The organism is Holdemania filiformis DSM 12042 (assembly GCF_000157995.1).
GTDB lineage: Bacteria > Bacillota_I > Bacilli_A > Erysipelotrichales > Erysipelotrichaceae > Holdemania > Holdemania filiformis.
In genome coordinates this window covers 226,549-283,684 of record NZ_GG657553.1, presented here as the reverse complement: position 1 = coordinate 283,684, position 57,136 = coordinate 226,549, and the positions used below count along the sequence as shown (strand labels likewise).

The 57,136-nt window shown below is 50.5% G+C and carries 51 protein-coding genes (1 of these 51 cut by a window edge); 37 read left to right on the top strand and 14 right to left on the bottom strand.

Going from position 1 to position 57,136, the window contains the following annotated elements:
• The 6 genes from HOLDEFILI_RS03720 to HOLDEFILI_RS03695 form a co-directional block, all read left to right on the top strand.
• Nucleotides 1–869 carry the 3' portion of a sensor histidine kinase gene (locus tag HOLDEFILI_RS03720; RefSeq protein ID WP_006058100.1) on the top strand. Its footprint begins 118 nt before the window's first position, so only the last 869 of its 987 coding nucleotides appear in the window; its start codon lies off the left edge, out of view; its stop codon occupies nt 867–869.
• Between the two features lie 682 nt (nt 870–1,551).
• Entirely contained in the window at nt 1,552–3,372 is a 1,821-nt protein-coding gene (locus HOLDEFILI_RS03715) for an ABC transporter ATP-binding protein (RefSeq protein WP_050766917.1), read from the top strand.
• Nucleotides 3,338–5,194, top strand: a complete 1,857-nt coding sequence (locus tag HOLDEFILI_RS03710) for an ABC transporter ATP-binding protein (RefSeq protein ID WP_006058097.1) — start codon at nt 3,338–3,340, stop codon at nt 5,192–5,194. The genes HOLDEFILI_RS03715 and HOLDEFILI_RS03710 overlap by 35 nt, the downstream gene beginning before the upstream one ends.
• Before the next feature lie 191 nt (nt 5,195–5,385).
• Nucleotides 5,386–6,579, top strand: coding sequence for a hypothetical protein (locus HOLDEFILI_RS03705; RefSeq protein WP_006058096.1), 1,194 nt, complete (start codon nt 5,386–5,388; stop codon nt 6,577–6,579).
• A gap of 107 nt (nt 6,580–6,686) precedes the next feature.
• Nucleotides 6,687–7,766: a hypothetical protein gene (locus tag HOLDEFILI_RS03700; protein WP_006058095.1), complete on the top strand. Its 1,080-nt coding sequence runs from the start codon at nt 6,687–6,689 to the stop codon at nt 7,764–7,766.
• 211 nt (nt 7,767–7,977) lie between these two features.
• Nucleotides 7,978–8,166 carry a hypothetical protein gene (locus HOLDEFILI_RS03695; protein ID WP_006058094.1) on the top strand — a complete coding sequence of 63 codons (189 nt, stop codon included), beginning with the start codon at nt 7,978–7,980 and terminating at the stop codon, nt 8,164–8,166.
• Between the two features lie 131 nt (nt 8,167–8,297).
• Here HOLDEFILI_RS03695 and HOLDEFILI_RS03690 read toward each other — a convergent pair whose 3' ends face one another.
• From HOLDEFILI_RS03690 to HOLDEFILI_RS03665, 6 genes are all read right to left on the bottom strand, one after another.
• On the bottom strand, nt 8,298–10,109 hold the full coding sequence (locus HOLDEFILI_RS03690; RefSeq protein WP_006058093.1) for an ABC transporter permease: 1,812 nt from the start codon (nt 10,107–10,109) through the stop codon (nt 8,298–8,300).
• A complete protein-coding gene (locus tag HOLDEFILI_RS03685; protein WP_006058092.1) occupies nt 10,106–10,789 on the bottom strand; it encodes an ABC transporter ATP-binding protein in 684 nt (227 codons plus the stop codon). Before HOLDEFILI_RS03685 ends, HOLDEFILI_RS03690 begins: the two co-directional genes overlap by 4 nt.
• 70 nt (nt 10,790–10,859) lie before the next feature.
• Nucleotides 10,860–11,897 (bottom strand): sensor histidine kinase, encoded by a 1,038-nt coding sequence (locus HOLDEFILI_RS03680; protein ID WP_006058091.1) that lies wholly within the window; start codon nt 11,895–11,897, stop codon nt 10,860–10,862.
• The gene (locus HOLDEFILI_RS03675) at nt 11,894–12,592 is read right to left on the bottom strand and encodes a response regulator transcription factor (protein WP_006058090.1); all 699 of its coding nucleotides are present in this window, start codon (nt 12,590–12,592) and stop codon (nt 11,894–11,896) included. Before HOLDEFILI_RS03675 ends, HOLDEFILI_RS03680 begins: the two co-directional genes overlap by 4 nt.
• Nucleotides 12,593–12,765: 173 nt before the next feature.
• Complete coding sequence (locus tag HOLDEFILI_RS03670) at nt 12,766–13,644, bottom strand: VIT1/CCC1 transporter family protein (RefSeq protein ID WP_006058088.1); 879 nt, start codon at nt 13,642–13,644, stop codon at nt 12,766–12,768.
• A 169-nt stretch (nt 13,645–13,813) separates the two neighbouring features.
• Nucleotides 13,814–14,635, bottom strand: a complete 822-nt coding sequence (locus HOLDEFILI_RS03665) for a histidinol-phosphatase (RefSeq protein WP_039863826.1) — start codon at nt 14,633–14,635, stop codon at nt 13,814–13,816.
• Between the two features lie 342 nt (nt 14,636–14,977).
• On the opposite strand from HOLDEFILI_RS03665, the gene HOLDEFILI_RS03660 reads away from it, so the two are divergent.
• Nucleotides 14,978–16,432 carry a sodium-dependent transporter gene (locus HOLDEFILI_RS03660; protein WP_006058085.1) on the top strand — a complete coding sequence of 485 codons (1,455 nt, stop codon included), beginning with the start codon at nt 14,978–14,980 and terminating at the stop codon, nt 16,430–16,432.
• A 192-nt stretch (nt 16,433–16,624) separates the two neighbouring features.
• On the opposite strand, the gene HOLDEFILI_RS03655 is transcribed toward HOLDEFILI_RS03660, so the two are convergent.
• The 3 genes from HOLDEFILI_RS03655 to HOLDEFILI_RS03645 form a co-directional block, all read right to left on the bottom strand.
• Nucleotides 16,625–17,149, bottom strand: a complete 525-nt coding sequence (locus HOLDEFILI_RS03655) for a hypothetical protein (RefSeq protein WP_006058083.1) — start codon at nt 17,147–17,149, stop codon at nt 16,625–16,627.
• Between the two features lie 371 nt (nt 17,150–17,520).
• Nucleotides 17,521–17,745 carry a hypothetical protein gene (locus HOLDEFILI_RS03650; RefSeq protein ID WP_006058081.1) on the bottom strand — a complete coding sequence of 75 codons (225 nt, stop codon included), beginning with the start codon at nt 17,743–17,745 and terminating at the stop codon, nt 17,521–17,523.
• A 132-nt stretch (nt 17,746–17,877) separates the two neighbouring features.
• Entirely contained in the window at nt 17,878–19,302 is a 1,425-nt protein-coding gene (locus HOLDEFILI_RS03645; RefSeq protein WP_006058080.1) for a DEAD/DEAH box helicase, read from the bottom strand.
• Nucleotides 19,303–19,485: 183 nt separating this feature from the next.
• Here HOLDEFILI_RS03645 and HOLDEFILI_RS03640 point away from each other — a divergent pair, with 183 nt between their 5' ends.
• The 12 genes from HOLDEFILI_RS03640 (at nt 19,486) to HOLDEFILI_RS03585 (ending at nt 30,442) form a co-directional block, all read left to right on the top strand.
• Complete coding sequence (locus HOLDEFILI_RS03640; protein ID WP_006058079.1) at nt 19,486–20,133, top strand: LTA synthase family protein; 648 nt, start codon at nt 19,486–19,488, stop codon at nt 20,131–20,133.
• A gap of 1 nt (nt 20,134) precedes the next feature.
• On the top strand, nt 20,135–20,794 hold the full coding sequence (locus HOLDEFILI_RS03635) for a hypothetical protein (protein ID WP_006058078.1): 660 nt from the start codon (nt 20,135–20,137) through the stop codon (nt 20,792–20,794).
• Complete coding sequence (locus tag HOLDEFILI_RS03630) at nt 20,787–21,446, top strand: hypothetical protein (protein ID WP_039863823.1); 660 nt, start codon at nt 20,787–20,789, stop codon at nt 21,444–21,446. The genes HOLDEFILI_RS03635 and HOLDEFILI_RS03630 overlap by 8 nt, the downstream gene beginning before the upstream one ends.
• 61 nt (nt 21,447–21,507) lie before the next feature.
• Nucleotides 21,508–22,317 (top strand): MerR family transcriptional regulator, encoded by an 810-nt coding sequence (locus tag HOLDEFILI_RS03625; RefSeq protein WP_006058076.1) that lies wholly within the window; start codon nt 21,508–21,510, stop codon nt 22,315–22,317.
• Between the two features lie 70 nt (nt 22,318–22,387).
• A complete protein-coding gene (locus tag HOLDEFILI_RS03620) occupies nt 22,388–24,037 on the top strand; it encodes an FAD-dependent oxidoreductase (protein WP_167317117.1) in 1,650 nt (549 codons plus the stop codon).
• 228 nt (nt 24,038–24,265) lie between these two features.
• The gene (gene mnmE, locus HOLDEFILI_RS03615; RefSeq protein ID WP_006058074.1) at nt 24,266–25,609 is read left to right on the top strand and encodes a tRNA uridine-5-carboxymethylaminomethyl(34) synthesis GTPase MnmE; all 1,344 of its coding nucleotides are present in this window, start codon (nt 24,266–24,268) and stop codon (nt 25,607–25,609) included.
• A gap of 10 nt (nt 25,610–25,619) precedes the next feature.
• Nucleotides 25,620–26,042, top strand: coding sequence for an RDD family protein (locus HOLDEFILI_RS03610; RefSeq protein ID WP_006058073.1), 423 nt, complete (start codon nt 25,620–25,622; stop codon nt 26,040–26,042).
• Nucleotides 26,027–26,815 carry a TatD family hydrolase gene (locus HOLDEFILI_RS03605; protein WP_006058072.1) on the top strand — a complete coding sequence of 263 codons (789 nt, stop codon included), beginning with the start codon at nt 26,027–26,029 and terminating at the stop codon, nt 26,813–26,815. The genes HOLDEFILI_RS03610 and HOLDEFILI_RS03605 overlap by 16 nt, the downstream gene beginning before the upstream one ends.
• Nucleotides 26,816–26,860: 45 nt before the next feature.
• Nucleotides 26,861–27,679: an RlpA-like double-psi beta-barrel domain-containing protein gene (locus HOLDEFILI_RS03600; protein WP_006058071.1), complete on the top strand. Its 819-nt coding sequence runs from the start codon at nt 26,861–26,863 to the stop codon at nt 27,677–27,679.
• A gap of 282 nt (nt 27,680–27,961) precedes the next feature.
• Nucleotides 27,962–28,360: a GntR family transcriptional regulator gene (locus HOLDEFILI_RS03595; protein WP_006058069.1), complete on the top strand. Its 399-nt coding sequence runs from the start codon at nt 27,962–27,964 to the stop codon at nt 28,358–28,360.
• Nucleotides 28,357–29,214, top strand: coding sequence for an ATP-binding cassette domain-containing protein (locus tag HOLDEFILI_RS03590; RefSeq protein WP_006058068.1), 858 nt, complete (start codon nt 28,357–28,359; stop codon nt 29,212–29,214). The genes HOLDEFILI_RS03595 and HOLDEFILI_RS03590 overlap by 4 nt, the downstream gene beginning before the upstream one ends.
• Complete coding sequence (locus HOLDEFILI_RS03585) at nt 29,201–30,442, top strand: hypothetical protein (protein ID WP_006058067.1); 1,242 nt, start codon at nt 29,201–29,203, stop codon at nt 30,440–30,442. Before HOLDEFILI_RS03590 ends, HOLDEFILI_RS03585 begins: the two co-directional genes overlap by 14 nt.
• A gap of 157 nt (nt 30,443–30,599) precedes the next feature.
• On the opposite strand, the gene HOLDEFILI_RS03580 is transcribed toward HOLDEFILI_RS03585, so the two are convergent.
• Nucleotides 30,600–31,523: an AraC family transcriptional regulator gene (locus HOLDEFILI_RS03580; protein ID WP_006058066.1), complete on the bottom strand. Its 924-nt coding sequence runs from the start codon at nt 31,521–31,523 to the stop codon at nt 30,600–30,602.
• A gap of 448 nt (nt 31,524–31,971) precedes the next feature.
• On the opposite strand from HOLDEFILI_RS03580, the gene rnmV reads away from it, so the two are divergent.
• The 14 genes from rnmV to HOLDEFILI_RS03510 all read left to right on the top strand — a co-directional run bounded on the left by rnmV (nt 31,972) and on the right by HOLDEFILI_RS03510 (nt 44,161).
• Complete coding sequence (gene rnmV, locus HOLDEFILI_RS03575; protein WP_006058064.1) at nt 31,972–32,520, top strand: ribonuclease M5; 549 nt, start codon at nt 31,972–31,974, stop codon at nt 32,518–32,520.
• Nucleotides 32,513–33,388: a 16S rRNA (adenine(1518)-N(6)/adenine(1519)-N(6))-dimethyltransferase RsmA gene (gene rsmA / locus HOLDEFILI_RS03570; RefSeq protein ID WP_006058063.1), complete on the top strand. Its 876-nt coding sequence runs from the start codon at nt 32,513–32,515 to the stop codon at nt 33,386–33,388. The genes rnmV and rsmA overlap by 8 nt, the downstream gene beginning before the upstream one ends.
• Complete coding sequence (locus HOLDEFILI_RS03565) at nt 33,360–34,235, top strand: 4-(cytidine 5'-diphospho)-2-C-methyl-D-erythritol kinase (protein ID WP_006058062.1); 876 nt, start codon at nt 33,360–33,362, stop codon at nt 34,233–34,235. Before rsmA ends, HOLDEFILI_RS03565 begins: the two co-directional genes overlap by 29 nt.
• 313 nt (nt 34,236–34,548) lie before the next feature.
• Nucleotides 34,549–35,916 carry a bifunctional UDP-N-acetylglucosamine diphosphorylase/glucosamine-1-phosphate N-acetyltransferase GlmU gene (glmU, locus tag HOLDEFILI_RS03560; RefSeq protein ID WP_006058060.1) on the top strand — a complete coding sequence of 456 codons (1,368 nt, stop codon included), beginning with the start codon at nt 34,549–34,551 and terminating at the stop codon, nt 35,914–35,916.
• 11 nt (nt 35,917–35,927) lie between these two features.
• The gene (locus tag HOLDEFILI_RS03555) at nt 35,928–36,884 is read left to right on the top strand and encodes a ribose-phosphate diphosphokinase (RefSeq protein WP_006058059.1); all 957 of its coding nucleotides are present in this window, start codon (nt 35,928–35,930) and stop codon (nt 36,882–36,884) included.
• A gap of 199 nt (nt 36,885–37,083) precedes the next feature.
• A complete protein-coding gene (locus HOLDEFILI_RS03550; protein ID WP_006058057.1) occupies nt 37,084–37,707 on the top strand; it encodes a DUF4230 domain-containing protein in 624 nt (207 codons plus the stop codon).
• Between the two features lie 119 nt (nt 37,708–37,826).
• Nucleotides 37,827–38,021: a hypothetical protein gene (locus HOLDEFILI_RS03545; protein WP_006058056.1), complete on the top strand. Its 195-nt coding sequence runs from the start codon at nt 37,827–37,829 to the stop codon at nt 38,019–38,021.
• Nucleotides 38,005–39,525, top strand: a complete 1,521-nt coding sequence (locus HOLDEFILI_RS03540) for a BglG family transcription antiterminator (RefSeq protein WP_006058055.1) — start codon at nt 38,005–38,007, stop codon at nt 39,523–39,525. The genes HOLDEFILI_RS03545 and HOLDEFILI_RS03540 overlap by 17 nt, the downstream gene beginning before the upstream one ends.
• A gap of 14 nt (nt 39,526–39,539) precedes the next feature.
• Nucleotides 39,540–40,001, top strand: a complete 462-nt coding sequence (locus HOLDEFILI_RS03535; RefSeq protein WP_006058054.1) for a PTS sugar transporter subunit IIA — start codon at nt 39,540–39,542, stop codon at nt 39,999–40,001.
• Nucleotides 39,998–40,315: a PTS fructose transporter subunit IIB gene (locus tag HOLDEFILI_RS03530; RefSeq protein ID WP_006058053.1), complete on the top strand. Its 318-nt coding sequence runs from the start codon at nt 39,998–40,000 to the stop codon at nt 40,313–40,315. Before HOLDEFILI_RS03535 ends, HOLDEFILI_RS03530 begins: the two co-directional genes overlap by 4 nt.
• A 148-nt stretch (nt 40,316–40,463) precedes the next feature.
• The gene (locus tag HOLDEFILI_RS03525; protein ID WP_006058051.1) at nt 40,464–41,555 is read left to right on the top strand and encodes a PTS fructose transporter subunit IIC; all 1,092 of its coding nucleotides are present in this window, start codon (nt 40,464–40,466) and stop codon (nt 41,553–41,555) included.
• 22 nt (nt 41,556–41,577) lie between these two features.
• Complete coding sequence (locus tag HOLDEFILI_RS03520; RefSeq protein WP_006058050.1) at nt 41,578–42,453, top strand: ketose-bisphosphate aldolase; 876 nt, start codon at nt 41,578–41,580, stop codon at nt 42,451–42,453.
• Complete coding sequence (locus HOLDEFILI_RS03515; protein ID WP_006058049.1) at nt 42,450–43,112, top strand: aspartate/glutamate racemase family protein; 663 nt, start codon at nt 42,450–42,452, stop codon at nt 43,110–43,112. The genes HOLDEFILI_RS03520 and HOLDEFILI_RS03515 overlap by 4 nt, the downstream gene beginning before the upstream one ends.
• A 5-nt stretch (nt 43,113–43,117) precedes the next feature.
• Nucleotides 43,118–44,161 (top strand): transaldolase family protein, encoded by a 1,044-nt coding sequence (locus tag HOLDEFILI_RS03510; protein WP_039863819.1) that lies wholly within the window; start codon nt 43,118–43,120, stop codon nt 44,159–44,161.
• 571 nt (nt 44,162–44,732) lie between these two features.
• Here the strand turns inward: HOLDEFILI_RS03510 and HOLDEFILI_RS03505 are convergent.
• The 4 genes from HOLDEFILI_RS03505 to HOLDEFILI_RS03490 all read right to left on the bottom strand — a co-directional run bounded on the left by HOLDEFILI_RS03505 (nt 44,733) and on the right by HOLDEFILI_RS03490 (nt 52,695).
• Entirely contained in the window at nt 44,733–47,963 is a 3,231-nt protein-coding gene (locus HOLDEFILI_RS03505; RefSeq protein WP_006058045.1) for a UvrD-helicase domain-containing protein, read from the bottom strand.
• Nucleotides 47,944–50,613: a PD-(D/E)XK nuclease family protein gene (locus HOLDEFILI_RS03500; RefSeq protein WP_039863818.1), complete on the bottom strand. Its 2,670-nt coding sequence runs from the start codon at nt 50,611–50,613 to the stop codon at nt 47,944–47,946. Before HOLDEFILI_RS03500 ends, HOLDEFILI_RS03505 begins: the two co-directional genes overlap by 20 nt.
• 113 nt (nt 50,614–50,726) lie before the next feature.
• On the bottom strand, nt 50,727–52,379 hold the full coding sequence (locus HOLDEFILI_RS03495; RefSeq protein ID WP_006058043.1) for a DUF1700 domain-containing protein: 1,653 nt from the start codon (nt 52,377–52,379) through the stop codon (nt 50,727–50,729).
• A complete protein-coding gene (locus HOLDEFILI_RS03490; protein WP_006058042.1) occupies nt 52,357–52,695 on the bottom strand; it encodes a PadR family transcriptional regulator in 339 nt (112 codons plus the stop codon). The genes HOLDEFILI_RS03495 and HOLDEFILI_RS03490 overlap by 23 nt, the downstream gene beginning before the upstream one ends.
• A 171-nt stretch (nt 52,696–52,866) precedes the next feature.
• Between HOLDEFILI_RS03490 and HOLDEFILI_RS03485 the strand changes: the two genes are divergently transcribed.
• From HOLDEFILI_RS03485 to HOLDEFILI_RS03470, 4 genes are all read left to right on the top strand, one after another.
• Nucleotides 52,867–53,673 carry a hypothetical protein gene (locus HOLDEFILI_RS03485; protein ID WP_006058041.1) on the top strand — a complete coding sequence of 269 codons (807 nt, stop codon included), beginning with the start codon at nt 52,867–52,869 and terminating at the stop codon, nt 53,671–53,673.
• Nucleotides 53,674–53,917: 244 nt separating this feature from the next.
• Nucleotides 53,918–55,183 carry a hypothetical protein gene (locus HOLDEFILI_RS03480; protein ID WP_006058039.1) on the top strand — a complete coding sequence of 422 codons (1,266 nt, stop codon included), beginning with the start codon at nt 53,918–53,920 and terminating at the stop codon, nt 55,181–55,183.
• Between the two features lie 250 nt (nt 55,184–55,433).
• Entirely contained in the window at nt 55,434–56,387 is a 954-nt protein-coding gene (locus HOLDEFILI_RS03475; protein ID WP_006058037.1) for a hypothetical protein, read from the top strand.
• An 8-nt stretch (nt 56,388–56,395) separates the two neighbouring features.
• Nucleotides 56,396–56,983, top strand: a complete 588-nt coding sequence (locus tag HOLDEFILI_RS03470) for a hypothetical protein (RefSeq protein ID WP_006058036.1) — start codon at nt 56,396–56,398, stop codon at nt 56,981–56,983.
• Nucleotides 56,984–57,136 lie beyond the last annotated feature (153 nt).

Genomic DNA, 57,136 nt, shown 5'->3' with positions numbered 1-57,136 from the left:
TCAGTTATAGGGGAACCCGTTCCTTTCTGCCATTTTTTTGCGTTGCTTATCTGCTTTGTCTTGTCTTGGAGCAGCAGCGAAGTCAAAGCAGGCCGGCGATCCTGGCGGTGATCGGCGTGAGTATGCTTTTCCTCGTCGGGTGCGGTGTATTGCAGGATCAACTTCTGCTTTTTCTGATGATCAGCCTTTTGCTTTACGGCGTCGGCTGCGCAAATCAGCGGTTTCTGCGGCGCAGTTATGAAGACCGGATGATGGAATATCAGAATAAAATTCTGGTCCGGCAGATGGAGGAAGTCAACAATATCTATCAGATTATGCGCGGCTGGCGGCATGATTATCACAATCATTTACAGAATCTGAAAGCTCAGCTGCGGATGAATCAAACCGAGGAAGCGAAAAACTATCTGAACGCACTGGAACAGGATCTGGAAGACGTCTATGAGCTGGTCGACAGCGGCAACCTGAACGTTGACGCGATCCTGAATTCAAAACTGTCGATGGCGATCAAGAAAGAGATCGCACTGGACTACAAAGCGACCGTGCCGAGTCAGCTTACCGTCGCTGATCTGGATCTGTGCGTGATTCTGGGAAATTTGATCGACAATGCGATGGAAGCGTGCGAAGCGTTGACGTCGGATCGGTTCATCCGCTTATATATCGGTGTCTTTAAGCAGCAGCTTTACATCTCCGTTGCCAATGCGACCGCGGAGGTGGTGCGGAAGATGGATGACGAATATATTACGCACAAGCGCGGCAACCATGGACATGGTTTACTGCGCATCAATCGGGAAGTGGAGAAGTACGGTGGATATATCAACCGTAAGAATGAGCCGGGGATCTTCGTCACGGAAATTATGCTTCCTTTATAAACCGAAAGTAATTTCGATAGAAACTAACGAGATTTAATTTATATTTATTTAAAATGTGCATATAATGTGAATGACCGTAGTACCCGCACCTCCTACTTTAAGTAATGTGGCCCAGGGTACTCTTTTTTATAGGAAGCATGGAAATGAAAACGTTAAAAAAGCTTTGACATTAAATTAACATCTGATAAAAAGGCGGTTTGCAGACAAGGCTTTACGGATATAACTTTTAATAAAATAGAAAGCTTTTATCATTGTATATCTTATTTAAGAAACCAATGTTGTTATTATCAGAGATTTTATAGAATTCAACACGTGATTGCACCAAAAAGATAGATTCCAACAGGATTACGTTGGAGAAGTATTCACTTCATTCAACTTATGCGCTCGTATGTGCTTTGCTTTATGTCAATCCGAAAAAAAATTAGGGGAACGGGCCATTGGCACATTAAAAACAATTGAAAAGAATTCTCAAATTAATTTGATAGAAAATTATGGCTTTGCCAGGGATTGGAGAACAGCTCTATATAAGGTAAATAGTCATTGCATTCAGGACTAATTGAAGCTGAATCGAAAACAAAAAACCATTCGTGCATGAAATTTTGCGTTTCGTGCCCTTTTTTCTTAACCAGCATCATTCTACTATATAATCAAAATGAAGATAACGACAGGAAGGGGCATCATTATGAAATACAGTGTGCGCAGCACCTATCATCTGGTCTATTCCAAAATGTGGGACTTTGACCGGAAATTAGTTTATTACGGAATTGCCGAGGTGCTGTTTTCCGCGATAACGCCGTTGGTCGGAGTGTTCATGCCATCGCTGATCATCGCCTGTCTGGAACGACAGGCCGGCGTGCAGACCTTGATCCTCGTCTGTTTTAGCGCGTTTCTGGTCTACGGCGCGATCAACGGAATTCAGACCTTTTTAGAGAGTCGCTCGTCGACACAGTTTATCCTCTTTCGTTTAAAAAAGTTCTGGAGTGAAATGTTCCGCAGCACGATTACGCGGGACTATCAGAATGTGGAAGATTATAAGACACAGATCCAGATTGCGAAAACGGAGGAATGTTTATCGACCAACGATCATGGATTGGAAGGCTTTTGCCACCACAATATCAAGCTGGCTGTGAACCTTTTGGGCTTAACGTTGTACTCCCTGGTGATTGGAACGACAAACATTCAGCTGATCGGCCTGTTATTGGGGTTGTCGGTAATTCAATATTTCATTTATCGTTATGCCTGGAAAAAAGAAGCGGCGACCATGGAAGAATCCGGTCAGATCGTGCGGTCAATCTGGTATCTGCATAAGGAAACCTACAACGTGGCAACAGGCAAGGATATCCGCTTATACGGAATGCGAACCTGGATGGCTGAATTCTACCGAAGTCTGATCCGCCGGCTGGAAAAGATTGAAGGAAAAGTTCGGAGCGCTTACTTCGTTTATGACATGGCAGGTATATTTATTCAGGCGGTCCGGGATCTGGCGGCTTACAGCTGGCTGATTCTGAGTCTGATGCAGGGCATGAGCATTGCGCAATTTGTCTTTTTGTTAGGCGTGATCAGCGGTTTTTCCACATGGTTTTCCACAATCAGCGAAATGATATCGCTGCTGAGCAACGATCTGATGCGGATTGGTTATTACCGCGATTATACAGAATCGGAAGTGGTTCATGCAAAACCTGCGGGATCACAGGCTGCGGCTGAATCCATGACCATTACCTTTGAACATGTTTCGTTTCAATATGATAAACAACGCAAGGTCTTGGATAATTTTAATCTGACGATTCCGGCAGGGCAGAAAGTGGTGCTGGTGGGGATTAACGGGGCTGGCAAAACAACGCTGGTCAAGCTGTTATGCGGCCTGTATCGGCCGGACAGCGGCCGGATTTTACTGAACGGCCGGGAGTTAACGGAGGACAATCGGGAAGCGTTTCAAAAACAACTGGCGGTGGTATTCCAGGATGCGATGATCATGTCGGTGACGATCGCCGAAAACATCTCCGGCAAAAATCTGGAAGCCACGGATTGCGGAAAGGTGATCGAGGTATTGAAGCGGGCGAATCTCTGGGAGAAGGTCAGCCGTCTGCCGCTGCAGGAGAAAACCTATCTTGGAAAAGATCTGAACACCGACGGAATTCAGCTTTCCGGAGGCGAGGTTCAGCGGTTGATTCTGGCACGTGCTTTATATAAGGAAGCAAAGATGCTGATCCTGGACGAACCGACCGCGGCGCTGGATGCGATCGCTGAAAGCGAGATGTATAAAATGGTTAACGATTTGGTCGGAGATCACACCGCATTGTTTATTTCCCATCGTCTGTCCTCCACCCAGTTCTGCGATCGGATTCTGTTTCTTGAGAACGGGGTGATTGTGGAAGACGGCACCCATGAGGAATTGATGAAGCGGAAAGGCAAATATGCCAAGATGTTTGAAGTTCAAAGTCAATATTATCAGGAAGGAGGGGAAGTCTATGAATTTGAAAACAGCCTGGCAGGAAACCTGTAAATTCATCCGGATGATGCAGAAAAGCGAATCCCATGTGATCGCCTATCTGATCCTGACCGCTGCGATTACGGCGGCCGTGCCCTTTCTGCCGATTTACTTCTCCGCTCAGATCTTAAATTGCCTCATCGCCGGTCAGTTTCCGCAGGCGATGCAGAACGTTTATTGGATGATCAGTTTCAGCGTTATTCTGGGGTTGAGCAGTAAGGCTTTGAATCAACGTTTTCTTAAGCTGCGCGATCTGTCAGAATACAAAATTCGTCAGCGTGTTCTTGAAAAAGCCTATCAGATTGAATATGAAGAGTTAGAAAAAGCGGAAACGATCGACGAAATCCGCAAGGCAGATCAAGGCAGTAACGGCGGAGGCGGAACAGGGGAACAGCTTCGGGATCTGCTTCAATTTCTGACGATGTTCTTCTCCATGCTTTATTCTTTGGTCTTTGTCGCTGTTTTGTTAGTTCAGATTTTTACGCAGGCTCAAGATTATTGGCTGCCGGTAGGCAGTTTAATCTTCCTTTTCGCTGTGTATGCGGTGGTTATTGTGATCGGATCGCGGCTGAGCGCGAAAGCGGCAAGACTGCTTCAGAAAATGAAACGGGATAACGTCCATAACAATGCGATGTGCGGATATATCGGAAATCTGGGAATGAGTATTCAAAATGGCAAGGATATCCGGTTATATCAAATGGAGGATTTCCTGATGGAACTCTTTGATAAGACGCTGATAAGCTCCCGGCTTTATCTCGCCTGGGGCACAAACAACGGCAAGATCAACGGTGTCATCACCTTTCTGACGCAGCTGGCATCCGGGATGACCTATCTGGTCATCGGCATCATCGCGATGCAGGGCACCATCGGTATCGGTGAGGTCATGTTGTACGCCAACGCGATCCTGCGCTTCACGACCTCGCTGGTCACACTGGCAGCCAGCTATAATAACATCGCCTACCGTTACGAATACCTCAACAGCTATGAAGCCTTTATCCAACGTCCGAATATGAGTTATGAAGGGACGCTGCCGGTGGAAAAACGGGATGACGGCGAATATCATCTGACCTTCGATCATGTTTCTTACCGCTATCCGGGCCAGAGCGAAACCGCGCTGAAGGATATCTCCTTTGATCTGGAACTGAAGAAACACTTTGCGATTGTCGGGCGCAACGGCGCGGGGAAAACGACGTTTATCAAGCTGATGTGCCGGCTGGCGGAACCGACAGAGGGAAGAATCCTGCTGAACGGGATCGATATCCGGAAATACGCGTTTGAAGAATACGTTCAGATCTTCTCTGTCGTTTTCCAGGATTTTAAGCTGATGGAAATGCCGTTAGGCGAAAATCTGGCAGCTTCGGCGAATGTCGATGAACAGAAGGCGATGCGGGTGCTGGAGGAAGTCGGGCTGAGTGCAAGGGTTGCAGGCATGGAAAAGGGATTGAAGACGCTGCTGGGCAAAGAAAACGGTGAAGGCATCCTGCTTAGCGGCGGGGAAGCTCAGAAAGCCGCAATTGCCCGGGCGCTGTATAAAGACGCGCCGGTCGTGATTCTTGACGAACCGACAGCGGCGCTGGATCCCCTGGCGGAAGCGGAAATCTATGAAAACTTCAACGAACTGGTGAAGGATAAGACTTCAATCTTTATCTCACACCGCATGAGCAGCTGTAAGTTCTGCGATGAAATCGTCGTGTTCGACCACGGCCAGATCGTTCAGCGCGGCACCCATGATCAGCTGGCCGGACAGCCGGGCTTGTATCAGGAACTATGGGAAGCGCAGGCGCAGTATTACCGGCATTCTCCGCAGACGATGGAAATGCTTGGATCTCAAGTATAAACGACAGGCAGGTTGCTTATTACAGATCGGGAAGGCGAAGGATAACTGTTCGCTTTCCTGATCTTTTTCTATTCCTGATGAAAAGCGGTAAAAGACCGGACAAAGCGGAAAAGCAAAGGATGAAGTCCGGCAGATTGATTGTTTTTTAGCCGGGGTAAGGTTACAATGAAGCTAAAGAAAGAAGGGTTATCATGAAGATTGGAATTGGCTATTTACAAAGTATGAACGCGGATATGGAAGACCGCGATGTACTGAACCGGAACTATCTGCAGGAATTATCCAAACGCTGCGGCCACACGTTGGAAATCGTGCCGGCGGAAGCCTTGAACGATGAAGCGATGACCGTTGTGTTTGTGGGCGGAGGCGGAACGGAAGGCCGCTTTCTCAAGCTGGAGCCGTTTTTAAAGGAACCTGTTTTCCTGCTGACCTCCGGCGAAAATAATTCGCTGGCAGCGTCGATGGAAATCCTGTCCTATCTGCGTCAGAAGGGCGTGCAGGCGGAAATCCTGCATGGGGATCTGGATGATACCGCGGCCCGGTTAGCGGATCTGGTTCAGGTGTTCAAAGTCAAGCGGGAGCTGCAGGGGCTGCGTTTAGGCAGCGTCGGCGAACCTTCAGACTGGCTGATCTCGAGTCATGTGGACGCCCAGGCCGTCCGGGAGAAAACCGGCATCGAACTCGTTACGATTTCGATGGAGGAATTCTTTGCGGAGATTGAAAAACATCAGGTGGAAGAAAACGAATATACCCGGCAGCTGCGCCAACAGCCATGGCCGGAAGCGGAAATGCAGAAATCGCTGGAAATCTACGGCGCGCTCAAGCGGATCTGTCAGAAATATCAGCTGGCCGGAGTCACGGTGCGCTGCTTCGATCTGTTAGGTCCGGTCAAGAGCACGGGTTGTCTTGCATTGGCAATTCTTAACGCCGAGGGTGTTTATGGCGGATGCGAAGGGGATATGCCGTCATTGATCGCGATGACGCTGATCGGCAAGCTGACGGATCAGCCGGTCTTCATGTGCAATCCGTCGCGGATTCTCTCCCAGCAGAAACAGATCATCTTCGCGCACTGCACGCTGCCGCTGACCATGCCGAGCGCTTTCCGCCTGATGACGCATTTTGAATCCGATCTGGGCGTCGCGCTGGCGGGTCATCTGCGTGAAGGCGATGCGACGGTCTTCAAGTGTTCAGCGCTGATGGATCGTTACTTTGTCCAGGATGGAGAAATTGTCGAAAATCTGAACGAAAAACATTTGTGCCGCACGCAGATCCGGGTTTCGCTGCCGCAGGGATTGGACACGCTGCTGCGCGAGCCGATCGGGAATCATCATCTGATCGTGCTGGGTCATTACGCCAGCCGCGTGCAGGAGTTCTTCCGCTTCCATTAACGAAGCAATCCAGAATTTACTAACAAAAATTGCGGAAGTCGTAAGTAAATTTTAAGACATTCCTTAATTCTATCCTTTATAATAAAAGGAGAAACGAGGTGCAGGAAATGAAAAAAACAATGGCAGCAGCTTTGGTTCTGATCTTGTTGATCAGCGGTTGTCAGAACAAGGAAAAGCCGCAGCCGACGGATGACGGTATGCTTCCGGCACCCGAGGAACAAGTGATTAACAACGAACTGCCAGGGATCAGCTTAGCGTCGGCGAAGCTGCAGATCACGCAGACCGCGCCAGTTCGGATCGCTTCGGAAACTGTCCGGCTGTCGATCAGCGAGGAAACACTGGACGGCTGCACGATGGACGCGTGCGAGGAAGCGAAAAAAGCCGGTCTGAAAGGCACGGTCATCTTAGCGGGAACCAAGCTGAATCCAGGGCTGTCCCTCTTTCAGCTGTTTACCGAGGAAGCGATGAACGCCAAACCGCTGACCACAAGCAAGGGCAGCTGGAACGCGGAACAGTTAAAAGAACATCAGATCTGGACTAACGGAACAGTGTCCTTAATCAACATGAACAATCTGATCGGACGCACTGAAGGCGAAGATCAGCGGACAATCGCGGATCAGATGACGCGCTGGGTCTATGACGAAACTGCCGCGGTGGGCGAAATGCTTCAGGATTACCGCGTGCCGAGTCCCGATTTATTCAGTGATCTGGACGCCAAAAGCAAGCAGATCGAAAATCTGAAAGTGACGGTCGCGTATCTCAAGCAGACGTCCTTCCCATCCGGAATTGAACGCTCATTCCAGTCCATCGACGGGCTGACGCTCAACGGCGACGGCTATGTCGTTTCCCTGAGCTTTAACAAAAAGGGAAAAGAAACGGTATCGCTGCCGGTCTTCATCGTTCAGCAGTACAACAAGGATACGCTGAAACCGGAAAGCTATTTCAACCTTCAGGATCAGACGGTGCTGATCACCAAGCTGAGCAGCGACGCGGTTCTTGAAGAAACACCGGAGCGGAAGGTGGTCGACGTTGCGGTTCCGTTCTATGAAGGTCAAGATCTGGCGGAACGCTTCGCAAACGCCGTCGGCAGTAAGGAAAAGAAAAAGGACTACGCCTGGGCGAAGGATGTCGTCGCACAGATGCGGACACAGCTGGTCGATTTCTACGCGAACCAGATTGGAAAATAACCACAGAAAAAGCAAGGCTGGATTAAAACTCAACCTTGCTTTTTATTCATTCTCTAAGATAGTCGATATTGAATAGTTGTACCTGTTTATTAATAGAGTAATATAGGATAAGAGATTAAGTTTTATGACCTCATTACAAGATAAGCATATAATTTTGAATAAATTGTAAACATGGAGTTAAAGAATCAAAATAAAAAAAGAGGTTCATGTTATGAAAAAGCGTTTTGAAATTATACTGACATTTTACGCAGTTCTGAGCTATGTTCTTTTAGTGGCGCTTATTATTTATGCAGTTCCAGATGGACAGAAAGCGAATAGATTATGCGGACTGATGACAATTGTTCATATGTTGGTATTAAAAATTTGCTTAATCTATATATTTAAAAAAACCATTAAATAGTGTTATTAAAATTAATTTTTAAGGAAAAAGCAGTGCCGTAAGAGATCTGGATTCCAGCTCTACCGCACCGCTTTTCCTATCTCCGTTTCCGGTCTTTCCTTGAATCTTTTGACCGGGTTGGGCGACTCTGCTTATAAATCGTTGATTGTTTCCGTGATCGAAATCGTGCGCATCCGTTTGGCCGGGGCAGCCACCGCCGCCAGCCCCGCGAAGAGGACGAAGCCCAGAATCACGGCCAGATTTTGAAATGGGAAGACCCAGACCGCATAACTGAAATGACTGGCGATTATCAGATCGAATAACAGTTTGTTTAAGGGAATCCCCAGGACACAGCCGGCGAAGCACCCCAGAAAAGCATAGGTGAACGCTTCCGCCGCGATCATCTTGGTGACCTGACGCTTGCCCATGCCGACTGCCCGCATCGCGCCGTATTGCTTAATCCGGGACGATACGCTCATTGAAATACTGTTGACGATATTCAGAATGGTAACCAGGGTGAGGATGCCCAGGAATCCATAGATACAGGAAACGAAAACGAAGTATGTTCCGGCTGTGCGCTGTTCGCGCTTATCTTTAACAATGCATTCACTGCCTACCGCCTGCTGGATCGCCTGAATTTGTTCGTCGGTGACGTCAGCTTTTGTCTGGATCATCAACAATGAATACGCTGTTTCCCCCGTCAGATGGGCAAACGTTTCGCCGGAGACGATCAACGTGAGCTTACCCTGCGTCAGTCCGCTGCTACTGAAAGGATCGTATTTTAACATCCCGGCAATTTCAAGCTCGGTGTTGTTGATGGAGATTCGGTCGCCGATTTTCCAGGCACTTCCCGCATCGCCGGTCGCCAATACGTAGCCGCTGTCACCGTAAACTTGGGACAGCTTGCTTCCGCGGATCAACGCGTGATCCTTCTGCAGGCAGCTCAGATCAAAGTCATCGAAGGATACAAGATCGACGGTCATTGCCTGCGTGGAAGCACTGTGCAGCTGGGCAGGAATTTCAAAAGCACTCCGCCGTCCATAGACGCGTTTTACCCCGGCCATGTTGCTCAGCGACTCAACCAGCTCTGGTGAAAGGGAATCTGTGCCGTCGACACTGGCGATATCAAGATCGGAAGCGGCGGCGGACTGCGGCATCAGGTAGTTGACAAAGTCGATCAAGACGGAAAAGCTCAAAAATAAGACGATGCTCAGGGCAAACGAACTGATCATCAGAAATAGATTTTTCTTCGCCGCCAGCGCGTGATGAATTCCCAGCGACGTTTCAATCTTGAAGACTTGGGAGCGGATGGCGTGCTTCGCGCTCATTAAGTTTTGCGAGTTTCCAGAAGCCGCGGTCACCGGCGAGACTTTCGCCGCTCTTTTCGCAGGCGAGCTCGCCGCGATCAACACCGTGAGGACGCCGACGATCACTCCGCTGACGATGCCGATCGCGCTCAAACCGAACAGCGGAATCTTCGCGAATTCTTCACCGACTCCAAACCGCAGCACCGCGCATAAAATCCAGGATGTGAGAATCCCCAGCACAACCCCGGCCGGGACTGCGGTTTTGCACCAGTTTAACGCTTCCAGGCGGATGAAACGGGTGATCTGCCGCTTACTCATGCCGATGCAGCGCATCATTCCGAAAAACTGAGTCCGCTGGGCGACGCTGCTGTTCATACTGCTGGAAATCATCAGCACCCCGGCGATCAGGATCAAAACAAACAAGACGAGGGCGACAAGCAAAAGGCTCTGCCCCAGCGAGCTGCTGAACAAATTCTGAAAGGAAACCGAACCATGCTTTTCCATCAATCGGGCCCGCTCGATGCGTGCGCCCATTTCGGCCATGCTGAAAACCGCGGTGACCATGAACACGGAGAAAACGATGCACAGCAGCGTCATGCGGTTCTGCCGCTGATGCACTTTTGCCGAGATCGGAATCAGACTCAGATAGCTTTTCATTCCCGGCATCTCCCGAAATCGGTCAGCACGCCGTCGGATACCTGCAGGATCCGATCCGCGGTCTGCGCAATACTTTTGCTGTGAGTAATCATGACGATGGTCTGTTGGTAGATTCGCGACGCTTCCTTCAATAACGTGATCACCTCGCTGGTGTTCTGCGTATCCAGGTTGCCGGTCGGTTCATCGGCGAGGATCAGCGAAGGCCTGGTGATCAACGCCCGTCCGATCGCAACACGCTGCTGCTGACCGCCGGACAACTGACTTGGCAGATGATGACGGCGTTCCTGCAAGTTCAGCACGCTTAACAATTCCTTCAGATATTTTTTGTCTGGTTTTTGATAATCCAGCAGGACCGGAAAGATAATATTCTGTTCGACGGTTAATTCCGGAATCAGATTAAAGCTCTGGAAAATAAAACCGATGTTCCGGCGGCGGAAGACCGTCAGACTGTTGTCGTTCATGGAAAACAAATCCTTGCCGGCGATCAGCACCTTGCCGGATGTTGGTGAATCCAGCGCCCCGATCAGATTCAGCAGCGTACTTTTCCCGGAACCGGACTCACCGACAATCGCGACGAATTCCCCTTTGGGCACGGAAAACGACACATGCCTTAACGCGTGAACTGCCGCTTCACCGCTGCCATACGTTTTTGAAATGTTCTTCACTTCTAATAAATCCATACGGTTAACACCTCTTTCTTTGAACAAGGAAAGAGTACCGGATCAACACGACCCGGTGATGACGGACAGCCTACAATTTTGTAGGAATCAGAAAATTGATCGTAAAGGTTGTTCCGATTCCCAGCGTGCTGTCCACTTCGATCGTTCCGCTGTGCGCTTCCACAATCGCTTTGGCCAGAGGTAGTCCCAGTCCGATGCCCTGGGTATCCTTTGAAAAACGGCTCCGGTAAAAGCGCTTGAAGATATGATGGAGATCTTCCGGATGGATGCCGCAGCCGTTATCCTGCACGACAAGCTGAACTAAAGGGGCCCGGCTTTTCCATTGGACGGTAATGCGGTCGCCGGCTTGCGTGTGGTCGAGGGCATTTTTCAGGAGGTTGCCGACAGCCTCCGTCAGCCAGGTGCGGTCGCAGAGGAGCGTCAGCGACTCATCGCCGGAAAAGGTTAAAGTTTTGCCTTCCTGGCAAGCCTGAAAAGCGAAGCGTCGCTCAATCTGCGCCATCAGTTCCGAGACGTTTTCCACGGTCTTTTCCAGAACGATTGTCCCGGCGTCCAGCTTCGTGATTTTTAACAGGTTCTGCACCAGCGTTTCAATGCGTTCCAGCTCCTGTTCCGAAAGCGCCGCGAATTCCTGGATGGATTCGGCGTCCCCGGCCTCCTGCTGGATGATCCCGTTGTAAATATTTAAAGCGGCTAACGGGGTTTTCAGCTGATGAGAGATGTCGGAAAGCGTGTCCTTCATGAAGCGCTTTGCTCTTTCTTCATTTTCCGCATGAGCGTTCAGGATGGCGACCAGCGCGTTGACTTCGTGGAATAGCCGGTTCAGTTCGCCTTCCTTGTCGCATTCAATCCGGGCTGCCGGATTGCCCGCCGTGTAGTCCTTGATCTGGGAAATCGCGTTTTCCATCGTTTTGTACTGATCGTTGAAATAGAGAAACATAACGCCCACGACCGCAATTCCTGTCATCAAAAAGAGGATCAGGCTGATGCCGGCTGTCTGGGTGATATCGAGAGTAAACAGAAAGAAGGAAAGCAGAAGAAAGCTGAAGAAGATCAGGGCTACGGTATAAAACAAGTGTTTGATTTTGGAATCGACCAGAATTTTCATACGCCGGTACGCTCCGGGACATTCCATTTATAGCCCAGCCGGCGCAGCGTCACGATCTTCTTCGGATCGCTGGGATCATCTTCAATCTTGGCGCGCAATCGCCGGATATAAACTGTCAGTGTGTTGGCGTCGACATAGTTTTCATCGCAATCCCAAAGCTTGCTTAGTATCTGTTCCGGCGTCAGCACCTGGTTGGGATTCTCCATCAACAAGCATAACAGCTTATATTCACCGGCCGTTAAATTCACGAGTTCTCCATTTTTATAAACGCTGCGTTCCAGCCGCTGGACTCGGATCCCGTTGGACGCCAGCTCCCTGTCCGCGGGGCTGAAATTTTCCTGACGGCGAAGCAGCGCATGGATCCGGGAAAGGAAAACAGCCAGCTTGAAGGGCTTTGTGATGTAATCATCCCCGCCGAGATCCAGTCCCATGATGATCTCCGTTTCTTCATCCGCGGCGGTCAGGAAAATGATCGGCACGGTCGAGGTCTGCCGGATTTGGCGGCACAGATCATAACCGGAACCGTCGGGCAGCGAAACGTCCAGAATGACCAGATCAAATTTCTCTTTAAGCCACAAGGCTTCCGCTTCCTGCTTTGTCCGGGCGACGTCGACGGCGTAGCCTTCTTTATTTAACGCGAAGGACAAACCGTTGATCAGGCTTAAATCATCCTCCACAAAGAAAAGATGCTTCATTCTTCATTCCTCCTTCTTGGTTTTCGGGCTGAAGGTTGTTCATTTATTGACGCCTGTTCTTTTCCTCATTATAAGGCTTTTGCGGGAAGAAAAGAAGGAACAGACGGAAAAAGAAAACCGGGCTTGTTCTAACCCGGTTGGCTGATAAGGAAAAGGATCTGGTGTGTCTGCGGTTAAATGTCGATGCCCAGCCAGGCTTTAATGACCAGACCGACGAGGAAGGAAATCACGGCGACCGAACCGGAAATCACAAACATCTCAAGAAACCGCTGCTTGAAATTATAGTCTTTGGCGACGGAGATATAATAATTGAACACCAGAATAATCAGCGTCACTGTGACTAGCAGCGCGATTAGCGCCGGGATGTAGGCTTCCGCCGGAAGCAGTAAATATGGCAGACTCATCAAAGCGACGGTAATCATATACATGACGCCGGTATACAGACACGATTTGACAGCCTGCGGATCATTGTCACTCTTGGCGGAGAGATAAGCCGAAGCCGTCATCGAGAAGGTCGCGGAAACGCCGGTGATCAGACCGGACAGAGCGACAAGCCGGTTGTTCTGCAGGGCGAAGGTCAGGCCGGCCAGCGTTCCAGTCAGCTCGACTAAGGCATCGTTCATGCCCAGCACCATCGAACCGACAAACTGCAGGCGTTCCTCGTCAAGCATCGCTAACAGCGCCTGTTCATGCCGCTCTTCATCTTCGGCGATTTTCTCTGCTTCCGGAATTTCCTGAATTAAGCTCGTATAGGCTTTATCCGCCTTGTCCTCGCCGTTTTCCATCAGTTTCAGAGCGAAGGTATAGCCGAAGATTTTAGAAAGCAGGCTGTACCAGAACACTTTGCCGGTGTTCGGCTTGGGCTGCAAGCCGGTATATTTTCCCCACAGCTTGCCATGCGAGGCTTCTTCCTGGGCGATTTGAAGCAGGATTTTGCGGTCTTCCTCCGACTTGACCGTCGCTGCGATCTTTTGGTAAATATGATATTCGTCGATTTCATTCTGCTGCATCCGAATCAGGGTTTTCAGGGCAGCCCCGGAACATTCATTCATGTGTTAACCCCCCTAGTTCTGTACTTCATATTACACTATTTAACGAAAGAATTCAAAATGGAACGGAAAAGAAACGGATGTGTTTTTCAATGAAAAGATAAAAACATGGTGAAAAAGGACAGAGGGTAAACGATAAGTCAGGAAAGACGGAAGGGGAAGCCTGCCGAAGCTATTCGACCGGCGAGCGGTCGATAAAGTTCAGCGGCAGTCCTTCAAGCAGCTTCTCCGCTACCGCGACCCGGCTGAAATCCTGCAGCACCAGCGGCGCATGCGCGTCCCATCCATAACATACCGGACACCGCATGGCGGCAGCGATCTCCCAAAATTTCCGGAACGGATAGGCGTAGGCTGTTTCCGTGGATGCTGGATCAGTCGTGCTGATTCGATATTCATGCTTGCCGTAATGCACGCCGTTCAAATTAATTTCCAGCGGAATCCCCGTTTTTGCGCTGACAGCGCAGATCCGTTGGGCTGCTTCCGCGCAGGCGGGAGTGAAGGTGCGGCGGCCTAACATGAAGTAATCCGGATGGGCAATCAGACTGAACCAACCGGTCGCTACGGCTTTTTCAATTTGACCGGCATAGAACAGCACGTCTTCATCGTTATTATAGGCGTCGTAATCATAGACCAGCTCATAAGCTGGATTCGTTTCGATCGCTTTGAAATGCTGGCCGAGAATCAGATAATCGACTTCACCATGGAGTTGTTCCAGCAGTTCCTGATGGTCCTCGAGATACTCCGCTTCATAACCAAACCGCAGCTGGATCCGATCCTGATATTTGACCTTTAACTTTGCCATGGAATCGACGTATTCCTGGCGCTGATCATAAAACATGCGGCAGGTTGGCAGATGCAGCTCGGGATAGGGCATGTGATCACTGAAACCGAGCAGCTCAAAACCGGCTTCGATCGCGCTGAGCACCATCTGATCGTCAGTCCCGCTGGCATGACCGCAGCGGAAGGTATGCGTGTGTAAATTGAATTTCTGCATGGTAAATTCTCCTTTGACCGGCATCGTGCAGGTTAAGTTCAGTGTAACGGAGGATCGGGCTGAAAACAATCCTCATTTAATGATAAGCCGGCCGCTTTTCAATTCGCGCTTCTTGATTTCTCCCAGAGAAAATCCTGATTGAAAGTTACTTGATTTGAGCTGAATTCCGAGCAAGAACTGCAGTGATTTTAATGCTTTGCCGCATTTATCTGGAAAAGTGAAGGGGCGCGTCCGCCGGAAAGTCAAGACGGGCTCTGAATGAAGGGCTGCGGCTTATTTTGGCTGAAGACAGCGCCTCTATTCTATGATACAATAGCGGAGAAAAAGGGGATTTTATAAGTCATGAAAGAAAGAGAAAAATTATCTTCCCGGCTGGGATTTATTTTAATATCGGCCGGCTGTGCGGTCGGTCTGGGCAACGTCTGGCGATTTCCGTTCATCACGGGCCAATATGGCGGCGGCGCGTTTGTCTTAATCTATTTGTTTTTCCTGATCCTGCTGGGCTTACCGATCATGGTCATGGAATTTTCCGTCGGCCGGGCATCGCGGAAATCAGTTTCGCATTCCTTTGATGTACTGGAACCCAAAGGAACACGCTGGCATGGATTTAAAGCGATGGCGGTCAGCGGCAACTACATTCTGATGATGTTCTATACGGTGGTCGGCGGCTGGATGATGAACTATGTGGTTAAAATGAGTTCCGGCAGTCTGACCGGTTTGGAAGCGGCGGATGTGTCCGGGGTGTTTGACGCCATGTTGAAATCCCCGGCGCAGCAGATCGGTTTTATGGTGCTGGCGGTGCTGCTGGGCTTTCTGGTCTGCCGGTTAGGATTAAAGAATGGTGTGGAACGGGTATCCAAGGTGATGATGTCCTGTCTGTTTCTGATCATGATCGTGCTGTGTGTGCGCTCGCTGACATTGCCGAATGCGATCGAAGGATTAAAATTTTATCTGATTCCGGATTTTAACCGGATGCTGGAGGCCGGCATCAGCAATGTCATCTTCGCGGCGATGAGTCAGGCGTTCTTCACGTTGTCGATCGGCATGGGATCGCTGGCGATCTTCGGCAGCTACATCGGTAAAGAACGCAGCTTGTTCGGTGAGAGCTTAAATATCATGGCGCTGGATACTGTGGTTGCGCTGCTTTCCGGGCTGATCATTTTCCCGGCCGCGGCGGCCTACAACATTCCTGTCGATTCCGGACCGGGCCTGGTGTTCATCACGCTGCCGAATATCTTTAACTCGATGCCTGGCGGGCAGATCTGGGGAACGTTGTTCTTCATCTTCCTGTCGTTTGCCGCGCTGACGACGATCATTGCGGTATTTGAAAATATCGTCGCCTTCGCGATGGATTCGGGATTGTCACGAAAAAAAGCGGTCTGGATGAATATCATCCTGCTTCTGGTCTTATCGCTGCCGTGCGCGCTGGGTTTCAATCTGTGGAGCAGCTTCCAGCCGTTGGGCGCGGGTAGTACGATTCAGGATCTGGAGGATTTCATCGTTTCCAGCAACATTCTGCCGTTGGGTTCGCTGATCTATTTGATGTTCTGCACGCGGAAATGCGGATGGGGCTGGGAGTCGTTCATTGAGGAAGCGAACGCCGGAAAAGGACTGCGCTTTCCAGAGAAGATCCGCGGTTATCTGCGCTGGGGTCTGCCATGCATTGTCATCTTCATCTTTTTCCAGGGCTACTATGCCAAGTTCACCGGTTTTGCGCAGTTCTGGCTGCCGTTAATCATCGTGGCCGGCGTCATGATGTTTCCGCTGAGCGCCTGGCTGAGTCAGCGTAAATCGTAATCAAAAAAACCTCGTCTGACGGACGCTTCTTCCAGGGAGCTGATTTCAGACGGGGTTTTCTTTTGCTTTGCGGACGTTCATTTTCATTTGGAACAGCCAGACTTCGCGGGAATCGAGACTCACGCCGGAATATGAGACTGAACTGATTCCATGTTTTCTAAAATTCAATTTTTCTTTCCTTTTCCAGCTAGTTTATTCTTTGTCCAATCGGCAATACTTCACGAAATGACTCACCGAAAAATGCTTGGGATTCAGATAAGGCAGTCCTTCATCGATATATTCAAAACTTTCAAAGTCAAAGGAAAGTTGGTCATCATTTAAAAAATCATCATCGATCCAGCGAGCGGGTAAAATGGATGAGCTATAATTCATCGCATTCCTGCATTCAAGGCTATCGTCATCCAACGAATTTACGCCGAGATAGCAGATCGGATAACCTTGTGTGTCAGTTATAAATTGATTAAGAAAAGGGTTTAATACAAACGCGACCCGGTCATCCCGGTAAACATAACCGATTAAGTTCTCATCCGTGGGTTCTACACATTCTAGGTCGACATTGATCGATGCGTCATAATGGATACCGTACCAGGCTGCTTTGGGATTGCCTGCCTGAGAAAGAGAATAATTTCCGACCAGCGCTTCTAAATGTCCGCACAAAGATATTTTCTGTGACTTGGTGTTTCCTTTTATCGAAAAAACGAAACTAATTTCTTTCATTGTTTTTCTCCCTTAAAAAATTCTCTAATCAGGACTACATCAATAATCAGTACAAAAAATCGAACAGATCTTGTACTAAGCTTTGCTATTCCATAACGCCTATTTTCTCTCATCTATAACTAAAAATTTTAATTTAATTATTCCATTTCAGTCTTCTTATATACTCGCTTTGACTTCCATCCCAATGACAATAGATACATCTTCCATTTTTGAAAACATGGGTACAATTTGGATAGCCATAGAGGAGATGGGCGCATTCTGGACATAATGCAGTCATACTTGAAGATGACTTTAGAAATTCACTTCCGCATTCATTGCAAATAGAGTATTTATCTTTGATCACCTTGTTTCTCCCATAATTTTTAATTTGTTTATTTCATTTTCTTACGGATGATTGCCATCACCGCGAGGGTGATCACGACCAGCACAATCGTAAAAAGGCCGCGGATCTGAATTGCCGTATACCACGGGGCAGACTGCATTTCATACAGACCAGGATGAGCTTTGTAGTCAAGGTATTGATAGAGGCTGCTGCCAAGAAAAACACCGATGAAGCACCACAAGAGGATTCTTAAAAAGCCATATAATTTTTTCACGGTTGACCCTCCGACATTTCTTTGTATGAAGAAATTATACCATCTTTCCTAATATGAAAAACAGAAGTTCTGCGTTATAACTAGGCGAGCGCCGGAACTTCTGCTTATGATGATGAAATAGGTATAATGAAACTAGAGGGAACGAGCCCGTTCAACCCGGCGGAGCTTGCCTTTAACAGAAAGCTCTCCGGTGCGGATTAACGGCTGCGGATCGGCTTGAATCAATGTGATAAAGGTCACCCGTTCCTGCACTTCAATCGTTCCGATCTGTTCTGCGGAATATCCCGCGCTGCATAAAGCACCGACAAAATCACCAGGGCGCAGCTTATGCTGCCGGCCGGCCCGGATTAAGATTGTCGCTTTGTTTTGTTTCAGTTCAGCCGCTTTCTCCGGCTGTCTTTGATTTTTTGTTTTCCAATGCGCTAATCCTGAGTGATCATCAAACGGATCCAGCTCGAAAGCTTCATCCTGAGTTTCCAATGTTTCCAAGAAAGAGGAATAGCGACTTTTCTGACTCGGCGTGAGAAGGGCTACCGAAGTGCCCAGCTGATCAATCCGTCCGCAGCGTCCGCAGCGATGAATGAAGGATTCCAGATTTAAAGGCAGATCCCAATGCACGATCAGTGACAGACCGTCGATATCCAGGCCCCGCGCCGCTACGTCGGTCGCGCATAAAATCCGCAGCTGTCCCTGGCGGAATTGTTTCAGCACGGCAAACCGTTGATCCTGTTCCATCCCGCCATGCAGGGCATCCGCGCAAAGTCCTCTTTTCTTGAGTTGTTCCGCGACTTCTTCCGCGGTCATCTGCCGGTCGCAGAAAACAATCGCGGAGGGTGCTTGGATTGTGGAAAAGACATGAAGCAGACCGGTAAGTTTTTCCGTGTTGGAAACCGTTAAGGAGGTCAGGCGGATATTCTGATTTGTCTGGCATGGCGAATCAATCTGGATCGTTAAAGGATCGTGAACCGTGATTTCCGCCAGCTGTAAAATTTCAGGACTTAGGGTCGCAGAAAACAAACATGTCTGAATGGGGGAAGGAAGCTGTTCTAGAATTTGATGAACGGTTTCCGTCAACCCCAGCGAAAACATTTGATCCGCTTCATCCAGGACGATCATCTTCAGTTGGGAGAGATCGAGTGTTCCCTGTTCTATATGATCCCACACCCGGCCCGGGGTACCGATGACAATCTGAACCCGCTGTTTCAGCTGATATTTCTGACTTTTCATTGGCTGACGGCCCACCAGCCGCGCGCACGTCAGACGGCGGAACAAGCTGAAGTTCTGGATTTCCTGAGTGATCTGATCGGCCAGCTCGCGTGTCGGAGCGAGGATTAAGGCTTGCGGAAGCCGGTCTTCAAAATGACATTGTTGGCAAACGGGGAGTGCGTAGGCCGCGGTTTTTCCTGAGCCAGTCTTCGCCTGGACCAGACAATCCCGGCCCTCAAGAAAAGCGGGAATCACCTGTTCCTGAACCGGGGTGGGCTGAGTGTAGTGCAGCGCCTCAACCGCTTGACGCAAATCCGCTTCAAGCAGGTCGAATACATTGTTGTTATTCATCGGAAGAACCTCCTGTTAAGTTTCTTATAATAAGGATAAAATCAATAAGTCTGGCTCTCAGCATATCAGCAGAAACCCAAAAACACAAGGATTAAATCAGGTCTACAAATGTAATATTATCGTAAGGTTTTCCAATAAGTGGCTATGCTACAATGAAAAAGGAAGAATCTGGGGTGATGTGGAATGAAACAGCTGAAAGATCGGATTATTTCGGCAGCTATCTTATTTTCTGTGATCCTGACCGGCGTCTGCGTCGTCTGGTGGGGATATGCCTCACAGTATCAGAAAATTTTAGGGACAAGTCCTTCCTCTCCGATGCTGCAAAAGCCTTCCTCTGCACTGGTCTTTGCCGTTTTGACCGCAGGGTTGACCGCCGGAATTTTTGTTTTCTTATTCAGAAAGAAGCTTCCATTTTTCAAGCTGAGGACCGTTTCTGCAATGATCCTGATCCTGCTGCTGTTCGTTAAAATAATGAAAATTTGGGCTAATGATAGAGATTTAACATTTGCTTTAGCCCTGTTATCCCCCTTCAGTATGAAGTTTATGGCATCAAGGAATTGGCTTTGGACGGATGTTTCTGTGGCCTTCTGTCTGACCTGGACGTTATGTGGAATCTTATTGTTTGTTTTGCTTGTCCGCAAACAAGTCCACTGGACTTGGACAGCGGTTCGCATGACGATTTTAGCGAATGTGTTTGCGATCGGCACAATCCATGGCGGACTACGTTCTTTATATCCCTATGTTCTGGAAATTCTGATCTGGTTATCCATAGGGGAACAGGGAATTCAGGCGCTGCAAAAATGGATTAATCAAGGAAAGGGAGGGAGCTAGGATGAATACGAATTGGCAGAAAATTCTAAGCCGGACAGGCAGCTGGTTGTTGCTCTATTTATCCCTCATGCTGGGCTACTGGCAGTTTTATGGTGGATGTCGCTTTTTCCACTTTTATGGAGATGCCCGGATCGTTCCGGGAATGCCGACGCTCCTTATTCTTATCGGGTTGGCGATTCTGGGCGCGGTCTTATTCATCCTCAGCGATTCCATTCGCGCACTGCCAGGATTTGTTGCAGGGCTTGTATTAGAGCTTGTTTTATTAACGGTGGCAGTCTATGATGATGGATATTTAGGTGCTTTTCTGATCTGTATCTTACCAGCACTTCCTTATTTGGTAATTTTAAAGATCATTAAAGTGATTACCGGTTTTATCATCCCCATTTCAGCGGTCACAGGAATTCTATTTTTACTTCAGATCATTTTAATTGCCCTGAGTTTCAAATATATTAAAAAGCTCCATTGGGGATTTATTGCATCCCAGCTGGCGGTGATCAGCGGTTATGCGCTTTTTTGTTTTTATGACAATGTATTTGAAACCTGGATGCTCAGTTTCTTCAGTACGCTGACGCTGATCAGGCTGGCTGAAATTCCTTGGATTTGGGTGGACACTCCCGCAAAGCAAAGTTTGAAAGCAGAAAAGGGATCAAACGATGAATAATTCACGATACAGAATGATCTTATACCGTGCGGGCAGCTGGCTGCTGATCTATTTGTCGATATCGCTGGGCTATTGGCTGAGCTGGGGACCAGAACTTCATTCGTTGCGATTCTATGGCGAGCCGTGGGTTCAGCCGGGGCTTTCTTTCGTCATGATTTCAGTCGGAATGATGATCGTGGGCCTTTATTTATTTTGGATCAGCGATGCGAAACAGGACATCGGAAGCTTTGCGGCAGGACTGGCGGTTCTCCTCTTTTTAATGACGCTGATGCCGCTGGATGATGGTTATTTTGCGGCGTCGCTGCTGCTGGAGATCCCCGGTATTCCGCATACGCTGATTCTGAAATTCTTGAGAAGAATCCTGGGGTTTGGCTTGCCAATCGGACTTGTGCAGACTGTTGCGTTTCTCTTTCAGGCAGGATTGACAACGCTGTACTTGAAAAAGGTCAGAAAGGTTCGCTGGGGATTTATTGCGATCAAACTGGCGGTAATCAGCGTTTATGCCTTGTTCAGTTTTTACCCTGATTTAAACGGTGAATGGGCGCTTAGCTTTTTCGATTTGCTTAATTTAATCTGGCTGGCGGAGCTTCCCTGGCTGGGGCTGGACTTGTCCACAGACAAAAGCCGCAAAGGAAGCCACGCCGCTCCCTGATCTTCACTTTATAACGCCTTTCCCAAGCCGTTCATGATACAATCAGACTGAGGTGATCAGGATGAAAAACGGATGGTTTACGATCAAGGAAGTTTCCGATTTGTTTGATAATACGCGCGGAGCGATCCGTTTTTATGAGGAAAAAGGCTTGATTCATCCGCAGCGGGATGAACATGATTTCCGCTGGTACAGCATTGACGATATTTTTCAGCTGTTTTACTTAAAACGCTACGCTTCGATGTCGTTTTCACTGGATGAAACGCTGACTACCTTTGTAAAAGAAGCGGAATTGACGCTGCCGGAAATCCAGACCCGGATCAACAAGCGCGAACAGGAGCTGAACGCGCAGATCGAGCGGCTCATGCAGCAGCGGGAAGAATTGCGGAAATACCGGCGGGTGCTTCAAGAGTGCGAGTCGCCCTGCACCCGGATCGAAGTCTGTCCCGATTATTACGTACTGACCGCCGATGCTTTTGCCGATATGACGGCCGCGGATCTGCCGGCGCTGAAAGCGCTGATCGCAGCGATGCCCCTGACCAGCGTCCATGCCGATCTGATCGAAGGACCTTCCGGCTGGCGGTCAGTCACCAGTCTGGGGATCATCGAAGCTAATGCCCGGGCCGCCGGAATTCCGCTTCATCCGAAAATGCGGAAGCTGCCCGGTTCGCTGGCGGCAGTGCGGTGTGTCCGCTGTGAGTGGGATGCGATGCCGGGGCAGCTGATCGAAAAAGCGCTGGCATTTCGGGATGAGGTGATCGCCTCCGGCAAGACGGTGCATTCCTTTGTCAGCACCAGCCTGATTCTGGTCCATACCCAGGAGGGCAAGACGATCGAATATCATAAATGTTACGTCCCATTCCGGGATTGTTAAAAATATCACTTGCCTGTACAGTACCTGTATATCCTACAATGTTTTCAGAAACATGAGGAGGGAATTAGAAATGAATTTATCTCGCAGAGAGTTTCTGAAAAGCTCCCTGGCCGCCGCCGCGGGCATGGGCGCACTGGGTCTGCTAGGGGCCTGCAGCACCCAGGAAAACACAGCATCAACACCGTCGCCGGAAGCTACGGGGGACACCGTCGCAGCCGCGTTAGACGCGCCGTATACCGCGCTGTCCGCGGAGGCGATCACAGAAAAAACCGTGGATTTTGTGATTGTCGGAGCCGGCCCGGCCGGTCTGTGCGCTGCCGTGAAAGCTGCGGAAAACGGACTGTCTGTCGCCGTCGTGGAAAAAACCGGCGGTACCGGGGGCTGCGCGAAATTCGGCATGGGCATCCTTGCGATCGGTACCGAGCTGCAGAAAGCGCAGGGCGAGGAACTGGATTTGGATGCGATGTACAACATGTTCACGGAGTACACGCACTACCGCACCGACTGCGTGCTGATGCGCCGGTACTTCGAGGAATCGAAGGAAACGCTGGAATGGATCGAAGCGATGGGCGTCGAATTTGAAGAAGCCGCGCGTTATTTTGAAAAATCCTATCCGACCTGGCACATTGTGAAATCAGAAACCGGCGTGATCGGCGGCGGTCAGGCGAAGACCATGACCGATCATCTGGAAGCCCGGGCCCGCGAACTGGGCGTGGAGTTCTACCTGGAAACGCCAGCCTGCCGTCTGGAAACGGAAAACGGCAAGGTCAGCGGCGTCTGTGCTGTCAGCGCAGATGGCAAGCAGGGCTATCATTTCCTGTGCAATGCCGCTTTGATCGCGACCGGCGGCTTTGGCAACAACGAAGCATGGGTTAAGGAACAATTCGCTTTGAATCTCGATCAGGACTTCTTCGGCATGCGCTTCCCGGGGCATGAAGGCGACGGGATCCAGATGGCGTGGAATGCCGGCGTGAAGCAATCGGAGATGATCGAAGAGATGATCTTCGATATCTATCAGCCGGGCTCAACCGGGTCGTACACCAACGATATCAAGCTCGTCATGCAGCAGCCGAACCTGATGGTCAATCAACAGGGGCAGCGGTTCTTTAACGAGGAACAGGTACAGAACACAACCTATACCGGCAACTCGCTGCGCAATCAGACAGGCAACACCGGCTTCATGATTCTCGATGAGGCAATCAAACAAAGCTATGTCGAAGCGAATCATGTCGATTTCACCAGCCGGGTCTGGAATACCGACGACTTCACACAGTTTGACGCGAACTTCAAGACGATGGAAGAATCCGGCTACACGGCGATTGTCAAAGCTGATACCCTGGAAGAATTGGCGAACAAGATGGGCATCGATCCGCAGGGCCTGGCGGCGACGGTTGCGGAATACAACCAGCTGTGCGCCGACGGTTACGATCCGTTAGGCAAGGGCGCGGCGTATCTCAAGCCGATCACGACCGCTCCGTTCTATGCGGCGCAGTATTATCCATCCAGCTATGGTACACTCGGCGGCATCAAGGTCAATTCCAATCTGGAAGTGCTGGATCAGAACGATCAGGTCATCACGGGTCTGTACTCGGCGGGCACGGATTCCTGCACGGTTTACGGCGACAGCTATATGTTCCTGCTTCCGGGCAACACGATGGGCTATTCCGTCAACACCGGCAAGTTTGTCGGCGAAGCGGTCAGTGAACTGCTGAAAAAATAAGATAGATTTAAAGGATTGAGCGAACTGGAGTCCATGCGATTCCAGTTTTTTTGTATCCGTTCCACCGTGAAAAGAAGAAAGTAAAAATCTTAAAAAGAACTTAAATCGCCAGAAATATTTTCCAAAACATCTTAAGAATCCCTTATTTTAAAGGGAGTTTGAAGGATTTCACTAGGCAAATCCTAAAAATATGATAAACTGTACCATGAACATTTCGGAGGTGAGAGAATGCTGAACGATACGATAGCGGCGATCTCTACCGCATTGCAGGACGGCGCGATTTCGGTGATCCGGATCAGCGGCCCGGACAGCCTGGCGATTGCCGGACGACTGTTCAGCCGCCGGGTGGACGATCAGCCGACGCATACCGTCCGGTATGGCTATATCATCGATCCCATCACTAAGGAAGCTGTCGACGAGGTGCTGCTGACGGTTTTCCGCGCGCCGAAAACTTTTACACGCGAAGACGTTGTGGAAATCAGCGGGCATGGCGGCCGCTACATTACCCGAAGAATTCTGGCACTGGTGCTGGCGGAAGGCGCACGGCTTGCCGATCCGGGGGAATTTACCCGCCGGGCTTTCCTCAACGGCCGCATTGATCTGACGCAGGCTGAAGCGGTCATGGATATGATCGACGCCGATTCTTCCCAGCAGGCGCAGCTGGCGATTCAGGGCATCCGCGGCAGTATCCGCCGTCTGATCGAACCGCTGAACGAAGCGCTGCTCAACATCATTGCCAACATCGAGGTCAATATCGACTATCCGGAATACGAGGATGCCGAACAGCTGACCTGGGAAAGCGTTCTGCCCCAGGCCCGGTCCTGGTTAATCCGGATGGATGAAATTCTGCAGCGGGCGGAGAGCGGACGCATCATGAAAAAAGGCGTGAAGACGGTCATCCTGGGCAAGCCGAACGTCGGCAAGTCGAGTCTGCTCAACGCCCTGTTAGAGGAAGACAAGGCGATTGTGACCGAGATCGCCGGGACGACCCGCGACTTAGTTGAAGGGGAAATCCATCTGCGCAATGTCACGCTTCATCTGATCGACACCGCCGGGATCCACCAAACCGAGGATCGTGTGGAACAGATCGGCATCGAGCGTTCCATGAAGGCGCTGGAGGAAGCGGAACTGATCCTGATCGTGCTGGACGCCAGCCGCCCGCAGGACGACGAAGACCGCCGCCTGCTGGATCTGACTGAAGGCCGCAACCGGATCGTCGTCATCAATAAAAAAGATCTCGCGCCGCAGGCGGAGGATCGTTCCGGTACGATTTCCATCTGTGCCGCTCAGAATCAGATTGAACCGTTGATTGATCAGATCAACCAACGCTACGAACACCATCATGCGATGCTGGAGCTGCCGTCGCTGGCGAATGAACGTCAGATCGCGCTGGCCCGTCAGGCCCGCCAGTCCATGGCGCAGGCCGTCAACGCGCTGCAGGATGGCGCGGAACTGGATTTAGTGACAATCGATCTGCAGGCGGCATATATGGCGCTTAAAGAAATCGTCGGCGAAGCCAGCCGGGAAGATCTGCTGGATGCGCTGTTCTCCAAGTTTTGTTTAGGAAAGTGAGGAATCATTCATGAAATTATTTACAAACCGTGTTATTGCTTTGATTATCGACAGTCTGTTGATCGGAATTCCGGTCGGCATTCTCGAAATGGCGTTCTCCTTAATCCGCTGGATTTTAAGCTGGCTGCCGTTTCTCCATCATTTCCGCTTCCTGTTTTCGACATCGTTTTTGTTCGTGATTGTCTATGCTTTGTATGAGGCGGCGATGATTTACTTCGCCGGCGGCACCGTGGGCAAGCTGATCATGAAGCTGGAAGTCGAGAAGGAGCATGGCTCGTTATCGTTCGGCGACTGCCTGATCCGCGGTGTGATGAAGGCGTTCTCGCTGCAGATCTGGATCCTGGGTGTGTTCTCCGCGATTTTCGCGTATTCCGATCAGCACAGCTCGCTGCATGACCGGATCGCAGGCACCTCGGTATGGGAAAAGCTCTAGGCTGGATTGATTCGCACTGTCATCTGACCTGTGCGGATCTGATCGGCGACGCCTGGGATGTCCGCCAGCGGGCGCTGGATGCCGGCGTCGCGCGGATGATGATCGTCTGCTGCCGGCTGGAAGAAGCGGAAGCTGCCTTGAAAATGAAGGCCGAAGACGCGCGTTTTGACGTCGCGGTGGGCTTTCATCCCAGTGATTTGCGTGATTTTACGGAAGAAGACTGGCATAAACTAGAAACTCTGGTCTATAATGAGAATGTCACGGCCATCGGTGAGATCGGCCTGGACTACTACTGGGATAAAGACAATCATCCTCAGCAGCAGGCGGCGTTTATCCGTCAGATCGAGCTGGCGAACCGGGTCAACAAACCGATTCTGGTTCACAGCCGCGACGCGATCGGCGATACGCTGGCCCTTCTGCGCGAGCATCCCGCTGCCCGTCGTGGGATCATCCATTGTTTCAGCTCCAGCCGGGAAATGGCCAGGGAATTCGTCAAGCTTGGCTACACGATCGGCCTGGGCGGACCGGTCACGTTCAAAAATGCCAAAACCCCGAAAGAGGTGGCGGCGGACGTGGACCTGGCGCATTTGCAGATTGAAACCGATTGTCCTTATCTGACGCCCGTTCCTTATCGGGGAAAACGGAACGAGCCGATGTATCTTCCGCTGACCGCGAAAACCATTCTGGAATTGCGCGGGATGGAGGAAGAAACGTTGAAACAGAGTCTTTGGGATAACTACCAAGCTTTATTCCACCCGCAAGACGAACTCTGAAATAAGAGAAGAGTCTACGATCTCTGGTGAAAGGAGGAAAATAAAATGAAAAAAGCAGTGCTTTTTGGAATTTTAGTATGCTTAGGTCTGGGCATGACCGCATTGATCATGATCCCGGAAGAAGTCAAGACACCACTGATCCTGCAGACCTTTAGTTATTCGCGAGCCGCGAGCGAAGAACCGCTTCCGTACCGGACAGCGCAGGAGACGATCACGACGTTTCTGGAAGCGCAGGATACCGTATTTGTCCATCCCGAGGAAATCTCAGAAAACGGCGTTTCCTGGATGATTTCCAAAACGGACAACGGAAGTCCGAAGGTTCAGAACGATACCTATGAAATGACCTACGACCAGGAGGGCAACTTGTTGTCGCGTGTCCTGGTGCCTTATTCCACAGAAGTCATCGAAGCCCAGCCGATCGTCATGAGCTATGGCTCCGAGGTGAAGGAGGAAGCGTACTTCTATTCCAGCCGCGTGACTTCCTATGGGGCGGATTGCGTCGGGTGCGGCGGGGGAACGCCGGCCGGCATCGCAATCAGCACCACCGGGGTGCGTCAGTCTGACGGCACCTGGAAAGACGGGATTACTTACGACGGTTATTATCTGATTGCCGCGTCTTCGACGCTGCCGTTATGCACGCTGGTGGAAATCAGCGATCATAAATTCAATGGTCAGGGACTGACGCCTGGCGAACCTTTCCTGGCAGTGGTGGCCGACCGGGGCGGTGCGGTGCAGGGATCGACGATTGATCTGTTCACCGGTTCAGAATATTATCCGAGCGTGCGTAATGGTAAACGGTCCAATGTCAAAGTTTCGATTGTGGACTTCGGACGCAAACGGGCCAACGGCTGCCGCTTCAACTGAGAACATTAAGACGGAACGGAAGCGCAGCGTCAACAAAGTGAATCAAGCATAAGAGAACGAGGGCATTCTGCGGGGCAGGATGTCTTTTTAATTTTAGGTCAATCGATCAATCTTCTCCTTAAACGTTCTATTTGGAGGAAAGCAGGAAATACGGAAAGGAAGTGGATCAGAAATGGAGGCCTGCTTTGCTTCCTGGGTATTTTCTAATTTCCAATCTGAAATTAATCTGTGTCTATTGTAAATTAACTGTGTCTATTCTATAATAACAGTGGAGGGAGACCTATGCGCATACTTCTGGATTCCAATTCAAATGATCCGAATTATCTGCAGATCGAAAACGCGATTCGATCGGCTATCTGTCAGGGACAGCTGCGTCCGCAGGAACAGCTGCCTTCAATCCGCCAGCTGGCGAAACAGCTGCAGGTGGCGATCATCACCGTGAAACGGGCGTATGATGATCTGGAACAAGCGGGCATGATCGAAACTCGTCAGGGCAAAGGCTGCTTTGTTTGTTCCTTGGATGTTCAAACAGTGCAGGAACAGGCGGGAGCGCAGCTGATTGAAGAATTCCAGGCGACGCTGGATAAGGGATTGAAGCTGGGACTCACACTGCCGCAGATCCAGACCTTGTTTGACCAGGCACAAAAAACTGTAATTCAGGAAAAGAGGGAGAAGTCATGATTGAAAACGCGATTTCCGCAGAGAATCTGCGGGTGCATTATCCAAACTTTGATCTTTTCATCGATCATTTTGACTTGCCATGTGGTTATGTCATGGGCTTGATCGGCCGCAACGGGGCGGGAAAAACAACGCTGATTGAAGCGTTGCTGGACAGTACGCCCGCGCGTGCTCAGCATTGCAAATTACTGGGGATGCAGATGGATCAGAACGAGCGGCAAATTAAAAATCAGCTGGGTGTGGTCAGCGACCGGTTTGTATTTCCGGATTCTTATCATGCGATGAAGCTGATGCGTCGGATTGGACCGTTTTATGATCAGTTTGACGAAGTTCTGTATCATAAACTACTCAACCGGTTCCGCTTGCCGTTGGGTAAACCGTTCGGCGAATTCTCGGCGGGGATGAAAGTTAAGCTTTCGATCATCTTCGCTTTATCGCATCATCCCAAGCTGATGATTCTGGATGAGCCGACGGCGAATCTTGATCCAGTGTCCCGGCGGGAAGTGCTGGATTTGTTATATGAGTTTATGCAGCAGGAGGATCATTCGCTATTATTTTCCACGCACAATACAGCGGATCTGGATAAAATCGCAGACTATGTGACCTGTTTGGAAAACGGCCATGTGAAGTTCTCTGCTTCCAAGGAAATTTTGATGGAGAATTGGCAGCATTTCCGCTGTGAAGGAAAAATACCGAAGGAAATGAAGGCTTTTGTACTGAAACCGAAACCGACGGAGACCGGCTGGGAAGGCATGTGCACCCATGCGGCGCAGCTGCGGCATCTTCCGGTAGTCTTTACCCCCGCGACGCTGGAAGAAATCATGTTGGCGCAGGATCTGACGTATGAAGAACTCTGATCGGCTGCGGCTGGCCTGGGGGTATTGGTTTCAGTGCAACGGAGCACTGTTGGGAATGGTCGTCCTTTCCCTGGTTCTGACTTCAGGGAGTGTAGCGCTTGCCTTGTTTCCGTTGTTGTCCGGCGCGCTTGTTTTTACGAATAAAATGCTGGACTGGCGCGATGGCGAGGAGGGAACCAGCGGAAGGATGCTGGAGACACTGCCGCTTTCCAACCGGGATCGCAAGATCATTCTGCTTTTTACAGTAACGATGACCTGGATCGGCTTAGTTGGCGGCTGCGGTCTGGTAATGAATGTGCGCCGTCCGGGTTTAACCGGAGTCTTGGCGTGGACCGCTGTTGTTTTCTGGGCGATGTATGGCTGGATTATCCTGCGCTGGGAGAAAGAAAAACAAGCGCTCAGCACCTGGAAAATCGCGATGATTTACAATGCGCTCACTTTAATCGTTGTCATCGGCGCGCTGGAAATCAGTAATAAAGCGTTGTCTTCCTCGTTAATCTTGGCCGCGGCGTTCGTGCTGGTGATGTCGATCGGAATAACCCGCATCGAACTGATTGGAAAAGAGAAGCAGGATTCTTTAGACAAGCTGGAATTCCCGGGAATTTCTGAGTGGCTGCGCGGAATTTTGGATTTGGCGGAAATCAGGCTGCATGGCAAAAATCAACGCCGGCGCACCCGGGATCAAGGTCTTCAACTCCTGGTGGCCTTGGTTTTCCTGGTCTTTCTGCACGGAAGCTATGTTAATCTGGTGTTCTTTGTCGGCGATTTTGTGGCCAGCTGGCAGCTGACGAAAAGGTTTCAAAGCGGAGATTACGCATTGAACCTGATTCCGGTCCCGCGGAAAAAACGGCTGGCAGGTCAGCTGATCGCACAGGGCTTTGTGCTGGGCAGTCTGTGGATTATGGATCTGATCATCCTGGGAATGCAGCTGTTCATTCCTTTCGGCAGCCTGGCTCTGCCGCTGACCTGGAAGGCCGTCGGGATTTCACTCTGCGCCACGCTGGCGTTTGTCGCATATAGTTTGACGTTTGGGTCCGGATATGACGCGGATAAAGGATCATCCTGGTTTTTCTTCGGCTTCTTTGCCGTCAATCTGGGCGCAGCCGGGGCCTCGGCGCAGGTCTTGCCGTTTTTACAGTCAGGAGCGTTTTGGATCGGCTTGTTGCTTGTCAGTTTGATTCTGATCGGAATATGGCTTGGAATTCAGGCTAAACGGGGAGCGCTCTAGTCTTAATGAAAGACTCAATGAAGAAGTTGTCCGGGACTTAGGAAGTCGTCGGAGAACTTCTTTTTTGTCTGATCTTGGACAAGCTGTAAGCATGGAGATCAGGAACTAAAAAACAAGGCCATGCAATCTGCGGCCTTGTTTTTGATTTTCAATTTGATCAGTTCATGGTTGGTTCTTTCAACTTAACCCAAAGCTCCATCGAAATGTCCTCCGTTTCAGCCAGATTGTATTTCTCAGCGGAGAACGGTTCAATTTCCAGAGACCGGGAAGGAAGCCAGGTATTCAAAAGATAGCTCGCCGCTTTATCCAAGCCCTCGCAAACCAAGGTTTCAAAATTCTCAGCCTCGATGCGGCATACAATATAATTTCCAGGCGGCAATGATTGGATTACATAAGGTTCTGAGATCTCTTGCGGCATTGGGTACAATGCTCCGGTGAAATAATGAAAAGTGCCTTTTATCGGATCAGCGCCATACGACATGCCCATTTCAAAATCAGGATTAATCACGGTTTTCAGTTTTGATTTTTCTTGATGAAAACGGGTCCAGCATTGACCGGGAATATCGATGCCCGTACTTTCTCCCATCGGAATCTGCTTTGCAGTATCAACAAGCGTTGAGAATCCAAGATAAGTTTCTTCTGTCTCCAGCGTTTTTCTTCTGATTTCCAGAAGTAGGTCATCGATCAAGATAGGAATATTTTCATCGAGGTCTTTGTAAGTCAAGGCAATGTCGGGCTTGATCATCGTGTTTAACCGCGGCCGCTTTTTACGATATTCTTCGGGCGTGATGCCGTAAGTTTCTTTAAATACCCGGGTGAAATTCGCAGGGCTTGAAAAATGGTAGTCATAAGCAATTTCTGTAATAGTGCGATCCTCTTGATTCAGTTCCTCGATGACTCTGGATAACCGGCGCAGTTTGACGTACTCCTGAACTGATTTATGAACAAGACGTTTAAATAGTTTTTGAAAATAGAAAGGGGATAAGGAAACTTGTTCTGCCAGCCATTCCGTTTTGATTCCGCGAGGAAGTTCTTTTTCGATCTGGTCAAGAGCTTCCTGAATTGCTTCCCATGTATACATTGTGAATTCCTCCTTCGATCTAATGATAACAAAGAATTCGCGATTTGACTTTTCAGCTCGTGGCTTTTTGAAATTGTTTAATTGTTATTCGGTTAGAAAGGGATCTTGGGGAATAATAGATTCAAAAAGAACAAATTAAAAGAACAATATCAAAGCTAATATGATATTGTTCTTAATCAATTGGTACTGAAAGATGAAATCGGTATAATGAAGTTAATAAAGGAAAGGGTAGGAGGCTGTTACGATATACAGCTGGTGCTGAAAATGAAACAAACCCCAAGAAAAAGTTACCGGCGTTATTTCTGAATTGCTAATGGGGATTGGAGATAATCCTTTTTTAAGTCGGGGAAGAACATGGGAAAATCGGGTCATTCCTGGTTTATTTTCGTTTCCTGTTTGGTGGTTATTGCATACTATGATAAAATAAAGATCGGAATGAGGAACAAACATGAAGATCAAGGAAATCATCGTTGTTGAAGGAAAAAAAGATACGGCGAATTTAAAACGCTGGCTGGATGTGGACACGCTGGAAACCAGCGGCACCGGTCTGACGGAAGCCACGCTGGATCAGGTCCGCCAGTGGGCAAAGACCCGCGGCGTGATTATCTTTACCGATCCGGATACTCCGGGCGATCAGATCCGTCAGCGTATCAACAGCGCGGTGCCGGGCTGTAAGAATGCGTTTCTGCCCTCAGGTAAAGCATGGGAAATTGTACGCGGCAAACGGAAGGTTGGCGTGGAACATGCCGGAAAACAGGAAATTCTGGCAGCCTTGGAGCATTGCCTGACTTATGAAGCGGCCGGGGAAAATACGCTGAGCTGGTCAGAGTTTGTGGAGCTGGGCTTAACCGGCATGCCGGACAGCGCTCAGCGGCGCAAGGAAGTCGGAAACCGATGGCATGTCGGCGAAGCCAATGCCAAGACGCTGTGGAAGCGTCTGAATTTGTTGAAAGTCACAAAAGCGATGCTGGAAGAAGGGAGGGACACCGATGAATAAGCCGATCGCCACCATGGCGAGAACGAATGAAATCTTAGCGAAATATGACCTGTACGCAAAAAAGAATTTTGGTCAGAACTTTATTATCGAGCCGGGAATCGTGGAAAAGATTGCGCGGCTGTCCCATGCGGATGAACACAGCGCTGTGATCGAGATCGGCCCAGGCATCGGCGCTCTGACGGAACAGCTGGCGAGAGTGGCCGGTCAGGTGCTGGCGTTTGAGATCGACGACCGCCTGATCGAGGTGCTGGCCGATACGCTTTCCGATTATCCGCACGTCGAGGTCGTTCATCAGGACTTTCTGGAAGCGGACCTGAACGCGACGGTGGAGAAGCTGAAAACACAGTGGAATCAGGTTCTGGTCTGCGCGAATCTGCCGTATTATATTACGACTCCGATCTTATTTAAAATCTTTGAAAGCAAGGCGGATATTCCGGTGATTACCGTCATGATGCAAAAGGAAGTCGCCGACCGCTTTACCGCTGCGGTTTCGACGAAGGACTACAATGCGCTGAGCGTGATCGTGCAGTATCAATATCAGGTTCAGACGGTAATGAAAATCCCCAAGACGATTTTCAATCCCCGTCCGGCTGTGGACTCGGCCGTCGTGCAGTTTACCCGCAGGCAGCCTGTGCGTACCGCTCGGGATGAAGCGCAGTTCTTCGCGCTGGTCAAAGGGTGCTTCAAGCAGCGCCGCAAGACGCTCTACAACAACTTCCGCGAATATCTGCAGGACAAGGATGAAGCTACCCGGCTGTTGAATGAAGCTGGACTGGAACCTTCGCTGCGGGCGGAAACGATGACGCTGGATCAGTTTCTTGATCTGTATGAGGTGACGTATGAAACAAAGAGCTTACGCGAAAATTAACCTGTGTCTGGATGTCGTATGCCGGCGTGAGGATGGATATCATGAACTGGAAATGATCATGGCGCCGGTGAATCTCTATGATACGCTGAACTTTGAATTCAGCGACGAGCTGCGCCTGCAAAGCAATGTGCCGTACCTTCCGTTAGACCGGCGAAATACGATTGTGAAGGCAATCGAGCTGCTTCGCGAGGAATATGGTTTCAAGGAGAACTTTGAGATTACCTTGCAGAAGCACATTCCGACGCAGGCCGGAATGGCCGGGGGCAGCACCGACGGGGCGGCGGCGATCCGGGCGCTGAACAAGATGCTGCGGCTGGGGATGGATAATGAGAAGATGGTCGAAATTGCCAAGAAGGTCGGAGCGGACGTGCCGTTCTGCCTGCGCAGCCGGCCGGCGTTTGTGACTGGCATCGGCGAGAATCTGGAACATTTCCGCGTGCATACGCCGTTTTATCTCTTGTTAGTAAAACCATATAAGGGCGTATCCACAAAGGTGGCGTTTGAAACGCTGGATTTCAGCTGCGCCGAACATCCTGACTGCCGCAAGATGCGCCAGGCTTTGATCGCCAACGATTATGAGGGCGTGCTTCAGTCGCTGGGCAACACGCTGGAACAGAGCGCGTTTAAGCTGGTGCCCCAGATTGCGACGATCAAGCGGGATCTGCTGGGGCTGGGCTTCGACGGGGCGTTGATGTCGGGCAGCGGATCCACGGTGTTCGCGCTGACACGCGATCCGGAGCTGTTGGAAAAAGGCGCGGCGGTGATGCGAAAAAAAGCGGCGTTTATCCGTAAGACGGAACTGCGGCCGCAGGAAGAACCCGGCTGGACGAATCGTTCACACCAATAAATAGGGACACTGAACTTTGAATGCAGGACTCTGCGGGAGCCTGCATTTTTCTTTGATCCGGCCTTTCCGAAGATTCTTTTTGCCTTTTAATTAAATTCCAGCTGTGATTGCCTGAACGATTTTCAGGTTCTATTTCCAGAAGAGAAGCGCTTTGAAATTAAATGAAAGCCCCTACATTTCAAAAGCAAGGCACGAAATTCCAAAACCCGCTGTAAATAACTGTAAAAAACAGGAAATCCCAGGAAAAAACATCACTTTAGGCTTTTTTTAAAGGGCGAGTTTGAGTAAAATAGACTATGGAGGACGATGGATAATGAAATCTGCAATTATTATGGCGGCGGGCAAGGGTACACGCATGCACTCTGAGCTGCCGAAGGTGATGCACCCGGTCTGCCAGAAACCAATGCTGGGGCATATCCTTGACAATCTGAAAAAAATTCAGGTCGATAAGATTGTAACCGTTGTTGGTTTTGGCCACGAACAGGTGGAAGCCGCGATGCGCGGACAGTGTGAGTTTGTGCTTCAATCCCCGCAGCTGGGTACCGGTCATGCGGTGATGCAGGCCGCGCCGGTTCTGAGTCAGGCAGAAGGAAAAACCTTAGTCGTCAATGGGGATTGTCCCTGCATTCAAAGCGCAACCTATCAGGGAATGCTGGACGCCCTGGATCAGTGCGGCATGGTCGTGTTAACGGCAGTGCTGGACGATCCGAAACAGTACGGCCGGATTATCCGCAACGCTGAAGGCATGATTGAGAAGATCGTGGAATTCAAGGATTGCACGGAGGAACAGCGGAAAATCACGGAAATCAACACCGGCATCTATTGTTTTGACAATCAGGCTTTATTCAAGCATCTTGAGGAAATCCGCAACGACAACGCGCAGCAGGAGTATTACATTACGGATTTAGTCGAGATCTTCAATCGCCATGGGTTAGGCGTGAAGGCCAAGATTGTCGAGGACAGCTTTGAAGCCAGCGGCGTCAACGACAAAAAAGAACTGGCGCAGGCAACCCGCTGGATGCAGAAGCGGATCAACGAACATTGGATGGAGGAAGGCGTCACGCTGATCAATCCGGACAGCACGTATATCGGACCGGACGTCGTCTTGGGCAAAGACGTCACATTGTATCCGAACGTCTATCTGGAAGGCAACACGGTGATCAACGACGGGACGACAATCCTTCCGCAGTCGTTTCTGGTTAACGCCGTGATCGGAAAGAACTGCACGGTCGACAGCTCGCGCATTACCGACAGCATCGTTCATGACGAGGTCAAAATCGGTCCTTACGCCCATCTGCGGATGAACTGCGAGATTGACAGTAAGAACCGGATCGGCAACTTCGTCGAGTTTAAGAACACCAAGTTTGGTTTCGACAGCCGCTGCGCGCATCTGACTTATCTGGGCGACAGTGAGATCGGATCGAAAGTCAACATTGGCTGCGGCGTCATCACCGTCAACTACGACGGGAAAAACAAGTTCCACACAGTTGTCAAGGACGGAGCCTTTATCGGCAGCAACGTCAATTTGATCGCGCCGGTTACGGTCGGGGAAAACGCCGTCGTCGCCGCGGGATCGACCGCGACTCAGGATGTGCCGGATGGGGATATGGCCATCGGTCGCGTACGCCAGGAAAACAAGCCGGGTTATGGTCTTATCTACAAAAACAAAGAGAAAAAATAAAAGGAGAAAACATGATCGAGAATGCAATTGTCTTCGCACTGTCCAGCAGTGTTGAACTGGCTCAGGAAATCGTAGAATACCTGGGCTTACCAATGGGAAAGATTTCTGTTAAGCATTTTGCCGATGGAGAAATTATGGTGGAGCCGGAGGAAACAGTTCGCGGCCGTTCCGTTTATATCGTCCAGTCGACATGTTCGCCGGTCTCCGATCGACTGATGGAAGTACTGATCGCGATCGATGCCTGCAAGCGCGCCAGCTCAGGTGAAATCACAGTCATCATGCCGTATTATGGTTATGCGCGTCAGGACCGCAAAGCACGTGCGCGCCAGCCGATTACCGCGAAGCTGGTTGCGGATCTGCTTCAGACCGCTGGGGCGAACCGTGTCGTGACGATCGATCTGCATGCGACCCAGATTCAGGGCTTCTTCAATATTCCAATTGACGACCTGAGCGCCGTTTCGATGATCGGCCAGTATTTCCGTTCCAAGAATCTGGAAAATGTCGTCGTCGTTTCGCCGGACCATGGCGGAACTACCCGGGCGCGCCGTCTGGCCGACTGCTTGAACGCGCCGATGGCGATTATTGACAAGCGTCGTCCGAAACCGAATGTCGCGGAAGCGATGAATGTGATCGGCGAGGTTGAAGGGAAGACCGCGATCATCGTCGACGATATGGCGGATACCTGCGGCACGTTGATTGCCGGCGTCAACATCTTGAAGGAAAAAGGCGCGAAGGAAATTTACTTCGCCTGCACGCACGGCCTGTTAAGCGGACCGGCGATCGAACGGATTCAGAATTCCTACATTAAGGAAATGGTCATCACCAACACGATTCCGTTAAGCGAAGAAAAGAAGAACGGCACGGATAAGATCACGCTGCTGTCTGTCGGCTACATGCTGGCGAAGACGATCGAAGCGATCCAGCTGAAGAATCCGGTCAGCGCCGTTTACGATCTGTTCAACGACTAAACTGATTGATTAAAAACGGGAATTTCCGAAAACGATTCGCCCTTGTGCAAAGCGGGGCTGCGGGTGTAGGAAACACCCGTTTTTTTCTTGCGGCAAACACAAAAGCGTCAGCGGGAGGAAAGCGGACGTGGTATAATGGAAGCGACAGAAACCGACAGAGTTCGCCAAATTTTGTCGATTCCGGGCTGGAGGCAGGTTCATGAGTAAAAAACAAAATCAGTCGATCATCCGCAAGATGATCAGTATCACTATCGTCGCTTTGATTCTGGGGGCGGTTTGCTTCTTAGGCGGCGTCCTGCTGGCGCAGCGGAGTCATTCCGGCAAGACGACGGTGACCAGCGACACCTTGTTTCAGCAGCTGCGTTCCGTCAGTCAGCTGACGACCGTGGAATATCATTACACGAATATGGGTAAATTTGAGAAAAACGCCGATCTCAACGGATGGACAATTCCGTTGACCAAAGCCAGCTTCATTTTAGCGTATGACGGGAAAATCACGGCCGGCGTCCGGCTGGACGACGTTCAGATCGACGTTCAGGACAAGACGATCACGATCACGCTGCCGCCGGCGGAGATTTTAAGCCACGAGGTCGACGAAGCGAGCATCGAGGTCTATGATGAATCCAATAATCTCTTTAATCCGATCAGTATTTCCGACTATGCCGCGTTCTCCAAGCAGCAGAAAACGGTCATGGAGGGGAAGGTCGTCGACGGCGGACTGCTTGAGGAAGCACGTAAGAAAGCAGGCGAGGTGATCAGCCAGCTGCTGGAAACTGCCAACCCGGACTATACGATCCAGGTTCAGGAAGCGAAGGAAGCGTAATTCGGCTTCAGGATCATCGGCGAAGGCAGACGCCGAATTATTAAGGCAATGCGGGATTTTCTCTTAATAGGGGGAAATCCTTTTTTTTATACTTTGGGCAATGAATCAGGGGATGAACGATGCAATTTAGCACGCAAAGAAATGGAAAAAATTACCGCTTTCTTCCTGGTTTCAAGGGCGTCATGATGAAAGCAGAAGTCGAAGAAGCACTAAAATTGTCCGGGAAACCGCGACATGTTTTGGTATGGTTTCTTCTTGAAACTTTGATTATGATGAAACCGAAGAAAGGAAATGCCTATGGAAGATCTCAATGAACGGCAGCTTCAGATTTTGAGATTGTTAGCGGCGAATACAGAACCGCTGCGGGGACCCGAGCTGGCCCGGCAGTTTGGCTGTTCGGTCAAAACGATTCAGCGCGATTTTAAACGGATTGAAATCCTGGGCCTGTCGCTGGACTACACCCTTACCCGCAGTATCCAGGGCATTGCGCTGGACTGCGGCAATGCGGACCGCAGCCGGTTAAACCGCTGGATTTACGGCGGAGAGCGGCTGAACGCGGGGGATTCCGTGGAAGACCGGCGGCATCGAATTTATCTGGACTTACTGCTGAACGCACCCCAGCCAACGACTATCCGCAGTCTTTCCGAAAAGTATTACGTGGGAAGCAGCTCGATTGTCAACGATCTGGCCGCGGTGGAACAGCGGATTCGTGAAGCGGGTCTGACCTTAAACCGAACCCGCGAAGGCACGTATATCACCGGACGGGAATTGACGATCCGCAATGAAGTCGCCGGGGTGCTGAACAAAATTCACCATTTCGATCCGTTGCCGCGCAATGAACTTCCGACACGGCTGAACGAGGAAAACCGGATGGTGCTGGCCGGCATCTACGGCATTCAGTCTTTGCGTCAGGTCGAACAATGCGTCGGTGAGATTGAGGAGGCGATCGGCGTCGTTCTCGGCGATATTTACTACATCAACATCGTTACGCACATCCTGATCGCGATGGAACGGATGCGCAGCCGGCGTTATATCAATCCCGGCGGTGTTATGGATCCCAAGCTGATCAATCCGCTGATTTACAAGAAGATCGCGGCGTGCGTCCAGACCTTTTCTCAAGCCGTACAGATCACATTTCCACCCAACGAGCTGTTGTATATTTACACACACTTTATGGGCTGCGGCGTGGGTGAGCTGCCAAAGCGGGAAGTGATCGGCCAGACGCTGCAAAGCACGCAGCCGGAGGTGCTCGCGTTCTGTGAGGAACTGATCCAACAGATGGAGGCGGAAACGCAGGTCCGTTTCACCGAGGACGCCAATTTGTTTTACAGCCTGCTTCTGCATATCAATTCGATGATCACGCGGATTCAGTATAACGTCCGGATCGTCTGCCTGTTAAGAGAGAAGACGGTCGCGGAATTTCCGCAAATGTACGCCCAGGTGAAAAGCGCAGTGCTGGAACTCAAGAAAAAATATTATCCGAAGCATTTTATTTCCGAGGATGAGCTGTGTTATCTCTGTTTGTATTTCCAGCTGGCACTGGAGCCGAAGACTCCGCGGCGGCGGGTACTGTTGGTTTGTTCGACGGGAATCGGAACATCGCATCTACTGAAAAAACGAGTAGCGACCGTTTTCCCTGAATTGGAGATTGCCGCTGTTATCTCCTTACGGCAGCTCAAGAACCGGGATGTATCAGATCTGGATTTGATCTTAACGACCGTCGGCCTCGATTTTGAAATTTCCTGTCCGAGCGTGACGGTTTCCGTGCTGCTGGATCCCAAGGACATTGAGGAAGTCCGGCGTGCGCTGAAGGAATAAAGAAAGGGACTCTTATGTTGGATATCAGAGAAGTATTACTGGAAGAAAACGTCAATCTGGACTTAAAGGCCGGAACCAAGGAAGAAGTATTCACGCAGATGACGCGCATGCTTTATGAAAACGGGGTGATCCGGGAAGAACAGCCGTTTATCGACGAGCTGGTTCACCGTGAAGCGGAAGGGGTTACGGGAATCGGCGAGGGAATTGCGATTCCCCACGGCCGTTCCGCAGTCGTGAACCGCAGCGTCATTGCGATTGGACGCACCCGCACCGACGTCAGCTGGGAAACGTTTGACGATAAACCGGTCCGCTGCATTATTATGTTTGCGATTCGCGACGTAGATATGTCGCAGCATATTATGCTTCTGTCCCATGTCGCCCAGCTGTTATTGGATAAGGACGTGATTGACACACTCCATCACGCCCGGACGGTTGAGGAAATCGTCAATATTTTAAGAAAGGAGGAATCGGAATGAAGATCGTCGGAATTACTGCTTGTCCAACCGGGATCGCACATACCTACATCACGAAAAAGAAAATCATCGAAGCGGCCAAAGCCTGCGGCTATCCTTGCCGGATTGAAACCCAGGGGTCGATTGGCGCGGAAGACGAGCTGACGGCCCAGGAAATTGCGGACGCCGACGTCGTGCTGTTAGCGGTCGACGTCAAGATTACCGGGGAAGAACGCTTTAAAGGCAAACCGATCGTGCGATGCCGGACGGAAGACGTCATGCGCAACACGGAAGGTTTCCTGAAGAAGATTGAAGCGACATTGAAAAATTATCGCTGAGATTCATGGCGGCGGATCATTGCTTGGAAACTCCAAAACCGGAATACTTGTCCTTGCAGAATCCTGAAGCGATTGGAATAAAGGACTTCGCGGTGATCCAGCCTTGTCCGAAAACAAGACAGCTTAAAAAGAAAAGAGGGAGAATTTAATGAATTGGAAAATCATCAAGAAACACATCATGACCGGGATCTCGTTCATGGTTCCCGTCGTTGTCGGCGCCGGGCTGTGCCAGGCACTGGGCGTCATTCTCGGCGGTCCGAATGTCAAGGACGCCGTCGGCAGTTTCGCTTACATCATCTACAAGGTCGGTAATCTGGGGATGTCCACGATGATCATTCCGGTCATCTGCGCCGCGATATCCTATTCCATCGCGGATAAGCCGGGCATTGCGCCGGGCCTGGTCGTTGGTTTGGTGAGCGCGGAAATCAAGGCCGGTTTCTTAGGCGGATTGGTCGGCGCGTTTTTAGTCGGATATGTCGTCAATGCCATGAAAAAATATATTCATCTGCCAGATTCGATGAAGGGCCTGATGCCGATTCTGATCATTCCGTTCTTCGCTTCGCTGATCTGCGGCGTGCTGATGTTTACCGTGCTGGGGACGCCGATCGCGTATTTCATGGATGCGATGACGCAGTTTCTGGCGAATCTGTCAACCGGTTCCAAGTTTGTCTACGGCTTCGTCATGTCGGCGGGTTCGGCGTTCGACTTCGGCGGTCCGGTCAACAAGACGGTTTCCTTATATACGACGGCGATGCTGGCGGATGGAATTTATGGACCGAAAGCGTGCCACATGGTTGCGTGCATGATTCCGCCGATGGGTGTGCTGATCGCCTGGGGGCTGAGCAAGCTTTTCCGCAAGCCGATTTATACGAATGATGAAAAGGAAAACCTGAAGGCCTGCTTCCCGATGGGGGTATGTATGATCACCGAATGCGTTATCCCATTGGCGATGAACGACCTGTGGCGGGTGGTGCTGTCCAGCGTTCTGGGCGGTTCAATTGCGGGTGGTCTGTGCATGATGTGGGGCGTCGAGAGTCCGGTCGCTCATGGCGGCTGGTTCGTCATTCCGACCTTTACCAATCCGCTGGGGTTCGTCGCGGCTTTAGTGATCGGCAGCGTCATCATGGGTGTCGCGTTGTTTGTTCTCAAGCGTCGTTTAACACCGAGCCAGGAAGCTTACGGCATCGATTATACGCAGGCTGACGACGGCGAAGTCGCCGAAGTCAACATCACGTTCTGATCAGGAACAGGAGGGATCTATCATGTTAATGAACATGCAGGAATTTCTAGCCGTCGCGGAAGAACATCACTTCGCGGCCGGCGCCTTCAACGTCACGGAGGTCGCGAATTTCCGCTGCGTCGTGGAAGAAGCGGAAGCGCAGAAAGCGCCGACGATCATTGCGATCGCTGTGAATGAGCTCGACTTCTGCGGCCCTGAATTTTACAGCTATGTCCGCACACGGCTGTTGGAAAGTCCAATTCCATTTGTGCTGCATCTGGATCATGGCCGCACGCTGCAGGACATTCTGCGGGCGATCCAGGCGGGTTTCACTTCCGTTATGTTTGACGGCTCAGAGCTGCCGTATGAGGAGAATATCCGCCAGACGAAAGCGGTTGTCGATCTCGCCCATCTGGTCGGCGTTTCTGTCGAAGGGGAAGTCGGAACGATCGGGATTATGAACTATTCCGATGAAGGCGGGGTCGATCATATCACTTACACCCGTCCGGAGGAAGTTGTCGATTTCACAGCGAAGACCGGCGTCGATAGTCTGGTGGTCGCGATCGGGACTTCGCATGGTTTATATCCGGAGGGCTTCGTGCCGAAGCTGCAGCTGGATTTGTTGAGAGAATTAAAACAGGTCAGTCCGGTGCCGTTAGTACTGCACGGCGGTTCAGATAATCCGGATGAGGAAATTCGTCAGGCGTGTCAGATCGGCATCCGCAAGGTCAACATTGCCAGTGATTACAAGGCTGCTTATTCGCGCAAGTTAAACGAAATTATGAATGAAACCGGCGAATTCAAGTTCTCAACTCTGATGCCGAAGGGCTTTGAAGCGGCGCGCGCGGTCATCCGGCACAAGATGGAATTGTTCGGCAGCGTCGGCAAAGCGTCTGTTTATTGGGAGAAACATCTATGAAAAAGATGGCGATCATCCATACCAGTGCCGTGTCGCTGCAGGATCTGACGACCTTGTGTCAAGAGATCATGCTGGAGGTGGAAATCATCAACATCATCGACGACAGTTTGTTAGCGGAGGTCAAGCGGAACAACGGGATCACCCCGGCCGTGATCAGCCGGATGTGCCGTTATGTTCAGTCAGCGGAATCGTTAGGCGTTGATTTGATCTTCAACCAGTGCTCCTCAGTCGGGGAAGCCTTTGCGATCGCCAGCCGGTGTACGGCGATTCCCACGCTGAGGGTCGATGAACCGATGGCGGAAAAGGCGGTGAGCCTGGGCACGCGGATCGGCGTAATCGCGACGGTAGCCTCTACGGTGAAACCCAGCTGTGATCTGATCCGGACTACGGCTCAGCGGCTGGGCAAAGAGGTTGTTGTCCAGGAGTATCTGGCGGCGGAGGCTCTGGATATTCTGATGAAAGAAAAGGATGTGGATAAGCACAACCAGATCGTTCTGGCGATGATTCGGCGGGCAGCGGCAGAAAACGACGTCGTTGTGCTGGCACAGGGCAGCATGATCACCTTGCTTCCTTATCTAAATGAAATGCCAGCGCCGGTGCTGACCAGCCCACGCTTAGGCATCGAACGAGCCTGGGCGATGCTGCAGGAGAAAGGGTGAAGTTCATGGGAGAAAAAACTTATTTTCACAGAGTGAATGAGCTGACGCCGACGCGGTTCTGGATCAACAACGTGACGCAGGAAGAAGCGAAGCGGGCCTTGGCGGAAGGAGCGTGCGGCTGTACGCAGAATCCGGCGTATGTCTGGAAGATGATGCAGCGGGAAAGCGAGCTGCCGGAAATTCAGCAGTTAATAATGCGGCTGCGGGATCAGGGTGTTGCCCGGGATCAGATTTTGATCGTCGTGCAGCGGGAGCTGGTCGGCCGCATTGCCAAACTCTTTTTACCGCTTTATCAACAGTCGCAGGGGCGATGGGGATATGTCAGTATCCAGGGAGATCCCTTCCATGAGGATTGCGATTCGATTGTAAAAACCGGGTTGTTCAATCGGGAAGCAGGCGAGAATATCATGATTAAGATTCCTGTTACGGAAGAAGGTTTGAAAGCGATCGGTATTCTGGCGGCTCAGGGCGTGCCGATCAATGCGACGGAGGTGATGTCGGTTCGTCAGGCGATGGATGTCGGCCGGGTTTATACGGAAGCGACAAAATATTGCATCAGGAAGGCTCCGATCTATTACTCGCATATCACGGGGATTCTGGACGAATATCTGCATACAACGGCACAGGAAACGGAGATTGCCATCGCATCGGATGTGTTGTTTCAGGCCGGTATTGCGGCCGCGAAAAAGACCTATGTGATGACCCGGGCCCAATATCCCAATGTCGGTTTCATCGGCGGCGGCGCCCGGGGACTGCATCATTTCACAGAGATGGTGGGCGCTCAGGCTTGCATTACGATTAACTGGAAGGGGACGGCCGATCAATTGATCGATCAGAATCCACCGGTGATCGAGCGGTTTGCCCAGCCGACGCCGCCTGCTGTTCTGGATGAGCTGCTTGAAAAGCTCCCGGATTTCCGTAAGAGTTATTGTCTGCATGCGATTGAACCTTCGGAATACGAAACTTTCGGACCGGTTGTCCTGTTCCGTTCGTCATTTGAATCGGCGTGGAAACAGGCGCAGTCCTTGATTGATAGTTTAATCGGTTAATTTGATTATCCCCGGCTGAAAACAGCCGGGGTCTTTTTGAATGATTTCCTCGAAAATTAATGATCAATGACAAAATTCTGTGCAATCGTTCAAAAACGTGTGAAGGATTTAAAATGTGTTATAATATTAGCTCTTATTTTTACGCTTAATTTTGAATGATATTCTTGAAAATAGGCGATAAACAGTGAAATTCAGAGTTATCATTCAAAAACGCGCACAAATTAGAAAAAGTGATATAATGTTTGGCTTTTTTATGAATGCTTTGGTTAAAAATCGACGATAAACAATGAATTTCGCAGTGATCATTCAAAATTAAAAAACAGTTACTATTCCATGTTATAATTTATTTTTATGATCCATGTGAATATGATAAAAGAATATTTTTGATGATCCGCAGGGTGAAGGCGGGTATTCTCTGATAGCTTAAATGACCCTGGAGGAAACGATCCTTGAGCGCTGGGCGACATTCTAATGAATTGGGAAAAATGTAATTCGTTCCTATGAGTTTGAGTTTACAAAGATGAAAAAAGCGAAGCTGGATGATCAGATCGCTTTTTCTTTAGTTCTGTTTTTATGCAGCTGCCAATTCAGCTTCAGGCGTCATTTCGATGAACTGATCAAGATCAAACGAATACAGATAGGCATGAATCGTTTTATCCGGAATCATTTCATGAAGACATCGCAGATAAATTGAAATCTGCCGGGCATACAACGTTTTTAATTGATCGGCTTGGGCATGGCGGTCGCTTTTGAAATCGATCAAAATGACTTCATTTTCATCCTGCGCTACATAGTCCATCTGTCCCTGGATAAACTCATTGCCGGAAAGAACCGCGAAGGACAGCTCTTTATCTACGGACATCTTCTGACAGCGCTCAAATAGCGGCTGCTTGTTCAGCTGAAGCAAAAGCAGAAGATCGGCCCGCTTAATTTCAGGAAGTAGTGAGCGGATTAGACTTTCTGTCCATTCCCCCTCCGGCAGGCGTTCCACCGCTTCATGCAGCTGGATGCCTCGCTGGGCTGGCCGAACAGCCTTACTCTTTGGAAACAGCGCAGGAATATACGCGGTTTGTTCTGTCTCTGAAGGCGTCAGGGTGACCGGCAGCGGCTTTTCTTCCGTATAACGCGGCAGGGAAACGACCTCTTTGCGGCGGCGCTGAAGCTGCTGGACCTCCCAGCGGTCTTCAATTGTCCGAACCTTCCAGAAGTGGGAGTCACTTTCGCACATGGCGGATAAAATCAGATCCGTCGTCCCTTTGCGATCCAGCAGCGTGTTCATTGTTACCGGCTTATGCGGCAGTTCGCCTTTGACCGTATCGACCAGGATCATCTGATTCTGCGCCCGGGTCAGGGCTACGTAGAGAATCCGGATATTTTCTTCCAATTCTTCCAGCGTGATTTTGTATTCGATCGCCTGCCGGATTGCGGTTGGGCGCTTAAAACGCCACGGCAGCTCCAGCGCCGGCAGACCGACGCCCAGATCCGCATCCGCGATGCACGTTTCTTTTTTATCCATAATGTCGATCCGGCTGCTCGCCCAGTAAAAGACGACAGGAAACTGCAGACCCTTGGACTGGTGAATAGTCATGACTTTGACAACGTCGTCCTCATTGCCGACGGGAATCGCTTCAGAGGTTTTTTCCTCGCTCACCTGGTCGATCATCGCGAGAAAGCCGGTCAGCGAATCAGAATGCTCAGCGCTGTATTGTTCCGCTTTCTGGCGAAGCAGATCGCAGTTGGTTCGCTGCTGTGCGGTGCAATGTTCTTCATAGAAGTGATGTATCTGAAACAGCGCGTCCAGTAAGGCGCATAAACCCTGCTTTTGCGCGATGTCGTTCAGCCGCTGCCGATCGGCGACCAGCGGATGATGTTCTTCCTTCAGAATCTCGAAGATCGGCCGGCGTTCCCGTTTTAGGGTCAGCCGTGCTAATTCCTCGTCGTCCGCTTGATAAAAGTCAGAAGACAAAACGGCGGTTAACGATAAATTATCAGCGGGATTGATCAGAATCCGGAACCAGGAGAGCAGGATCTGCATGGCTTCCGATTGATAGAATCCGGCTTTTGCGTCAATGTAGTAGGGAATGCCTGCCTGATCGAAGGCCTGTTTTAAATGGGATTTGACCGCGTGGGAACGCACGAGCACGACGTAATCTTTCCATTGCCGGAAATCAGAGGTTTCATGCCTTGTTAAGATCTGTTGGGCGATGTACTGCGCTTTGATCTGGTTGGCGGCGAGATTTTCCGCGCCTTCATCCTGTTCCTTCAGCGCTTTGGTCATTAACGCATGGAATTCAACCGGATAGTTATCCTGCTTCTGAGCCGGAGCGCCGGTTTTTACGCAGTCATGGTCGGTGTACTGATCGGAACAGCCGGGAATGTTCATCAGCCGCAGAAACAGATCGTTGTTGAAATCGACGATCATCTGCTTGGAACGATAATTGCTGGAAAGGTGGATAAAACAGTTCTCAGGCCGGACATCGTTCATCAGATCGCGCATAATCTGCGGTTTTCCGCCGCGGAACCGGTAAATCGACTGTTTAACGTCCCCGACGCGGAAAACGTTTGCGCCGCGGGAAATCAAGTTGATAATCGCATTCTGCAGATCATTGGAATCCTGAAATTCGTCGACCATGATTTCATCGAATCGTTCCTGGTATCGTTTTGCGGCCAGCTTGTTTTCCGCGGTTAAAATCTGATACGCGAAATGCTCCATATCGTCAAAGTCGATGCCTCCCTGTGTTTCCTTCAGCTCGGCATACAGCGCAAGATAATCGAGTGTCAGCGCGGTTAACGGCTTGATGATTGTATACGTTAATGCCAGGTCGGAAAGCAGGGTTTCCTCGGAATAGGTTCGGCTGACGAGATCCTTTGCCAGTGCGTTGAGCTGTTTGCGCAGCGCGTTGAAATCCAGGGCGTCTTTCAGCGTGCTGATCTTGGTCTGGATTGCGCCGAATAGCGCGCGGCGATATTCCCGGTAATCGTAATTTTTTGCGGCTTGAATTGCCGGCGTCAGCTTGCCGAGGAATAAAAGAACCTCGTTCGCCTGTTTTTCTTTGTCCGGATAGGCGTCATATAAAATTCGCTGCATCTGGACGGCGCAGTCTTCCAGCCGTCCGGCTTCTACAGCGCAGCTTTCAAAGAAAACTTCTTTTATTGGAGACGGCAGCTGATCAAGCCGTGCAATCGGCGCATAGGCTTCGGCGGCGGCTTGGATCCAGGCTTGGGGATCCTGCGCTCCGGAGGCTTTAGCCGCGATGGACAGCACGGCTTTTTTCAGCTCGGAAACGTCTTCACTGCGGCTGGAGAAGGTTTGCAGGAGCGTCGTAAATGAATCGGGATCGTGCGCCATCTGACGGCGGCAGGCTTGAGTAAACGCCTGATCCTTCATCTGGGCGAGCGCTGCGTCGTCAAAAATATGCTGGATGCGGGCCGGGTTTAATCCGATCAGGGCATAGTCGGCCTTGATGATTGACAGACAGAACGAGTGAATCGTGCTGATATGCGCACTTTGCAGCAGAATCAGCTGCTGCCGGCAATACTGCGCTTCAGCTTCGTCCAGATCTGGTTCCTGCAGCTTATCGTTCAAACTTTGCAGCAGACGTTTTTTCATTTCACTCGCCGCGGCTTCGGTAAAGGTCATCGCGACGATGCGGTCGATGCTGATGTGATCCTCCAGCATCCGCTTCATTAACCGCGCGACTAAGACCGTTGTCTTGCCCGCGCCGGCAGAGGCGGAAACAAGAATGTTATGGTCGGTCGTATGAATTGCCTTGAGCTGTTCCTCACTCCACTGAATTGCCATCCCGCACCTCCTTTCCTTCCTCCTTGCCCACGAGCGCGACCGGCTTTTTCGGTGCTTTGCGCAGTCGGCAGACAGGTTTAAAATCACAGAACAGGCATGCGCCTTCCACCGGATCCAATTCAATCCGGCCCGCGCTGAGCTGTTCTGTCAATAACGCGTAAAGCTCCAAAATCAGCGCCTGTACGCTTTCAAAGTCCTTCGGGCTGCGGACTTTGACCTGACCGTCCTTGCAGGTCAGTCCCTGAACATGCGTGCCGTCGTAATCCAGCCCGTCGCAATCCTTCATCGTCCAGCCTTTGAGCTGATGACTGCTCTGTAATTCGCTCATCCAGGCATCGCGCTCAACGTCTTCAATTTCCATGCGCCGGCCGTTGAGCGACGCTTCGCTGACGCTGATCGTTTCATTTTTTAACGAGCAGTAATAAGCCCCGGCAGGATTCAGCCTGAGCTTGCGGACGGCGATGATCAAATAGGTTAACAGCTGCAGCTGCAGCCCGGCTTTAACTTTGGATTCGCTGAGTGTTTTGGCAGAGCTTTTGTAATCGAGAATCCGCAGATCGCCAAGACAGGTGTCAATCCGGTCGATAATCCCCTTCAGCCGCACGGTAATGCCGCCGGTTTCCAGAAGATCTTCTTCAAAACGGTATTCCTGGTAGGCCGGTGCAAACGAAGTATTTTCCTCCATCGCGGCCAATGCCTCCAGCAGTTGGGTCAAGTTCAGCTGCATGCGCCGCTGGATCTGATCAATTTCGGCCTGTTGGTCAGGAAACAAATCGTGGAGCTGCTGGAAATACGGGCTGAGGATCGCGGTCATCTCTGTTTCATTCAGCTTGGCGTAATCTTTACCCCAGGTCTGAATACTTTGTTCCAGCAGCGCGTGCTGAATCGTACCGACGATCGCGGCGTTCACCGTTGTCAGACTGCCCTTGGACAGGCGCAGACCACTTTTAAGGAAGTAAGCGTATGGACATTGAAAATAGGTTTCAAAGGAAGAAATGCTGCCGCGCAGCACATGATCCGGCGTAAACAGCCGGCGGGCGGTTTCCGGCGTCAGCTGATGCCGCTGATCGGAATAGACTTCATTCTGAATTAACGGCCACAGCACGGCGCGGGAAGCGGCGCGCTGTTCAATTTCAAATGCGACGTCCCAGCTTTTGCCTTCGTAGTTGCCTGCGGCATACGAATAGATCAGGCAATGCGAAGCGCTGGTATAGATCCATTCCAGCTGCTTTGTATAGTGATCGTAGCGATCCGCCTGCGACGGCATCGACGTGGTCTTCAGATAATCCTCGTCAAAGATTCCGGCGTAGGCGATATTTCCCGGGAAACTATTCTGATCCGCACCGAAAAGAATGGTTAGCGGACGAGCCGGCAGCGGGTGTTTCAGATCGGTGATCGCGATCCGGCCATCAACTTCTTCGCTGATTTCCAGCTTTTTCTGCGCGAGCAGCGCCATCAGCATGTCGAGGGCTTCCGGCTGTTCCAGCAAATCCCAGCAGTCTTCCAGCGTCGTTTTCAAATTCAATAACGCCCGCCGCTCCAATTCGTCGCTTAAGCATGAATGCTGGCGCAGCAGCTCGTAACAGCGGTTGAGCTTTTCACTCAGTGGTACGTCTTCCAGCAATGGCAGCAGCCATGGCAGCAGCTGTTCATGCACGCTCTGGGCCTGTGCTTCCAGCCGCAGCAGATTTTCTTTTTCAATCGTATTCAGTAACGTGTTGGTTTCCAACGCCCGCTGCACATGCGTAAAGACTGGCTCGCACAGGTCGTTCTGATCAAAAACAAACTGTGTCAGATACTGAACATAGGCCTCTGAAATCAACACCGGATAGGCTTTCAGCTGCAGCGTCTTCAGCACTGCTTCGATCGACGGCGCGCGGGTCAGTGCCACGAAAGCATCAAAACACCGCAGGATCTTCGAAGGTTTCTGATAAGAGACCTGAGCGGCAGGCAGCTGGTAGCGGGCGAGGACGGAGCGCACAAGACTCCCGTCGCGCTGACTGTCGCACAGGATGATCATGACTTCCTCCGGCTTCCATTCTTCGTGTAAGATAAGCTGAGCTGCACCCTCCGCTTCCTGGCGTGAGTTCAGCGCTTTATAAAACCGCGTCGTCCGCGGCTGCGCCGAGGGCAGCGGACGGATTCGCAGTCCGCGTGCTCTCATTTGATCGAGCAGGCACTGCTGATGCAAATCCTCCACCCAGCCTGGCGTACATTCGATACCGCTGAAATCCTGCGTTGCAAGTTCGTTGAGGAACCGAATTTCCGAACTGTGCGAAAACGGCAGATCACGGATCAAGCTCAGCAATGTTTTCAACTCGCGCTGACCTTCGGTCGTTTCCGGCAGTTCTTCCAGCGTTAAGCCATAATCCTGCATCAGCCGGTGAAAGGCGATCAGCTGGCGGTGAAAATCCGGATAACGCACCATGCGGCGATAAACCCGGCAGCGATCCTCCGCTCCCTGAATCCGCAGCGAAGCAATCAGGCTGTCGCGCGTTTCGTTTTCATTTTCCAACGCTTCCGCGCGGATGAGTCCGGATACCGTACCGGCCGCGTAATGGGTCAGAAAGCGGCTGTTCTGTTCTTTGATCTTCGCTTTGATCAACACACTGTGCAGGTATCCCGGCGCCAGCAAATTTGGTATTTTCATGACGATCGCCTCCGCTGTTTTCAATATGCTTCATTTTATCATAGAAGCCCGTTCGCCGCAAAAGCCAGAACTTGCCTGAAAACGCAAAAACAGACGAATTTGAGGTTCGTCTGTCAGGGATTAATATGCAAAACGGTCTGATTCTCATCCATCGTTAATTGGCTCAGCGTCGGCTGGGATGCTTCGACAATTAACACATGACCCATGCCGTAGTCTTGATCATCCTGATACCATTTTCCTTCACGCAGGCCACGCAGGAAAATTTCGAGGCCGGTGCGGAATTCGCCTGCACCTTCCTGCGTGGAGACGATATTTACCGTTTTGGAATATTCATAGTCCGGCGGATCCGGCAGATCATTGTAGCGCTGCTCATAGTTCCCTGGCGGCAGGATCAGCTGCAGGCTGCCGTAACTCAGTTTCGGATTCTCACGGAACACCACTTCGTCAAAATGGAAGGATAAATAGACGCGGTCCAGCTCATCCGTCTGCATTAAATGAATTGTCTGCGGCTGGAACAGCTCCGGAAAATCCTGACGGACCGGGACTTCCTCATAGCTGGAAAATTCGATCATCATCAGCGGAACACCGATGCCGGTGAGGATCACGCTGGCGATCAAGGCGATCAGGTACGGCCGTTTCTTCGTCGCCGGTCTTACGATCCGCCACAACCCCGAAACGATTGCCTGGAAAATGCCGATCAGACCCAGGCAGATCAACGTCAGTCCCCACAACTTCGCTCCCTGAAACAACAGGAAGACAAGCAAGCCGAAACCAAAACAGAAGACAAATTCGCCAAGCCCAAACGGAATCAGAATCAGCAGCGTGATCAGCTGCACGATCCCGATCATCAGCCAGGCTGCCGCCTTGCCAATCCCCCAGCCATGTTTTTTCTTTGTTTTTTCCTCATTATTATAATAAGGGTAATGCGTGCGCGGCTGAATCAGCGGATCGATCGGCTCTTCCAGAATCCGTTCCTCCAGATCCTCTTCTTCCAACGATTCAGTTATTTCCGTGAGATTCTGATCCACCGTCGCTTCCGCTGCTTCTGCCTGATCGAAAGCCTCCGCTTCTTTTTGTCGTTCGACCTTTTCTTTTGCCTCAGCGTCAGAATTTACGGTCTGTGCGGCGCGGCGTTGGGGTGAGCAGGCATCGTCATGACGCCTGCCGAATTCGAACACGAGCGGCTTTTTAAACAAATCCCGGAGTGTGATCTCTTTGTTTTCTAATCCCTGGGAAATAAAACTCGCCAGCACCAGGACGACCAGGCAGAGATAAATCAGGTTGATTGTAAGGCGAACGAAGAAGTTCAGCGTGGCCGCTAAAAAGCCCGGAAGGATGGCGCGCAACAGACTGACGAGGATTGTTTCCAACAAGGAAAACGGAATTTTCATCAGACCGACGACGACCAGGGCGATCAAAATCAAGGCGATCAGCCGGATCACAGCTTCCATGCTGAGATCATTGAAATGCTGCGTAAAATAACTGACGGCTGAATCGATGCCCTGAGTCATGACATTGACAACGTTATCAATAATATCCCGGCTTGAATCCCGGGTATACTTGGCGTCGATTTTATAAGCGCTCAGGATTTCCCGCGCCAGATCATCGAGATTGCCGAAGTCGGCGACCGCTTCATCCTCGGTTTTGCCTTCCTGCAACTTGTTGTCGATATAGCCTGAATATTCGTCCAGGATATCCTGGATTTCATCGCGTTTGAGCAGATGCAGCTTATGTTCTAATTTTTCAAGAAATTCTTTCTTCGTCATCGTGATTTCCCCCTTCCAGGAAAAGATTTAATTGCTTGGAGAATGCCAGCCATTCGGTTTTCAACTCATTCATCGTCGCCAGTCCCAGCGCGGTGATGCGGTAATATTTGCGCGGTGGTCCTTCCGTCGATTCAACCAGGTAGGTTTCAAAGTATTTCTCATTGGTCATGCGTTTGAGCAGCGGATAAATCGTGCCTTCATTGACCTCAACGACCTGGCAGACCCGCTTGACCAGCTCGTAGCCGTAGATATCGTGCTGGCTGACGACGACCATGACAACCAGGTCAAGCACGCCTTTTTTAAATTGTGCGTTCATGGCGATCCTTCCTTCTGATTACTATGCTAAACCTACTACCTTGCAATGTCAAGTAGCTAAACATCATGTTTTTGCCAGTTTTTACAGCTTAGGGACAAATTTTACTTTTTTTTATCGGCCGATTGTGATAAAACAGATATAGAAGAAACTGAAACAGGGGGACCAAGCAAAATGGCAATTTATCAAATCTTAGAAGAAATTAAAGATGTCAGAAAAGAGGGGGAGCTGTGCGACTTCAACGGCTACCTGGAAGATTATCTGGAAGTGATTGATTCTTCCGAAGATCAGCCGATGAAGGATATCCTGCATGCACTGTTTGAAGAGAATCATGATCTGAAAATCTGCGTTAATCTGCGCGCCGATATTAACCGGCAGGTCATTTCCAATCAGATCATCCGGTATAAGGACGCGTTTAAGCTGCAGGGACATCCGGTGATCTGCCCGGTGATCATTTACGGCAAGCAGGATGATGCGGAACGCGCTCTGATTTTAGTTCAGCACAGCGACCGCAGCTATCTGTATGCCAAGGGTCTCTATTACACGCTGACTGAACCTTACAGCTTCTTAGCCGACTGCAAGAATGAACTGGTGGCCGTCACTGCCGAGAGTGTCGACGGCGTGCTGGCAACGTTCCGCAAGCTGTTCAGCGTCAAGGCCGGCGCTTTGCAGCGGGAAGCGGACCGCAATCGTTTCTCCAACTATGAACAGCTGAAGAAGGACGCGCTGGATGAAGCCGAAGCGGTAAAGGAAAATGCAGAAACAGAACTGCGGGAAGCGGAAGATAAGGAAGCGATGATCTATTCGCTGGTCGTCCGCTGGTTCTTACTGAAAAAGGTCGTTTATGTTCAGTATATGGTCAATAAAGATATGCTTCAGAACGTACATGAAGGCAATATCAAAAAACAGCGGAATCAGGCGAAGATCAACGCCGATGAAATTCCGTTCATCTCGTACAGCGAGCTGTGGAGAAGCATTTAATCTGAAAATCAAATTGACAGTCATGGGAAATTAATCCATGGCTGTTTTTTTTGTTGAGCAGAATTTTTGCGATGATCGCAATAGAAATGAGCGTTGGATTGGAAAGACTTAAAAAAACAACAATACAGGGAAAGATTAATCAAGGAAAAATAATAAATTCTATAATTTCATATAAATTATGAATAATTTATTCGACACAAGCAGACCTCCATGATAGACTAAGGAAAAGGGAGGAAACTCATGTATGACAATGCAGGTCAGCTTTGAAAAAATCGACGTCACCCCGGCGCTTCCCGTCCGGCTTTCCGGCTTCGGCAAGGTCCGCTGGGCGCAGACCGCCCATGATCCACTTTATGCCCGTTTGCTTTTGTTCAGCGGGGAACAGGAAACGCTGTGGGTCCAAATCGACTGGTGCGCGGCGGACGCTATGCTTTACCAACAGATTGCGGAGTTAACCGGGATTCATACCCCAAATCTGATTCTTTCTACGACGCACACCCATTCCGGCCCCTGCGGCACTGTGCGCTGCGATCAGGGCATTTTAAAGGGATTGGATCCCGTCTTTGGCGATTATAACGCCTGTTATGTGACGGAAACTGCCCGGCGCATCGCGGATGGGGTTCAACGGCTGCGGACGCGGAAGCAGCCGTTTGAATGGCGGATTCTGCGCGGGACTGTCAGCGGATTAGGGACGGACCGGCATGACCCGAAGCTGCCGAGCGATCAGGATGCTTTTCTTCTGGAATTGATCACGCAGGATCAAAAACGCTGTCTGTGGACGCGGATGGCCTGTCATCCGACGGTGCTCAACGGTGAGAATCTGATGTTGAGCGCGGATTTCCCCGGCGCTTTGGAAACTTGTTTTGAGGATGCGGAACTGGTTGCTTTCGTCAACGGCAGCTGCGGCGATATGAGCACGCGGTTCACCCGCCGGGAATCCAGCTTTGCGGAAATGGAACGTCTGGCGCGGATGGCGGCTGATCAATTGAAAACGCTGCTGAATCAGCCGGAACCGTTGTCCCCAGGTGAGAGTCTGACGCTCAGCGTTCATCAGAACACCTTCAGAGTAAAGGCTAAGGTCCTCGATCCGGTTGAGGTTGCGGAAGAAAAGGTCAGAACTTTGAGTGCTCAGGTAGAACAGGCGCGCCGTGAAGGAGCTGACGCGCAGGCGCTGCGCTTGTTGGAATCACTGAAAGAAGGCGCGGAGAATAATTTACTGTCCTGCCGCAACGCTTCCGGTCTGCGTGAAATTCCGCTGTCTGTTTCCTGTATCCGGCTGCCTTCTGTTAATTTGATCACCGTGCCGGTCGAGCTTTTCAGCAAGCTGAGCAATCCGGTGAAGACTCGTTGGAACGCGGAATTCATCGGGTATACGAACGGGTATTCTCTGTATATGGCGGATGAAAACGCCTTTGACCAGCAATTCTACGAAGCGATGAGCAGCCCGTTTGAAAAGGGCGCCGGGGAACAGCTGATCCGGGAGATCGGTGACTGGCTGGCCACGTTATAGAAATAACTTCCGGAAGGAATCGATGACAACCTCTATCAGAGGATGTTTATGGATTTCCGCTTGATTTTACATGCGATTGAGATTTGCGGGCGGCCTGTTTCAGGCCGCTTTTCCAATCTTTTCCTTGAGCGTGGACTGAAGCGGTGTAAGCATGAAAGATTTCCCGCGCATGCGTTTTAAATCATGGTATAATAAACGCGAGTTTATAAAATCAGACTAAAGCTCCAGAACTTGGGCAAGGGGGAACAAAATGAGAAATTCCTGGATATTTCCGGTGTTGTTTTTTATGATCATCTTTGGATTCGGCGGGATGTTCAGCGGCCTGCTTTTTCCGTTGATTATCTTTTTTATAATTTATAAGTCGGTGACGAAGAATAACGAAGGACGAGAAACCGTGCGCCGGCGTTCTTCTTCCGGACAAAGCCGTACGCGCCTGTCAGGCCGGCAGAGCGATCTGGTGAACGAAGCGCTGGGCCGTTATTTTCGCACGCATGAAAAGCTGCCGCTGCTGGAAGAAATCAGTCTGCGGCCGGAAAAAGCGGAATATACCGGACTGCGCAATTTAATCCTGTTGAAAGACGACGACTGTATCGGCACGCTCGACGAGTTCGGTGAGCGTTACCCGCGGCTGTATAACGAGGTCCTGCGCTTACTGGTGGAATTCGCCAAGCAGCCGCAGCCGGAAGAAAAACCGCGGACCGCAGCCGCCCCGGAACCGGAAGCTGCCCCGAAAGAAGAACCGGCCGCCCCGCAGCCGGAGCCGGAACAGCCGGAACTCGACCGGGCTGAAGCTTACATTGAAAAAATCAACGCTTTGAATACCGAGATCGCCAATGAATCGATCACCAACGGTCTGTATCAGACCTGCGCGTTGTTGAAACACCTGGCGATCGCCGAGGAAAAATTCCCGGAAAATAAAGACAAGCTCGACAAGCTTTACCAATACTATCTGCCGATCCTCTTGGATATTCTGGAGAATTACAAGAATATCGGCCAGTCTGCGGCCAACCATGAAGATTTCCAGGAAGCTGAGGATCGCCTGAACAAGACGATTATCCTGATTAACGAAGCGATGAAAACGATCAGCGCAACGATGGCGGAAGATGATCTGATGAGTTTATCCGCCGATATGACCACGCTGGAAGCACTGCTGAAAAAAGACGGACTGGTTCAGGAAGGCACGCTGTCGAGCGTCAGAAAGTAGGTGAATCCATGAGTCAGAAACGCAAAAACACCGATTATTTAGACGATTTATTCGATAAACATTTCAATGATAAAGATTTCATGAACACCAACCTTGCCGATTTTGGTCAGATGGTGCGTGAAACGATCAACGAAGAAGCCCGCAAACAGGGCTACGATACGATGAGCGATCTGATCAGCGGCGAGATTCAGGAAGGCCTCAGCGGCAACAGCCGGACCCGCAAACGTCCGGTGACCGCCGCCGTGCATCGCCGTCACGGCCGCTACCGCACCCGTTATGAGTACGTGCGGGAGATGCTGGAAAACATCGTGTATCCTCCCCGTCAGCGCGGCTATTATCGCGACGGCCACCAGGATGCAGTTCAGCGTTATCTGCGCCGCATGGCCATCAATCAGAATGATATGATGATGTATGAAAAGATCGTCGACGAGGAAATCCGCAAATATTATCAACAGAACACGCGCCAGCGCAGCAATAAATATGACGAGGGCTATTACGACGGTCTGAAGCTCGTTGCCCGCGCATTGAAACAATCCCGTGATCTAATGATGGAAGAGATCAGCGACCGGCTTGCGGCCGCACTGAAAGTCTACTAGAGGGCAGCCCATGGCGAAGGATAATGAAAAAAAAGATCTGGATCAGCTGATCAATTCGATGTTCCGCGGTCACCGGCTGAACACCGTTTCGGCGGAAGACTACCTTGAACAAGTCCGGAAAAGTCAAGATGAGATGCAGAACGGGCTGGATCA

What these genes read in the sequence shown, in the direction of transcription:
- HOLDEFILI_RS03510 (WP_039863819.1), top strand. Translation starts at nt 43,118, where the DNA reads ATGGGAGAAAAAACTTATTTTCACAGAGTGAATGAGCTGACGCCGACG.
- HOLDEFILI_RS03685 (WP_006058092.1), bottom strand. Translation starts at nt 10,789, where the DNA reads ATGGATTTATTAGAAGTGAAGAACATTTCAAAAACGTATGGCAGCGGT.
- HOLDEFILI_RS03640 (WP_006058079.1), top strand. Translation starts at nt 19,486, where the DNA reads ATGAAACAGCTGAAAGATCGGATTATTTCGGCAGCTATCTTATTTTCT.
- HOLDEFILI_RS03610 (WP_006058073.1), top strand. Translation starts at nt 25,620, where the DNA reads ATGAAATTATTTACAAACCGTGTTATTGCTTTGATTATCGACAGTCTG.
- HOLDEFILI_RS03475 (WP_006058037.1), top strand. Translation starts at nt 55,434, where the DNA reads ATGAGAAATTCCTGGATATTTCCGGTGTTGTTTTTTATGATCATCTTT.
- HOLDEFILI_RS03480 (WP_006058039.1), top strand. Translation starts at nt 53,918, where the DNA reads ATGACAATGCAGGTCAGCTTTGAAAAAATCGACGTCACCCCGGCGCTT.
- HOLDEFILI_RS03710 (WP_006058097.1), top strand. Translation starts at nt 3,338, where the DNA reads ATGAATTTGAAAACAGCCTGGCAGGAAACCTGTAAATTCATCCGGATG.
- HOLDEFILI_RS03690 (WP_006058093.1), bottom strand. Translation starts at nt 10,109, where the DNA reads ATGAAAAGCTATCTGAGTCTGATTCCGATCTCGGCAAAAGTGCATCAG.
- HOLDEFILI_RS03565 (WP_006058062.1), top strand. Translation starts at nt 33,360, where the DNA reads ATGAAACAAAGAGCTTACGCGAAAATTAACCTGTGTCTGGATGTCGTA.
- HOLDEFILI_RS03530 (WP_006058053.1), top strand. Translation starts at nt 39,998, where the DNA reads ATGAAGATCGTCGGAATTACTGCTTGTCCAACCGGGATCGCACATACC.
- HOLDEFILI_RS03600 (WP_006058071.1), top strand. Translation starts at nt 26,861, where the DNA reads ATGAAAAAAGCAGTGCTTTTTGGAATTTTAGTATGCTTAGGTCTGGGC.
- HOLDEFILI_RS03470 (WP_006058036.1), top strand. Translation starts at nt 56,396, where the DNA reads ATGAGTCAGAAACGCAAAAACACCGATTATTTAGACGATTTATTCGAT.
- HOLDEFILI_RS03670 (WP_006058088.1), bottom strand. Translation starts at nt 13,644, where the DNA reads ATGAATGAATGTTCCGGGGCTGCCCTGAAAACCCTGATTCGGATGCAG.
- HOLDEFILI_RS03680 (WP_006058091.1), bottom strand. Translation starts at nt 11,897, where the DNA reads ATGAAAATTCTGGTCGATTCCAAAATCAAACACTTGTTTTATACCGTA.
- HOLDEFILI_RS03500 (WP_039863818.1), bottom strand. Translation starts at nt 50,613, where the DNA reads ATGAAAATACCAAATTTGCTGGCGCCGGGATACCTGCACAGTGTGTTG.
- rnmV (WP_006058064.1), top strand. Translation starts at nt 31,972, where the DNA reads ATGAAGATCAAGGAAATCATCGTTGTTGAAGGAAAAAAAGATACGGCG.
- HOLDEFILI_RS03630 (WP_039863823.1), top strand. Translation starts at nt 20,787, where the DNA reads ATGAATAATTCACGATACAGAATGATCTTATACCGTGCGGGCAGCTGG.
- HOLDEFILI_RS03520 (WP_006058050.1), top strand. Translation starts at nt 41,578, where the DNA reads ATGTTAATGAACATGCAGGAATTTCTAGCCGTCGCGGAAGAACATCAC.
- HOLDEFILI_RS03695 (WP_006058094.1), top strand. Translation starts at nt 7,978, where the DNA reads ATGAAAAAGCGTTTTGAAATTATACTGACATTTTACGCAGTTCTGAGC.
- HOLDEFILI_RS03550 (WP_006058057.1), top strand. Translation starts at nt 37,084, where the DNA reads ATGAGTAAAAAACAAAATCAGTCGATCATCCGCAAGATGATCAGTATC.
- HOLDEFILI_RS03635 (WP_006058078.1), top strand. Translation starts at nt 20,135, where the DNA reads ATGAATACGAATTGGCAGAAAATTCTAAGCCGGACAGGCAGCTGGTTG.
- HOLDEFILI_RS03625 (WP_006058076.1), top strand. Translation starts at nt 21,508, where the DNA reads ATGAAAAACGGATGGTTTACGATCAAGGAAGTTTCCGATTTGTTTGAT.
- HOLDEFILI_RS03605 (WP_006058072.1), top strand. Translation starts at nt 26,027, where the DNA reads ATGGGAAAAGCTCTAGGCTGGATTGATTCGCACTGTCATCTGACCTGT.
- HOLDEFILI_RS03505 (WP_006058045.1), bottom strand. Translation starts at nt 47,963, where the DNA reads ATGGCAATTCAGTGGAGTGAGGAACAGCTCAAGGCAATTCATACGACC.
- HOLDEFILI_RS03485 (WP_006058041.1), top strand. Translation starts at nt 52,867, where the DNA reads ATGGCAATTTATCAAATCTTAGAAGAAATTAAAGATGTCAGAAAAGAG.
- HOLDEFILI_RS03620 (WP_167317117.1), top strand. Translation starts at nt 22,388, where the DNA reads ATGAATTTATCTCGCAGAGAGTTTCTGAAAAGCTCCCTGGCCGCCGCC.
- HOLDEFILI_RS03655 (WP_006058083.1), bottom strand. Translation starts at nt 17,149, where the DNA reads ATGAAAGAAATTAGTTTCGTTTTTTCGATAAAAGGAAACACCAAGTCA.
- HOLDEFILI_RS03715 (WP_050766917.1), top strand. Translation starts at nt 1,552, where the DNA reads ATGAAATACAGTGTGCGCAGCACCTATCATCTGGTCTATTCCAAAATG.
- HOLDEFILI_RS03545 (WP_006058056.1), top strand. Translation starts at nt 37,827, where the DNA reads ATGCAATTTAGCACGCAAAGAAATGGAAAAAATTACCGCTTTCTTCCT.
- glmU (WP_006058060.1), top strand. Translation starts at nt 34,549, where the DNA reads ATGAAATCTGCAATTATTATGGCGGCGGGCAAGGGTACACGCATGCAC.
- HOLDEFILI_RS03515 (WP_006058049.1), top strand. Translation starts at nt 42,450, where the DNA reads ATGAAAAAGATGGCGATCATCCATACCAGTGCCGTGTCGCTGCAGGAT.
- mnmE (WP_006058074.1), top strand. Translation starts at nt 24,266, where the DNA reads ATGCTGAACGATACGATAGCGGCGATCTCTACCGCATTGCAGGACGGC.
- HOLDEFILI_RS03595 (WP_006058069.1), top strand. Translation starts at nt 27,962, where the DNA reads ATGCGCATACTTCTGGATTCCAATTCAAATGATCCGAATTATCTGCAG.
- HOLDEFILI_RS03580 (WP_006058066.1), bottom strand. Translation starts at nt 31,523, where the DNA reads ATGTATACATGGGAAGCAATTCAGGAAGCTCTTGACCAGATCGAAAAA.
- HOLDEFILI_RS03705 (WP_006058096.1), top strand. Translation starts at nt 5,386, where the DNA reads ATGAAGATTGGAATTGGCTATTTACAAAGTATGAACGCGGATATGGAA.
- HOLDEFILI_RS03535 (WP_006058054.1), top strand. Translation starts at nt 39,540, where the DNA reads ATGTTGGATATCAGAGAAGTATTACTGGAAGAAAACGTCAATCTGGAC.
- HOLDEFILI_RS03660 (WP_006058085.1), top strand. Translation starts at nt 14,978, where the DNA reads ATGAAAGAAAGAGAAAAATTATCTTCCCGGCTGGGATTTATTTTAATA.
- HOLDEFILI_RS03495 (WP_006058043.1), bottom strand. Translation starts at nt 52,379, where the DNA reads ATGACGAAGAAAGAATTTCTTGAAAAATTAGAACATAAGCTGCATCTG.
- HOLDEFILI_RS03525 (WP_006058051.1), top strand. Translation starts at nt 40,464, where the DNA reads ATGAATTGGAAAATCATCAAGAAACACATCATGACCGGGATCTCGTTC.
- HOLDEFILI_RS03700 (WP_006058095.1), top strand. Translation starts at nt 6,687, where the DNA reads ATGAAAAAAACAATGGCAGCAGCTTTGGTTCTGATCTTGTTGATCAGC.
- HOLDEFILI_RS03555 (WP_006058059.1), top strand. Translation starts at nt 35,928, where the DNA reads ATGATCGAGAATGCAATTGTCTTCGCACTGTCCAGCAGTGTTGAACTG.
- HOLDEFILI_RS03540 (WP_006058055.1), top strand. Translation starts at nt 38,005, where the DNA reads ATGGAAGATCTCAATGAACGGCAGCTTCAGATTTTGAGATTGTTAGCG.
- HOLDEFILI_RS03665 (WP_039863826.1), bottom strand. Translation starts at nt 14,635, where the DNA reads ATGCAGAAATTCAATTTACACACGCATACCTTCCGCTGCGGTCATGCC.
- HOLDEFILI_RS03675 (WP_006058090.1), bottom strand. Translation starts at nt 12,592, where the DNA reads ATGAAGCATCTTTTCTTTGTGGAGGATGATTTAAGCCTGATCAACGGT.
- rsmA (WP_006058063.1), top strand. Translation starts at nt 32,513, where the DNA reads ATGAATAAGCCGATCGCCACCATGGCGAGAACGAATGAAATCTTAGCG.
- HOLDEFILI_RS03645 (WP_006058080.1), bottom strand. Translation starts at nt 19,302, where the DNA reads ATGAATAACAACAATGTATTCGACCTGCTTGAAGCGGATTTGCGTCAA.
- HOLDEFILI_RS03590 (WP_006058068.1), top strand. Translation starts at nt 28,357, where the DNA reads ATGATTGAAAACGCGATTTCCGCAGAGAATCTGCGGGTGCATTATCCA.
- HOLDEFILI_RS03585 (WP_006058067.1), top strand. Translation starts at nt 29,201, where the DNA reads ATGAAGAACTCTGATCGGCTGCGGCTGGCCTGGGGGTATTGGTTTCAG.
- HOLDEFILI_RS03490 (WP_006058042.1), bottom strand. Translation starts at nt 52,695, where the DNA reads ATGAACGCACAATTTAAAAAAGGCGTGCTTGACCTGGTTGTCATGGTC.